We start from the raw sequence: 53,234 nt of genomic DNA, 5'->3' as shown, positions 1-53,234 counted from the left end.
GAGCGCGCATTGTTCCTGGATGTTCAGGCCCTTGCCGCCGAGCGCGGTGGGCAGGCAGGCGGCGTAGAAGCCCAGCTCGCTGGAGCGGCGCCAGACCTGGCGCAGGGTCTCGCGCGGCCACGGGTCCTCGGAACCCAGGCCAAGTTCCTGTTCGAGCGGGCGCAGCTCTTCGTCGATAAAGCGGCGTATGCCGGCGCGGGTGTCCAGCAGGACGGGGTTGGTCAGGTGGTCGAACATGGCGGTTTCCTCGGTGCGTTTCCGGCTTCAGTTGACGCGGCGTCCGACGCCTTGCCAGTAGCGTTCGCGCACGATCTTGCGGGCCAGCTTGCCGCTGGCGTTCTTGGGCAGCTCGGCGACAAAGTCGACCGAGCGCGGCGACTTGTAGTCGGCGATGCGCTCACGGCAGTGCGCGATCAGCTGCTGCGCGGTGGCCTCGCGGCCAGGGCGCAGCGTGACCACGGCCTTGACGCTTTCGCCCCAGGTGTCGTCGGGCACGCTGATGACGCAGGCCTCCAGCACGTCGGGATGCTGGTACAGCGTGGCCTCGACCTCGGTCGGGTAGACGTTGAAGCCGCCGGAGATGATCATGTCCTTCTTGCGGTCGACCAGGTACAGGTAGCCGGCCTCGTCCACGCGCGCCATGTCGCCGGTATGCAGCCAGCCATCGACCAGGGTCTCGCGCGTCAGCGCGGGCTCGTTCCAGTAGCCGTGGAATACGTCGTCGCCGCGGATCACCAGTTCGCCGATCTCGCCCACGGCCACTTCCTTGCCGTGCTCGTCGACCACGCGCACTTCGGTCTCGCCCAGCGCGCGGCCGCACGAGGCCAGGCGCTCGGGATGGTTGGCAATGGCCTCGGCATGGTCGCTGGTGGACAGCCGCGTGACGCCGGAGGTCGATTCGCTGGCGCCATAGCCCTGCGACAGGATCGGGCCGATGCGCTCCCAGGCCTCGCGGATGCGTGCCGGCGCCATCGGCGCAGCGCCGTAGGCAAGCGTCTTCAGGCTCGACAGGTCGGCCTGCGCCAGCGTGGGCTCGGCCAGCAGCATGTTGATCATGGCCGGCACCATGAACACATGGGTGATGCGCAGGCGCGCGACTTCGGCCAGGAAGTGCGCCGGCTCGAATTTTTCGAACAGCACCAGCGTCGCGCCCACATACAGGTAAGGCTGCATCAGCATGCCGGAAGCATGCGTGACCGGGCCGATCAGCGCCAGCCGGTCGCCCGGGCGGGCGGGGCGGTCCATGCCGGACACCATCTTGCGCAGCGCCGCGATGCGGTTGCCGTAGCTTTGCATGGCGGCCTTGATCTTGCCGGTGGAGCCCGACGAGAAATGCAGCACGGCCAGGTCGTCGGCCGCCGGGGCGATGTCGGGAGCGGTGGTGCCGGCGTTGGCCAGCAGCGCCTCGTATTCGACGTAGCCGGCGGGCGCCGCGCCGATGGCGATAAAGGTCTCGATGCTGCCGAAGCCTGCCGTAGCGCGGTCGTAGCCGGTGTAGCCGGGGCCCGCGATCAGCACGCGCGGGGTGCAGTTGTCGACCACGTCGCTGGCCTCGGCCGCGGTAAAGCGGGGGTTGAGCGCGGCCTTGACCAGGCCGGCCTTGTACAGCGCACATTCCAGTTCCACCAGCTCGGGCCGGTTGCGCGACTGCACCGCAACGCGGTCGCCGGGACGCAGGCCCAGCGCCAGCAGCGCATTGGCCAGCCGCGTCGAGCGTTCGTCGAGCTGGCGATAGGTCACCACCCGGTCCTGGTAAAGGATGGCGGGCTGGTCGCCCCAGTAACGCGCGGCGCGGCGCAGGAAATACGCGAAACCCATGCTGTCTCCGTGAAGGCTGAATGATGTTGCAGCACGCTCGGTGGTGTGCTCGTACGCCGTAGTCTGTAAGATGGCGGGCATCACCACAATGAGGCATTGGCTATAAAGCCATAACCGTCGGGAATGTGAGGCAATGGAGACGCGGGATATCGAATACATCCTGGCCGTGGCGGCGCACGGCGGCATCGGCCGCGCCGCGGAGGCGCTGGGGATCAGCCAGCCGGCGCTGACCAAGGCGGTGCAGCGGGTGGAGAGCCAGGCCGGGCTGCCGCTGTTCGAGCGCACCGCCAACGGCATGGCCGCCACCTATGCCGGCACCCGCTTCCTCGAGCGCGCGCGCCGCATCCAGCTGGAGTACCAGGACGGCATCAAGGAGATGCTGGGCATCCGCACCGGCGAGCAGGGCGTCCTGCGCGTGGGCTATTCACCGTCGATTCCGGGCGATGTGATCCTCGGCGCGTGCCAGCAGCTGGTGCGCGAGCGCCCGGTGGCGAGGCTGCGGCTGCGCCGCCGGCTCGCGCGCGACCTGCTGGATCTGCTGGCGGCCGGGGAAGTGGACATGGCCGTGGCGCCTACCCCGTCGGGCGCGCTGGCGGACACCTTCGCGGTGCAGCCGCTGTTCGACGACCGGCTGGTGGTGGTGGCGGACCAGGGCCACGCGCTGCTGCGGCGGCGCAAGCTGCGCCTGGCCGACCTCGCCGACCAGGAATGGCTGCTGCCCGAACGGCATATCACGCTGCGCCAGCAGGTCGACGCGGCGTTCCGCCAGCGCGGCCTGCCGCAGCCGCAGCCGCGCATCGAGATCGACTTCGGCAGCAGCTCGCTGTTCGCGCTGATGCAGGGCACGCAGATGCTGAGTATCGCCAATGCCGGCGGCGAGGCCATGCAGCGCGGGCTGCGCGTGCTGCCGCTGGGCGTCGAAGAGCTCGACCTGCGCCGGCGCATCGGCGTGGTCACGCGCGCAGGCGCCTACCTGTCGCCGCTGGCGCAGCGCCTGACGGTGCTGCTGCGCGAGCACAGCGGCTAGCGGGCGGGGCGCTTACTGCAGCGGAATCCTGGCCACCGCGGCAAGCCGCTTCCAGCGCTCGATCTCGTCCTTCTGGTATTGCCGCATCTCGGCCGGCGACGACAGGATCAGCCTGGTCGACTGGCGCGTGTAGTACTCGCGCACGTCCGCGGCATTGCCGGCCTGCGTGAACAGGTCCTGCAGCCGCTTCACCAGCGCCGGCGGCGTCCTGGCCGAGACCGCTGCCGCGACCCAGTTGTAGGCCAGGAAGTCCGGCAGCCCGGCTTCGGCGATGGACGGCACGTCCGGCAGCAGCGGCGAGCGCTGCGGTGCGGTGTAGGCCAGCGCGCGCACCTTGCCGCCGCGGGCCAGCTCGATCGCGCCGGTGGCATCGACCACGGCGAAATCGACATTGGCCGCCATTACTCCGTTGATGGCATCGCCGGCGCCCTTGTATGGCACCGCCGTGGTCTTGATGCGGGCCAGCTCGTTGAGCCATTCCGAATAGAGCGTGTACGAGATCGAGCCCGTGCCGTAGTTCAGCGCGCCGGGACGCTTGCGCGCGTCGTCCAGCAGCTCGGCCAGCGTGCGGTAGGGCGAGCCGGCCGGCACGATGATCACGCACGGACCGCGCGACAGCAGCGTGATCGGCGCAAAGTCCCTCAACGGGTCATACGGCAGCTTGCGGAAGGTGGCGGCATTGGTCGACAGCGTGGAATTGCTGCCGATAAAGACGGTGTAGCCGTCGGCCGGCGCGTTCAGCGCGGCCTGCACGCCGATAAAGCCGTTGCCGCCGGGCTTGTTTTCGACCACCACGCCCTGGCCGGTCAGCTCGCCGATCTTCTTGGCGAACATGCGCGCGGTGGTATCGGTGCCGCTGCCCGATGGGAAGGGCACGATGAAGCGGATCGGCCGCGCCGGAAAGGCGTCGGCATCGGCCGCGCGCGCTGCCGGCGGCGTGGCTGCGCCCAGCAGCGCCAGGGCGGCCGGAAAGAGCCCGAGGAAGCGGCGACGGGAGCGGAAAGCCTGTTGCATGGTGGTCTCCTGACGGTGGAATGCCCGGCGTGTCTCCGCCGGTGCAAGGGATGGTTGCGAGCCTAGCGGCGCAGGCCGAGCAGGTCGCGCGCAATGACCCAGCGGTGCACTTCGCTGGGGCCTTCGTAGATGCGCATCAGCCGGGTCTCGTTGGCCATCTGCTGCAGCGGCAGTTCCTTGGTCATGCCCATCGCGCCGAAGGTCTGCATGGCCTGGTCGATCACGTCCCACGCCATTTCGGTGGCGAACACCTTGATCATCGACACCTGCGTGCGGGCTTCTTCTCCGGCGTCGATGCGGGTGGCGGCCTCGTAGGTCATCAGGCGGCAGGCGTGGATGCGCGTGGCGGCGTCGGCCACCCACCACTGGATCGCCTGGCGCTGTGCCAGCGGCGCGCCGAAGGTCTGGCGCTGCGGCGCGTATTCGCAGATCATGTCGAGCGCGCGCTGGGCACGGCCGATGCACCACGCCGCCATCTGCACGCGCCGCGTCGACAACCGCGCCTGCATCGGCGCGAAGCCCTGTCCCTCGGCGCCGAGCAGTTGCGTGGCGGGGATGCGGCAGTCTTCCAGCACCACTTCATAGGTCGACGCGCCGCCGATCATCGGGATGCGCCGCTCGACCCGCAGGCCCGGCGTGCCGCGCTCGACGATAAAGGCCGAGATGCCGCCGCGCGCGCCACGGGCCTTGTCGGTCACGGCCATGACGATGGTCCAGTCGGCGCGCGCTGCGCGGCTGATCCAGATCTTGCGCCCGTTCAGCACCCAGTGGTCGCCATCGCGTTCGGCGCGTGTGGCCATCATGGCCGGATCGCCGCCGGCGCCCGGTTCCGAGATGGCGATGGCCGACACGGTCTCGCCGCTCGCATACGGGGCCAGGTAGCGCTCACGCTGGGCTGCGCTCGCGGTCAGCATCAGCATGCGCAGGTTGGGCGAATCCGGCGGCAGGTCATAGGGGGTGATGGTCTTGCCCAGCTCTTCGTTGACGCCGACCATGGCCACCGTGGGCAGGTCGGAGCCGCCCAGCTCGGCCGGGGCGTCCAGGCCCCACAGGCCGAGCTCGCGCGACATCGTGTCCAGGCGCGCATGCTCTTCTGGCAGCAGCGCCATCTGGCCGCCGGCGGCTTCGCGTGCCAGCACCGTGGGTTCCAGCGGCATCAACTGCTCGCGCACAAAGCGCGCGACCAGGTCCTTGAGCATCTGGTGTTCTTGGTCGAGTTCAAAATGCATGGCGGTCTTCTCGGTTGCTTATCGGGATTGGCGCGCATCCGGCGCGAGGGTCAGTTCGCGCAGGACCTCCTCGGTATGCTCGCCCAGCGCCGGCGCATGGCGGCGCAGCGACAGCGGCGTGGCCGAGAAGCGCGCGGCCGGGCGCAGTTCGCGCAGGGCGCCCTCGGTCGGGTGCCGTGTTTGCTGGAACAGGCCGACCGCGCGCAGGTGCGGGTGGTCGACCAGCGCATCGAGGCCGTAGATCGGCGTGGCGGGAATGTCGAGCGACTCGAACAGCTGCATCCATGCGTCGGTGGTGTGCGCCGGCGTCAGTTCGGCCAGGTGGCCGTACAACGCGCGGATATTGGCGTTGCGCTGGGCGCGGTCGGCCACGTCGTAGCGCTCGGCCAGGTCGTCGCGGCCCACCGCGCGGAAAAAGGCTTGCCAGTGGCGTTCGGTATAGGGCAGCGCGCAGATCCAGCCGTCGCGGGTCGGCGCGGGGCGCCGCCCGCCTTGCAGCAGGCGGGCATAGCCGGCGCCGGCCGGTGGCGGGTCGAAGGTCAGGCCGCCCAGATGCTCGGTCATCACGAAGGCGGCCATGGTTTCCAGCATCGGCACCTCCACCATCTGGCCCACGCCGTGGCGCTCGCGGTACAGCAGCGCGGCCAGCACGGCATTGGCCAGCGCCAGCCCGGTGGTCTTGTCGGCGAGCAGGCTGGGCACGTATTCCGGGCGCTCGCCGCCGGCGCAGCCCAGCGCAACCAGGCCGCAGCCGGCCTGGATGATGTCGTCGAAGGCCGGCTTGTCGCGGTGCGGGCCGTCCTGGCCGAAGCCGGTGGCCAGGCAGTAGACGATGCGCGGGTTGATGCGCGCCACCTCGGCATAGCCGAAGCCCAGCCGCTCGATCGCGGCAACGCGCATGTTGTGCACCAGCACGTCGGCGCCGGCAATCAGGCCGCGCAGCGCCGCCGCGCCCTCGGCGGTCTTCAGGTCGAGCACGACCGAGCGTTTGTTGCGGTTCAGCGCCAGGTAGATCGAACTCATGCCGGCATGCTGCGACACGCCATTGGCGCGCATCAGGTCACCCTCGGGGCCTTCGACCTTGATCACGTCGGCACCGAAATCGGCCAGCACCTGCGTCGCCAGCGGGCCGAGCACGACCGCGGTCAGGTCGAGCACGCGGATGCCGTCGAGCGGGCCGGCCGGTGCCGTGCGCTTGTCTGCTTCGCTCATCGGTGCCTCCTTCAACGGCGCTGGAACACAGGGTTGCGGCGCGCGGCCATGGCAGCGACGCCCTCGCGGAAATCCTCGCTGCGGAACTGTCCGCGCTGGATCGCCAGCTCGCGCTGGTTGACCTCGGCAATGCGGTCGGCGAGCCCGTCGCGCAGCGTGGCGCGCGTGGTTTCCACCGCCAGCGGGGCCGAGGCGGCGATCTCCTGCGCCAGCGCCATGGCGCGCCCGTCGACTTCGTCCCTGCCCACCAGTTCGTCGGCAAGGCCGATCCTGACCGCTTCGGTTCCGGTGATGCGCCGGCCGGTGTAGAACAGCAGCGCTGCCTGCTGCTCGCCCACCAGGCGCGGCAGCGTCAGGCTCAGCCCGAAACCTGGGTGGAAGCCGAGCCGGTTAAAGTTGGCGCTGAAGCGGGCCTCGGCGCAGGTCACGCGGAAATCCGCCACCAGCGCCAGCCCGAGCCCCGCGCCGATGGCGGCGCCTGCGACCGCGGCGACGATGGGCTTGCGGTTGCGGTACAGCTGCATCGCATGCACGTAGAAGGCGGCGGGGTCGCTGGCGACTTCGCCCTGGCCGGCGCCGCTGAAGTCGGCGCCGGCGCAGAACGCGCCGACGCCCGACGCCAGCACGATGGCGCGGCAATGGTGGTCGTCGTCCAGGGCCAGCAAGGTGTCGGCCAGGCGCCGCATCACCTCGGCATCGACAAAGTTGTGCGGCGGGCGGGACAGCACCACGCGGGCCACGTGGCCGTCGCGGGTGACGTGGATTTCAGCATCGGATGACATGCGGGGTGCTCCTGTGGGGTCGGCCGGCTCGGGGCCGCGTGCCCACAGTATTCGCGCGGTGGCGCCGTACCGCTATACTCGAATTTCACTTACTGAAATTGCCAGCGATGCCTGACGCCATCCCGCCGCTTGACTCCACGCGCAGCGTGACCCATCGGACCGGCCGCTTTACCCGGGACACCGCGGGCAGCCAGTCGCTCGAGCGCGGGCTGGTGCTGCTGCGTGCCTTCCGCGTCGGCACCACCAGCCTGACCAATGCCGAACTGGCCGCGCGCACCGGCCTGCCGCGCCCGACCGTGAGCCGGCTGACGCGCTCGCTGGTCGATGCCGGCTTCCTGCGCTACGACGTCAACGAACGCGCCTACCGGCTGGCGCCGGTGGTGCTGAGCCTGGCGGATGCCTTCCACCAGTCCAGCCGCGCGCCGGAGATTGCGTTGCCGCTGATGCGCAAGGTGGCCGAGGCCGGCAAGGTCAACGTGGGACTGGCGGTGGGGGACCAGCTGGAGATGGTGTACCTGGCGTCGATCCGACACAGCCGCGACAGCGTGTCGCGCACGCGCCGCGTGGTGCCGGGTTCGCGCGTGCCGATGGAGCTGACCGCGATCGGCCTGTCATGGCTGGCGGCGCAGCCGGAGGAGGTGCGCAGGGACCTGCTGGCCGGTATCGCCGCCCGCCAGGGCGAGGCCTGGCCCGGCATGCGCGCGCGCGTGCTGCGCGGCATCGCGCAGGCGCAGCGGCACGGCCATTGCACCGCGGCCTACCAGCCCGGGCATCTGCTGGCCGTGGGCGCGGCCTTCTCGGGGCCGGACCAGCAGCTGTACGGGCTCAACATCAGCTATCCGTTCAACGAGGCCGAACGCCGCCACGACCACGCGCGCTATGCCGCGCAGCTGACCCGGCTGGTGGCGGAGATCCAGCAAGCCTGGCGGCGCGCCGCCGGCTAGCCGGGTCAGTACACCGACGGCATGCCTTCCGGGCGGTTCTTGAAGCGCCGGTGGATCCAGTAATACTGCTCCGGCATGGTGGCGATCTGGGTTTCGAGGAAGGCGTTCATGCGGCGCGAGTCCTCTTCGACGCTGCCGGAGGGAAAGCCTTCGAGCGGGTCGAACACGCGCAGCCGGTAGCCGCGGTAGTCGGGCAGCACTTCGGTGGTGAACGGCACCACGCGCGCGCCGGTCAGGCTGGCCAGGCGCGAGGCCGAGGTCAGCGTGCACGCCGGCACGCCGAAGAACGGCACGAACACCGAATCGTTGATGCCGAAGTCCATGTCCGCCGCCAGCATCACCGGGCAGCCGGCGCGCAGCGTGCGCACCACCTGCTTGCCGCTGCCGTTGCGCGGAATCATCTCGGCGCCGAAACGCCCGCGCTGCGTGCGCGAGATCTGCTCCAGCAGCGGGCTCGACATGCGCGTGTACAGCGATGCCACCGGATGGCGCATCGAATAGAACATGCAGCCGGCCTCGATGCCGACGAAATGAAATCCCATGAAGATGGTCGGATGCTCCGCGCACGAGGCCAGGTCGATGCGCGAATCCAGCTCGACCAGCTTGCCCAGCCGCTCGGCGTTGCCGAACCACTGCACGCCGCGCTCCAGGTAGCTGCGCAGCACATGGCCGAAGTGGTCGCGTGCCAGCTGCTCGCGCTTGCCGGGATCCATGTCCGGGAAGCACAGCGCCAGGTTGGTATGGACGATGCGCCGGCGGCGGCTGGGGATGCGGTACAGCAACCTGCCGATGGCGTCGCCCAGCCGGGCGGTCACGCCGTATGGCAGGGCGGCAAAGAGCTTGAAGGCTGCGATGGTCAGTGCGGCCTGGAGCCGGTGCGTCATGAAGATCCTGGAAAGCGGCAGCGGCGCCCGAGGGGCGGCCCCGGGGGCAGGCGGCTGCGCGGCAATGGTTCGGCGCCACGCGGGTGGCGAGCGGCAAGCGCGCGGCTGGGCGCGAAGAGCAAGGGCTGGCTCCCGGCACATGCCCGGCGCCTGGTGCGCACCGTGTGCGCGTCGGGGTGACAAAGCGGGCGGCGGTACGCTGGAGCGCCACCCCCTGCGGCCGCCGCTTGCGGGTCGCCGGAGTGCGCTATGCGTCGCTGCGCAGCTTTGTGCTGAGGGCGCACTGTAGCACGATGGCAGGGGGCCAGGAACGGCAGTTACGACCGGTATCAAACCGGCAACAGATGCCGCCTGCGCAACTCCTCGCCAGGAACATCGCGCACGCCGCGCGACTTGCCCGCGTAAATGCTTACCAAACGCCGCGCAGGCCGCGCCTGCCGTCAGCGTTGCTTCAGCTCGCCGAGGTAGTAATTGACCTCGGCCAGCAGCGCCGTGTGGAATTCGGCCGGCAGTACGTGGTCGTCGGTCAGCGACAGCAACTGGTCGATGCGCTGCCGGAACTGCCGCTGCGCGCTGGCGCGCGCATCGGGCGGCAGCGCCACCGCCATGGCGCACAGCATTTCCCGCATCACCAGCAGCCGGGCGCCGTACTGGATCATGGCGTCGCCCTGGGTCTTGAGGTTCTGCGCAAGCTGTTCCGGCATGCCCTTGCGCGGCGCGCTGGCGCCGGACGGCGCGGGCGGTGGTTCGGCGCGGGCCTTGCCGCTGGCCTCGGGCGCGGGTGTGCCCAGCCTCTTGCCGAGCATGGGGATCTTGAACATGGGCGAGACTCCGGAGCGCCGGCGCGGGGTGGTCGGGTGCATCCATCATGGAAGGGTGCGGGCGGCCGGACTGTGCGGCAGCAGACAATGGAGCCGGTGCGGCACCGGCGTTCATGCGCCGGCGGGTCCGGCTTTGCGGCACTTGCCCGCGCGTGCCGGCGGCAGGCACAGGCCGCAGGTGTAGCGCTGGCGCGCATCTTGGGCGCACACCACGAACTCGCCGCGGCAACACTGGCAGCGCGCCAGCTGCAGCATGCCGCGCTCATAGAAGCGGACCAGCATCCAGGCGCGGGTAAAGCTGAGCTGGGCGGCCTCGCCGGTGGCGCTCAGGTGCTCGCGATACATGCGGAAGCCGGCCAGGATGGCACGGATGCCGTCCAGGTGGCCGGCGCGGATCATGAAGCGGTAGGCGCCGAGCAGCATCGAGGCATGGGCGTTGGGGCGCCAGCCCAGGAACCAGTCGGTCGAGAACGGCAGCATGCCCTTGGGCGGCGACGTCCCGCAAAGCTCCTTGTACAGGCGGGTCAGCCGCTCGCGCGGCAGCGACACTTCCGCTTCCAGTACTTGCAGGCGCGCGCCCAGGCCGATCATCTCGATCGCGAGCCGGGTTTGTTCCATGTCGTGCAGCACGCTCTTGCGGGCGGGGGTAGGTACAGGGTGGGAAGCTGCCGCAGCGGGGCCGCCGACGGCGGCGACAAGGTGTGTGTCCATGGTCTCCTCCTGCCCGGCGGTGTCACAGCGCGGCGCTGTCCGCATGCGTTCCGGGTCCGGCTTTACGTGATGGAAGACGATTCTTTGTTCGCCGCCGTCTTATATCCGTGATTCTTGTCAACAATCGCAATTCCACGATCGACGGCATCAAATTTGTCCGGGTCTTTTTGTTGGCGCAATTGGTCGGTGTCCGGCACGCCATCCAGGATGGCTGTAGGAGAAGCGCCCACACGCTATCGGACAGACGCCGATTTAACGGTTCTGCCCATGGGCTACGCTGCAAGAACACCAACGACAGGGAGCAACCCATGCCTGCAAACTTCCTGATCAGGCAGACCGCTCAGGGCTGGGAACTGACGGTCGAAAGCGCGCGCAAGGGCCTGGTCCAATGCGACGACCGCGACGTCGCCGTCAACATCGGCATGGCCGCCGCCAAGCGGCGCGGTGTCGTGCTGATCGTGCATGAAGACGAGGACGATGCCCCGCACGGCCTCACTCCCCTGGCCGCGTGACTAGGCAACCCCGCGGCAATCCGGTTGCGTGACAACGGCGGGCGCCCTTTACCGGTGGCGCCCGCTCTTGCTTTGGAGCGGGGCGCGCGGGATGCGTGCAGCCCTCCATGCCGGCCAACGGTATGGAACTTGCGCCCCGGTGACTGGCTGCGCGGCCCGCCGGGCCGCGCCGGAGGCTCAACCCTTGGAGACAGCGATGCATCCATTCCGAAATGAAGGCGGCGGCTCCTGGTGGCGCGAGGACCGCGACGCCGATGAATCCCGCCGCAACCGGAGCGACGATCCGCGCGGCTATGGCGAGGGACGCTATGGCCAGCGCGGCGGCCCCGCGCGCGACTACGGCGAAGGCCGCTATGAAGGCCGCCAGCGGCACGACAGCGACGTGCGCGAGTCTGGCTACTACGGCGGCGGCTCCAGCCCGGCGCAGCGCGTCTGGGAAACCTCTCCCCGGCGCCCGCCGTGGGAAGAGGACGAAGCCTGGCGCCGCGGCAGCGAGGTGCGCGACGAGTGGGGCGACAGCGGCGGCGACCGCCGCGGCACTGCGTCGCGCGACATGCCCCGCGGGCGCGACCGGGTCGGCCCCAAGGGCTACCAGCGCAGCGACGAGCGCATCCGCGAGGACATCTGCGAACGGCTCGCGCACGCGCGCCATGTCGATGTGCGCGAGGTGGAAGTCGAAGTGCAGGGCGGTGTGGTGCGGCTGACCGGCAACGTGCGCGACCGGCGCCAGAAGTACTGCATCGAGGACATCGTCGACGATGTCTTCGGCGTGCAGGAGATCCATAACGCGGTGCGCCTGGGCGCGCCGGGCGCGTTCGGCGTATCGGGGATCACCGAAGGAGCGCAGACTGGAGCGCAGTCTGGCGGGTCCGGCCAGGGACGCGTCAGCGGCGTCAGCAGTTCAGGCAGCGCCACCCGCTCCAGCGCCAGCAGCTATGGCGGCGGCATGGAAACCGGCAGCGGCGGTCCCGGCCAGGGACGCGACAGCACTGGCGGCACCACGCGCATGGGTTGATGCGGAATTACGGCGCCGGCGGCTTGTCCGCCGGCGCTGCCGGGGCGCTCCCCAACGCGTCCTGCGGCTCGGCCATGCGGCGATGCTGCTCGGCCAGCACGTCGGCGGGCGTCACCATGGCAATGGCGGCGCGAAGCTTGTTCTGCCAGCCCGGCACCACCTCGCCCTCGCCGCGCATCATGGCATCGAAGCCGATCCGCGCCACCTCGGCGGGATCGGCCTTGTTCTGCTGCCCGAGCCGGGTATCGAGCAAATCCGCGCGTTCGAAGAAATCGGTTTCGGTGGCGCCCGGCATCAGGCAGGTGACGGACACGCCGGTGTGCTGCAGCTCATGCCGCAGCGCGTAGGAGAAGGAGTCCAGGAAGGCCTTGGTCGCGTTGTACACGGCCTGGCAGGTGCCCGGGACGAAGCCGGCGATCGATCCCGTGATCAGGATGCGCCCTTCGTGCTGCGCGCGCATGATCTGCCCGACCCGGTGCAGCAGGTGCAGGGTGCCGGTCACGTTGGTCTCCACCACGCGCTGGATTGCCGCGAAGTCCTGGTCCAGGAAGGCGTGGCCCAGGCCGCGGCCGGCATTGGCGCAGAGCACGTCGACGCGGCGGCTGCCCAGTGCCGCGCAGACCTGTTCGACGCCGTCGGGCGTGGACAGGTCAGCCAGCAGCGCCGTCACCTCGGCGCCTTCGTCGCGCAGTTGCCTGGCGGCGATCTCGATCTGCGGCTCGTCCGCGGCAATCACCAGGTCATAGCCACGCTGCACGCAGCAGCGCGCCAGCTCGTAGCCGATGCCGGACGACGCACCGGTGACGACGGCAAGCAGGCCGGTGCGGCGAAGCGAAGTGTCAGGCACCGTATCTCCTCTGGGGTTTGTGGCGAGTTTTTACTGTGGCGTTGTAAGGATTAGCGACGCATCACCCTACGCGCCGCCAGGTGCGCACGCCCATCCAGACCCCCAGCAGCGCCACCAGCGTGACCACCACCGCCAGCGTCACCGCGGTGCCGGGGCCGAGCCCGCCGAACCACGCATAGGCATCGGAACGGCGCCACAGCGCCCAGGCCAGGGTGGCGGTGGCCACCACCAGCGCGGTCTGCGTGAGCGCATCGACCACGCGCATCACGCCGCGCGCCGTGCCGGCAAGCGGATCGCGCCGGGCTTCTGAAGCGGTAATTTCGGGGTCGTCCATGGCAAGGGGCCGCAAAGGGAATGCGTGGGACGTGCAAGTCCCGTTCCCGCTCCGCGCCCCGGTTGCCCGATGGCCTTGAGAGCCTTAGAACACCCCCAGGCCCAGCCCCGCGGCCAGGCCCTCGCCGAGCTCGGCGCACCGCGCCAGATCGGCGGCTTCGATCTGCTTGGGAGCGAGGATGCGCTCCGGCGTCTGCGCATGCGTGCAGACGATCAGCCCGGGCGCGACGCGGTTCAGGCGCCAGCCGGTGGCGATGCGCTCGAGCTGGCGCAGCGCGTTCTGGCCGTCACTGCCGGCGCAGATCATGGCGGCGTAGGGCCGGCCGTTGATGCGGTCCAGCGCGGGGTAATAGCAGCGGTCGAAGAAGTCCTTCATCATGCCCGCGATCGCGGCCAGATTCTCCGGGGTGGCGAACAGGTAGCCGTCCGCGGCCAGCACATCGTCGGGCCCGGCCTCGGCGGCGGTCTTGAGCACGACCGTGACGCCGGGCTGCCGGCGTGCTGCATCGGCAGCGGCCGCGGCCATCTGGCGCGTGCCGCCGGTCATGGTGTGGTAGACGATCAGCAGCGTTTTCATGCTTGCGAGGGGACTGGTGCGTGCGTCTGACGCACGCTGTGGACTGTATCACGGCCGCTTCGCCGGGTCGCGCACCGGTCACTCGGGCCATGGCTGGTAGCGTAGAATTCCGGGCTGGCGTCCCTGCCATGACTCCATGCCGAAATCCAGCCCTCCCGCCATCGACCGCTCTGCCAGCGAGCAGGCCATCCAGCTGCTGGATGCCGCCACCGAACATGTCCTTGCCCACGGCCTGGGCGATCTTTCGCTGCGCAGCGTCGCCGAGGCGCTGGGCACGAGCCACCGCATGCTGATCTACTACTTCGGCTCCGGCGATGGCTTCTGGCAGGCACTGTTGCATCGCATCCGCCATGCCGAGCAATCGGCGCGGGAACGCATGGAACTCGCCGGCATGGAGCCGCGGGCCGCGATGCTGGCGGCATGGGAGCGTTATTCCGCGCCGGGCTACCTGCCGATCATGCAGCTGATGTTCGAGATCTACGGCCGCGCAATCCGCGACCGTGAGCGTTTCAGCGGCTTTCTCGAAGATGTCGTCGGCAGCTGGACCACCACGCTGGCGGCACGCCTGCAGCGCGACCAGGGCCTTGGCGCCGCCGAGGCCAAGCTGCGCGCACGGGTCGAGCTCGCCACGGTGCGCGGGCTTTTGCTGGACCTGGTCACCACTGGCGACCGCAAGGGCACGACGGCCGCGCTGAAGTATTTCGCCGCCATGATGGCGGCGCCTCCCCACGCCGGAAAGTAGCGGCGCTCATCGCCGACATTAACGCCGACATTCTGCACGCATCGGCGTAAACCCCGATTTTGTCCTTGCGTGTACCACATGGTACATTGCGCTCCACGCGCTGCGGAAAGCGCGGTGCATCGTGGCAAATCAACAGGGGCAATATGGATCGGCGACAACTACTGGCCAGGCTGGCCGCAACGGCGGTGGCGATAGCGCTGCCCGGCATCGGGCAGGCGCAGGCCTTTCCTTCGAAACCGGTACGGCTGGTCGTGCCGCAAGCCGGCGGTACCGGCAACGACGTGCTGGCACGCGCACTGGCGGAGAAGCTCAGCCGTGCCTGGCAGCAGCCGGTGGTGGTCGAGAACCGGCCCGGTGCCAACGGAACGCTGGCGATCACCTATGTGCTCGGCCAGCCCGCCGACGGCTACACGCTGTTCTTCGCCGGCGTGTCGAACCTGAGCTTCAACCCGTTCCTGTATCCGAAGCTGCCCTACGATCCCGGCCGCGACCTGACCGGCGTGGCGATGCTCGCCAACTCGCCGTTCGTTTTTGTTGCGGCGCCATCGCTCAAGGTCGACTCGTTCAAGGACTTCGTGCAGATGGCCAGGGCCCGGCCGGACGAAATCAGTTTTGCGTCGGGCGGCATCGGCAACTCCACGCACCTGGCGATGGAGTTGGTTGCACAGCGCACCGGGATCAGGCTGCAGCATGTGCCGTTCAATGGCACCGGCGGCTCGACCAGCCTGATGAACGGGCAGACGCCGGTGATGATGAACGTCGTCGCCGGAGTGCAGCCCTTCATTGCCGGCAAGAAGCTGGTTCCGCTGGCAGTCACGGGTGACAAGCGGCTGCAGGCGTTGCCGTCGGTGCCGACCTTCCGGGAACTCGGCTACGACGTGCAGGTACCGGGCTGGTACGCCATCGTAGCGCGCTCGGGCACGCCCGCGGGCGTGATCAGCAAGGTCAATGCCGACATCAACCAAATCCTGGAGGATCCACAGTTCAGGGAAAAGCTCGGCTTCCAGTTCCTGGATGCGATCAAGGGCCCGCCGTCCGAGGTCGGGCGCTACATGAAGCGCGATGCCGACATCTGGGGCCCGATCATCAAGAAGCTCGGCATTGCACTCTGAGGACCGCAGCCATGGCACATCTCACCAAAGCCGTACACGACTATCGCCGCGCGGCCATGCACAGGCTGATGGACCGGCTGCGCGTCGACGCGCTGGTGTTCGGCACCCCCGACTTCTTCCAGTACGCCACCAACTTCCAGCTCGACGTGTGGCCGTGGGAGCGGCCGGTATTCGTGGTGGTGCCGCGCAACGGCGACACCTTCGCGGTCATGAATGAACTGTCGACCAACCACATGCGCTTCGCCACGGAGCGGGGCACGGTGTGGCTCACGGACGTAAGCTATTACGCCGAGCATCCCCGCGTGTCCAACCGGCTGCCGTTGCCGTCGCAACTGCCGGAGGTGGTGGCCGCCTTGCTGGGTGCGAAAGGGCTGGGCATGTCCCGCATTGCGGTCGATGTCCAGCATCCGATCCTGGCGGGGGCGCAGCGCTACCTGCCCGAACTGACGCTGCGGCCTGCCATGGCCGAGATGCGCAGCCTGCGCTGGGTCAAGCACGCGGAAGAACTGCAGGTCATGCGCGAGCTGGGTGCGCTGACCGACTGGGTGCAGGACCGCTACCGCGAGAACATCCGCCCCGGCCGGCTGGTCCAGGAGCTCGACCATGCCATGGCGGCGCTGATGTCCGAAGAGGCGGCGCAGCGCTTCCCGGGCGAGGATTTCGATATCCTGAAGTGCTGGACACTGAGCGGGCCCGCTTCCGCATCGCCGCACGGCGACGGCGCCGCGTGCGGTGCGCGCATCAGCGCCGGCGATACCATCGTCAACCTGGTGCTGCCGCGCCTGAACGGACTCTATGTCGAGAACGAGCGCACCTGGTTTTGCGGGCAGCCCGGCGACGAACAGGCGCGGCTCTACCAGGTCGCCGCCAGGGCCACCGACGCCGCGGTCGCCGCGGCGGTGGTAGGCCGGCGGGTGTGCGACATGGACGCGGCCGCGCAGGCCGTGATCGAGCAGGCCGGCTGCGGCGACTACGTCTTCCACCGCACCGGCCATGCGGTCGGGCTGATGCTGCACGAATACCCGGAAGACATGGCCTTCAACAGCCGCCCGCTGCTGGCGGGCGAGGTGTATTCGGCGGAGCCCGGCCTCTATGTCTACGGCCTGGGCGGCTTCCGACTCGACGACACTGTGGTGGTCGGCGAACAGCCCGAAGTCATCGTCAGGACGCCGAAGACGCTGGAGTACGCTACCGTGGTTTAGCCAGGTCCGCCACTCCCTCAGTCGAGCGTCACCCCCGTATCCGCCGTCAGCTTCAGCACGACCGGCAGGTAGGCCTTGTAGGCCGCCTCGGCCTGCGCTGGGGTGGTGCCGAGCGGCTCCGCGCCCATGTCGATGATGCGCCGCTGCATGTCGGCGCTGGCAATCAGGCTGGCGGTCTCGCGGCCGAGGCGGTCGATGATGTCCTGCGGCGTCTTGGCGGGCGCCATCAGCGTGATCGGGCCGGTCAGGCGGAACGGCTCTTCGGCGTAACCGGCTTCGGTGAAGGTGGGCACGTCCGGCAGCGCCTGTGCGCGCCGCGTGCCGGTGACCGCCAGCGGACGCAGCTTGCCGGTGGCGAAATGCTGCTTGAGCGCGGTCACCGAGCCCACCGTCACGTTGACCTGGCCGGCCAGCAGGTCGGTCACCATCGGCCCTTCGCCGCGGTAGGGTACGTGCAGCATGTCGACCTGGTATTGCCTGGCGAAATAGGTCTGGATGGTATGCGGCTGCGTGCCCGCGCCCCATGAGCCCATGCGCAGTTTGCCGGGCGAGGCCTTGGCATAGGCCAGCAGTTCGGCGACGGTCCTGGCCGGCACGCTGCTGTTGACCGCCAGCACCGTGCGCGCGGTGGCGATGTCGGAGACCGGGCGCAGGTCGGTGCGGGGATCATAGGGCAGCTTCTTGTACAGGGCCAGGTTGGAAGTGATCGGGCCCGGAATGGTCACCAGCAGGGTGTAGCCGTCCGGCGCCGCCTTGGCGACATAGTCGGTGCCGATGATGCCGCCGGCGCCGCCCTTGTTCTCGACCACCACGGTCTTGCCGAGCTGGCGCGACAGGCCGTCGCCGACGGCGCGCGCCAGCGTGTCGGTAAGGCCGCCGGGCGGATAGGCGACGATCAGGCGGATGGGCTTGGCCGGGTAGGCGCCCTGCGCCGGCGCGGCAACCGGCGCGGCGGCGAGCGCCGCGATGCCGAGCCAGGGCAGCACGGCGCGCAGCCACGGCGAAAAACGGGCGACGGTCTTCATGATGGCGTGGTCTCCTGTTTATGCGATGTCACGGTTTGCCTGGCGCGGACGCCGTGCGCCCGTACGCTAGTCCAGCTTGATGCCGCGCGCCTGGATCAGCTTGCCCCATTTGCCGATCTCCTGGTCGATAAAGGCCGAGAACGCGCTGCCGCGCTCGGGATGCGGCTCCAGGCCCAGGCCAAGCAGCTTGTTGCGGATTTCCGCATCGGCCAGCACGGCCGACGCCTCGCGGTTGAGCCGCTCGGTGACGGCGGGCGGCGTGCCGGCCGGCGCGACCAGCCCGAACCAGCCGTAGCCGACCATGCCCGGATAGCCCTGTTCGGCGAAGGTGGGCGCATCGGGATAGACCGGCGTGCGCTGCTCCGACGCCACCGCCAGCACGCGCAGCTTGCCGGCCTTGATAAAGGGCAGCGCCGAGGTGATGGCGGTCAGCGTGGCGTCGGCGCGGCCCGCCAGCAGTTCGGTGTAGGCGGTGGCGTCGCCGCGGTAGTGGACGTTCAGCAGCTTGAACTTGCCGACCTGCCCGAACAGCTCGGCGGTCAGGTGCGGGCCAGAGCCGGCGCCCGGCGAGGCCACCGTCACGCCGTCGGGCTTGTCCCTTGCCATGCGCACGAAGTCCGCCACCGTGCGAGCCGGCGAGCTGGCATTGACGATCAGGAAGATCGGCCCCAGCACGCGCGGCCCCACCGCGACGAAGTCCTTGTGTACGTCATAGCGCTGCGCGATGCCGGCGGCGGTGTTGATGGCGAAGGGCGCGGCCGCCCACAGCAGCGTATAGCCGTCCGGCGCGGCATGCGCCACCTGCTCCGTGGCCAGGCGCGTGCCGGCGCCGGGCTTGTTCTCGACCACCACCTGCTGGCCGAGCTTGCCGCCAAGCGCCTCGGCAAGGATGCGCGCCGAGATGTCGTTGGAGCCGCCGGCGCCGTAGGGCGAGACCAGCTTGACCGGCCGCGACGGATAGGTTTGCGCCTGCGCCGGGCTGCCCAGGCACAGCAGCGCCACGCCGGCCGTCAGCACGGCCCGGGCAAAGACAAAGGTTCGCTTCATGACGCTTCCTTGATGCGGCGGATGGCAGGGTAGCGGAAGGTGCGTTCCAGGTGCGCGCTGCCGGGGACGTACAGGCGCAACGCCACGTAGAACGGTTCGGGCGGCGCAGGCAGCCAGTTGCCGGTAGCGGCGGGGTCCGCCGGTGCGCGCGCCCCCAGCACGATGCGCAGGCTGCCATCCGGCGCCGCGCGCAGGCCCGGCGAGCGGTCACCCAGCGAATAGCGCTGCAGCGGATTCTCCGCCAGCATGCAGTCCGATTTCCGGTACATGGTCAGCGACCAGAACGCGCCCACCTGCGGCAGCCCTTGCGCGGGGAACACCAGTTCGTACTGATGCGTGCCGTCCAGCGGCAGGCCGTCGGCATCGCAATCGGCCATCAGGTACATGGCTTCCTCGATCCCCAGCGCGCCGATGTAGTTGCGCGCCACCTCGGCGCGCAGCGCGTATTGCGGGCCGAACGAAGTGCGGATTTCCACCGGCAGGGACCAGCCGCCGCCCAGCGCGGAAGCCTTGGGCGCGGCCAGTTCGGCATCGACGTGTGCTAGTGCCGCAGCTAGCGCAGTGCGTTGCGCCGGCGTCAGCGGCGTCGCGCTGCCGATGCCGGCGGTGGCGAAGCTGCGCACCAGGTCCGCTTCGGCGGCGGGCGGCGGGTTCTCGGCCAGCATGCGCCGGACGATGGCCGCGTAGCGCTCCGGGTCGCCCGGGCGCTCGCCGGCGTGCATGCCGGCGTCGATCACGCTCGCGGCGGCGGTGCCGTCGGGCCGGCGCAGGCGGATGCCGTCCTGCAAGGCATGCGCGCCCGCCAGGTCGGCGCCGCCATCGGCCAGGATGCGGCCGATGATCCAGACTGCATCGGTGGGGCAGGGCAGCGGCGTGGCGCCGGCCGGCACCTCGCCGCGCCAGGCCGGCCCGTGCAGCAGCCAGGTGCCGCCTTGCGTGCCGGTGGTGCGGGTGCCGATGTAGCCGAACGGGTTGGTATAGGCGTCGAGCAGCCCGAGCACGTAGTAGCGGCCGTGGCAGTCCGGCACGTCGAGCAGCAGCGGGCCGCGCGACAGGTCGAGCCAGGCGTTGGTGTACAGCGTGTCGTTGTTCGGTGTGACCACCTGCCGGTGCTGCGGGCCGAGCAGCGCGCGCACGTGCGTGACGGTGTTGATCCAGCGCAGCGTGGAATCGGGGCCGTCGCCGGCAAAGGTGCCGGCGCTGTCGCGGCGCGGGCAGGTGGCGGCGCGCATGCGCGCCATTTCGTACAGCGGCAGCGTGTAGCGCACCGCGTCGCGGGCGAGCGCGGAACTGACCGGCAGGTCGCTGGTGAAGCGCTCGGGCTCGGCCTCGCAGCCGGCGAAGATCAGCATATACGCGGCCCGCCGTTCCGACGGGCTCATGCGGTTCAGGCTCATGCGGGTCCCCCTGCGGTTGTCGCATTGTCCCCGGCGCCGGCTTCAGGCCATCAAGGCGCTGTCCGGAATGCGGCGCGGATGGCCGCGGCGCCGTTCAGCGCTTCAGCGGCTTTTGCCGGTCCTCGTCGCCGGCATCCACCGGCGCATCGCCCAGCCCCGTCATATTGGGGCGGTAGGGCGGCAGCTTGTCGACCGTGGTGTGGAGCGCGCGCGCGTACAGCGGCAGCACCTCGGGCAAGTGCCTTTCCAGGTCGGCGATGCGGCTGCGCCCGGACGGATGGGTCGACAGGAATTCGGCGCCGGACTGCGAGACCTTGCCCATCTTCTGCCACAGCGACACCGCCGCGCGCGGATCGTAGCCGGCGCGCGCGGCCACATCCATGCCGATCAGGTCGGCCTCGGATTCGTCCGAGCGGGAAAAGCGCAGCGTCAGCAGGTGCGCGCCCGTGCCCAGCGCCATATTGCCGAGGTTGCCGAAGCCGAACAGCTGCGAGATCACGTTGGCGCCCAGGTTGGTGATCTCGGACTTGGCGGCGCGCTCGCGCGCATGCTCCTGCAGCGCGTGCGCGATCTCATGCCCCATCACCATGGCGACTTCGTCATCGGTCAGCTTGAGCTGATCGAGCAGCCCGGTATAGACCGCGATCTTGCCGCCCGGCATGCAGAAGGCATTGACCTGCTTGGAGCCGATCAGGTTGATCTCCCACTGCCATTGCCGCGCGCGCTCGTTCCAGCGCGCGGTCTGGGGCAGCAGCCGCTTGCCGATGGCGCGCAGGCGCACCAGCTGCGGGTGGTTGTCGGGCGCCAGCGCGCGCTTGGCGCTGGCCTCCTGCTTGAGCTGCTCGTACTCCTGCACCGCCTGCTGCTCGATCACCTCGGCCGGCACGATATTGCGCACCGCCGAGCCGCCCGGGTTCAGCCGGATGCCGCCGGCACCGCCGTCCTGCGGCTGCGGCTGCGCGGGCGCCGGCTGGCTCCAGCCGAGCGGCAGCACGGCCGCGGCCAGCGCCAGCGCACGGGCCAGCCGCGGTCGATAGAGACGCTGAACACCTTGCAGGCGGCGACGCATGGGGCGATTCCTCGGGCGCAATCGGAGAGTGGGCAAACAGGTGGTGCAATAATACACGGCGCCCGCGCAGCCGCGCGGGCGGCACACGGCCGCCCCATCCATGAATTTCCAGACCTATCTCGATATCTTCCGCAACCGCCGCATCGGCGCCATGCTGATGCTGGGCTTTGCCTCCGGCCTGCCGCTGGCGCTGACCTCCGGGACCCTGCAGGCGTGGATGACGGTCGAAGGGCTGGACATCAAGACCATCGGCTTTTTCTCGCTGGTGGGCCAGGCCTATATCTTCAAGTTCCTGTGGGCGCCCTTGATGGACCGCTACACGCCGCCGCTGATGGGGCGCCGGCGCGGCTGGCTGCTGCTGACCCAGGCCGGGCTGGTGCTGGGCATCGCCGGCATGGCGTTCTGCCCGCCGCAGCAGGCGCTGTGGATGCTGGCGGGACTGGCCACGCTGGTGGCGTTCCTGTCGGCCTCGCAGGACATCGTCTTCGACGCCTACAGCACCGACGTGCTGCGCCCGGCAGAGCGCGGCGCCGGCGCGGCGGTCAAAGTGCTGGGCTACCGGCTGGCGATGCTGGTCTCGGGTGGTCTCGCGCTATGGCTGGCCGACCGCGTGCTGGGCTGGCAGCAGACCTACCTGCTGATGGCGGCGCTGATGGGTGTGGGCATCCTGACCCTGCTGTGGGCGCCGGAGCCCGACGTGCCCGCGCGCGCGCCGCGCTCGCTGGAAGAGGCGGTGGTGGGCCCGCTGCGCGACTTCTTCGCGCGCCCCGGGGCCTGGTGGCTGCTGCTGCTGATCGTGCTGTACAAGCTCGGCGACGCCTTTGCCGGCAGCCTGTCGACCACCTTCCTGATCCGCGGCGCCGGCTTCTCGGCGGGCGAGGTCGGCATCGTCAACAAGACCCTGGGGCTGGCCGCGACCATCCTCGGCGCGCTGTTCGGCGGCACGCTGATGGTGCGGCTGGGCCTGTATCGCTCGCTGATGCTGTTCGGCGTGCTGCAGGCGGTGTCGAACCTGGGCTACTGGATCCTGGCGGTGACCCCGCCGCACCTGTGGACCATGGGTGCCACCATCGCGGTCGAGAACCTGTGCGGCGGCATGGGCACGGCGGCCTTCGTGGCGCTGCTGATGACGCTGTGCAACCGCTCGTTCTCGGCCACGCAGTACGCGCTGCTGTCGGCGCTGGCATCGGTAGGCCGGGTCTACGTGGGACCGACGTCGGGCTATATGGTCGAGGCCTGGGGCTGGGCGCCGTTCTATCTCGGCACCGTGGCGGTGGCGCTGCCCGGCGTGATGCTGCTCTGGGCCATGCGCCACACCGTGCACCGCTACGAGGCCCAGGCGCGCGAAGCAGTGGCCTGAGCCGCCGGCCAGCCTACTCCTTGTAGTAGACGATCTGGTGCGAGCTGGCGATCAGCTCGCCCGCGGCGCTCCACAGCTGCGCGCGCTGGTCGAAGAAGCCCTGCCGGAACACCTGCGCCTGCGCGCTGGCCAGCACATGGCTGTCGCCCAGCGCCGCCAGCGTGACCGCATCTGCATGGAAATACGTGGTCATCGACACCGTGCCGGCCGGCACGAAGCCGGCGCGCTTGAGGAAGATGCGCGGGTAGAAGCTGTCGGCCCACGCCGCCACCGCGGCAAAGTCTGGCGTGCGCGCCGGCGCGTCGCGCAGCCAGAACTGGGTCAGGCTGTCCGGGTGCTCGGTACCGGCCTCCGCGGTTGGCTTGGCGCCGCGCACGGGCCGCATGTCGTAAGCCTTGAGCCAGCGCACCGGCGCAAACCCGCCCATGGCCGGCAGCGCACCAGCGGCCGGCACGTCCGGCATCACCGCTTCGCCGCAGGCCCAGGTGTCGCGCCGCAGCGCGAACATCGCGGTGGCAGTGGTGGCGACGGCATCGCCCTGGCGCAGCTCCAGGGTCCAGTGCTGGGTCGAGCGGTTGGTGCGGACCGGGCGCGCCTCGATCTCGAACGGGCCCTCGGCGATCGGGCCGGCAAAGTTGACGGTCAGCGCAACCGGCTCGCCCAGGCGCTGCGGATGGTTCAGCGCTGCCTGCAGCAGCGTGGCGGCCGTGATACCGCCGAACGGGCCGATCATGTTCCAGTACGCCGGCGTGGTGCGGCCCTGGAAACAGTGCTCGCCGGCCGGCACCAGCGCCAGCGCGTCGTCGAAGGGATGGAGCTGGCTGGCGGCAGCGTCGGCGTAGATCTGAGGCGCAGTGGACATGGCGGAAGCAGGCTGGTCTCGTTGGAATAGAACGATCGTTCGCTAGCTGCCTACACTAACCGTAGTCAGCATTCCGGTCAAGCACGCCCGTGTGCCCGGCCGCGCCCCGCGACGCCTGGCTTCATCCCCGCGCCCGCCGCCACAGCGGCAGCGCCCAGCCCAGCTGGTTGGCGATCACGCCCAACAGCACCAGCGCGATGCCGGCCACCTGCAGCGGCCCAAGGACCACGCCGAACACCATCACGTCGATGACGATAGCCACCAGCGGATAGATGAACGACAGCGTGGCGATCGACACCACCGACAGACGTTGGAAGGCGCCATACAGCAGCGTGTACATCACGCCGGTATGCACCAGCCCGAGCGCCAGCAGCGCGGCCCAGGTGCTGCCGCCATAGCTGCCCGCCGCCGGATGCGCCAGCGGTGACAGCATCAGCACCCCCAGCACCATCTGCAGCCCGGCGATCTGGCCCGGCGGGATCGCCTGCAGTCGCCGCGTGGCCAGCGTGGTGACGGCGTACAGCAGTGCCGCCAGCAGTCCCAGGCCGATGCCGGCCAGCATCGGCGCGCCGCCCGCACCGTGCTCCAGGCCGGTGATCAGCATGACGCCGGCAAAGGCCAGCAGCAGCCATGGCAGCCGCGCGAACGGGAACGGCTCGCGCTGCAGCACCGAGGTCAGCAGCAGCAGGAAGAACGGCTGGGTGTGGTAGATCACCGTGGCAATGGCAATGCCGCTGTACGCGTACGCTGAGAACAGCGCCAGCCAGTTGAGCACCAGCGTGACGCCGCCCAGCACGAGCCAGCCGGCCTGGGCGCGGGACATGCGGATCCAGCCGCGCTGCAAGGTCAGCACGCCCAGCAGCGCGGCGCCGCCGAACAGGCAGCGGAAGAACACCACATCCAGCGGCGGCTGGCCACTGGTCACCACGAACCAGCCGATGGTGCCCGACAGCACCATGGCGGCGGCCATGCGCCAGGTGCCGCCCGGCCGGGGTTGTTGCGAAGGCATGAGGAACTCCGGTTTTAGCCAATGGCCGCATTGTTCCACTCGTCAGGAAGGTCAACAATACGGTCTGGACTCAATTACCATTTGACTACAGGTCAAAGACAGGGGATTACGAATGCTGGATGCGCCACTCAATGCGATGGCGGTGTTTGCGCGCGTGGTCGAGTGCGGCAGCTTCTCGGCCGCCGCGCAAGATCTCGGCATGACGCCGTCGGCGGTCAGCCGCCATGTCTCCCGGCTCGAGGCCCGCCTCGGCGCCAGCCTGCTGCAGCGGACCACGCGCGCGTTCGCGCTGACCGAGCTGGGCCAGTCGGTCTACGCCGCCTGCGCGCGCATGACCGCGGCCGCGCGGGAGGTCACCGCGCTGGCCGGGGAGCACGGCGGCGCGCCGCACGGCGTGCTGCGCGTGAGCGCGCCGGTGTCGTTCGGGCAAGCCTGGCTGGCGCCGCGGCTGCCGCCGTTGCTGGCGAAGTACCCGGCGCTGGACCTGCAGCTGACGCTGGCCGACCGCATGGTCGACCTGGTCGAGGAAGGCATGGACGTGGCCGTGCGCATCGCGCGCGAACTGGCCCCCGGCCTGGCGGCGCGGCCGCTGCGCGAGGTGCGCTACCGGCTGGTGGCCTCGCCCGGCTACCTGGACCGCCATGGCGCGCCGGCCACGCCGGCCGACCTGCCGGCCGCGCGCTGCCTGTACCTGGGCTACGGCAATTTCGGCGAGCGCTGGACCCTGCGCCGCCACGCCGGCGGCGACAAGGTGGAGGTCCGCATCCCGCCGCGGCTGACGCTCAACAACAGCCTGGCGATCATGAGCATGGTGGAGCGCGATGCCGGCATCGGGCTGGTGCCGGATTTCTCGCTGGGCGATGCGCTGGAACGGGGGCGCGTCGTCACCGTGCTGGGCGACTGGGACATCCTGGAGCCCTACATTGGCACGGCGTACGCGGTGTACACGCCGACGCGGCATGTCCCGCCCAAGGTGCGGGCCTTTGTCGACCACCTGGCGGCGGGCGCCGGCGATGCGCCGCGTTGAAGCTTCGTTGGTACGTCCAAGCTAGCCCCCGGCCTGCCCCAGCACCCGGCGCAGCAGCCACAGCATCGCCTCGCCCACGCTGCCGGCGTTGGCACCGGCCTCGATCTCCAGCGCGGCGCGGTCAAACGCCGCCGAAAGCAGCGGCGCCACGCCGCCGGCATCCACGCCCGCCGCCGCCAGCCCCTCGCGCAGGGTGCGAGCCGCGTTGGCCTCGTCCAGGGCCAGCATCTCGCGCAATCCCAGCACCGCCGGTCCGTCCACCAGCAACAGGCGGGTGCGTCCGGGTACCGTCATCGCCTGCAGGTAGGCTTGCGCCCCGTCGAGCAAGGCCTCGGCCGGCTCTTGCCCCGCCGGCGTGGCGGCTTCGATGTCGGCGGCGACGGCCGCGGCTTCCTCGGCCAGCACGTGGCGGAACAGGTCGCGTTTGTCGGCAAAGTGGTGGTACAGCGCGCCGCGCGTGATGCCGGCGACGGCGCAGACGTCGGGCGTCGAGGTCCCGGCGTAGCCGCGGCTGACGAACAGGGCACGGGCGGCTTGCGTCAGCGCCTGACGTGTGGCTTCGGTACGTTCACGGTTGGTGCGGGCCACCTTTGGGTTCCTTGCAAACATGCAGCCGGTATCTTAATATCGATTTACATACAGGCTGTATGTATTTGACATCAGGAGCCCGCATGAAAGTCACCAGCTATTACCCGGTCATCATGACCGCCGACGTGGCCGGGACGGCCGCGTTCTATCAACGGCATTTCGGCTTCACGGCCCTGTTCGCCAGCGACTGGTACGTGCACCTGCAACTGTCGGACGACCCCACGGTCAACCTCGCCGTGCTCGACGGCAGCCACGAGACCATCCCGACGCCGGCCCGCGGCCAGCGCGCGCAAGGGTTGCTGCTGAACTTCGAGGTGGACGATCCGGATGCGGTCCATGAGCGCCTGCGCGCGGCCGGGCTGCCGGTCCTGCAGCCGCTGCGCGACGAGGCCTTCGGCCAGCGGCATTTCATTACCGCCGATCCCAACGGCGTGCTGATCGACATCATCAAGCCGATTCCGCCTGCGGCGGAGTTCGCGGCGCAGTACCAGGCCGGCGCGCTGCCGGCCTAGGTGACCACCCCGCTCACCCGGCTCAGGCCGCGCAGACCCGGTACACCGCCAGGCTGCCGCGCCAGTTGACGCCCCAACTGACGGTCACCCCCTCGTGCATCACCACGCGGTCGATCACGCGCAGGCCGACCTTGGGCGCCAGCGCCTCGAAATCGCTGATGGTCAGCACACGCACGTTGGGCGTGTTGTACCACTGGTAAGGCAGCGATTCCGACACCGGCATGCGCCCGCGGAACACCGACAGCCGGTGCGGCCAGTAGCCGAAGTTCGGGAACGAGACGATGCACTCGCGGCCCACCCGCAGCGTGTCGCGCAGCACCTGCGCGGTGTTGTGGATGGTCTGCAGGGTCTGCGACAGGATCACCGTGTCGAAGCTCTTGTCCTCGAACAGCGCCAGCCCGCCTTCCAGGTTCTGCTGGATGACATGCACGCCCTTCTGCGCGCACGCCAGCACGCCTTCGTCGCGGATCTCGATGCCGTAGGCCTGCACCTCGAGCTCGTCCTGCAGCACGCGCAGCAGGCTGCCATCGCCGCACCCCAGGTCGAGCACGGTGGAGTTGGGTTCGATCCAGCGCGCGATCGCGCGGAAGTCGGGGCGCAGCGCCAGGATATTGGGATTGGCCAGGGCGTTCATGCGCCGATCTCCTCCGCGATGCGGTCGTAGTAGGCGCGCATCAGGTTGTGATAGCGCGGGTCGTCGAGCAGGAAGGCGTCGTGGCCGTGCGGTGCGTCGATCTCGGCGTACGAGACCGGGCGCTTGTTGTCCAGCAGCGCCTTGACCAGCTCGCGGCTGCGGCTGGGGGCGAAACGCCAGTCCGTGCCGAAGCTGGCCACCAGGAAGCTGGCCCTGGTCTGCGCCATCGCGCGGGTCAGGTCGCCCCCGTGGGCCAGCGCGGGATCGAAGTAGTCGAGCGCGCGCGTGATCAGCAGGTAGGTGTTGGCGTCGAAGTACTCGGCGAACTTGTCGCCCTGGTAGCGCAGGTAGCTTTCCACCTGGAATTCGACGTCGAACGAGAAGCGGATGTCCTCGCTCTTGAGCTCGCGACCGAATTTCTCGGCCATGTCCTCGTCCGACAGGTAGGTGATATGGCCGATCATGCGCGCCACGCGCAAGCCGCGCTTGGGCTTGACGCCATGCGCGTAGTAGTTGCCGCCGTGGAAGTCGGGATCCGACAGGATCGCGCTGCGCGCCACCTCGTTGAAGGCGATATTCTGCGCCGACAGCTTGGGCGTGGAGGCGATCACGATGCAATGGCGCAGGCGCTCCGGGTACATCAGGCTCCAGGCCACCGCCTGCATGCCGCCGAGGCTGCCGCCCATCACCGCGGCAAACTGCGTGATGCCGAAGACGTCGGCCACGCGCGCCTGCGCATTGACCCAGTCTTCCACCGTGACCACCGGAAAGGCCGCGCCATAGGGGGCGCCGGTGGCCGGGTTCAGGCTCATCGGCCCGGTCGAGCCGAAGCACGAGCCCAGGTTGTTGACGCCGATGACGAAGAAGCGGTTGGTATCGAGCGGCTTGCCGGGGCCGACCATGTTGTCCCACCAGCCCACGTCGCGCGGGGCGTCGGCATAGACGCCGGCGACATGGTGCGAGGCGTTCAGCGCGTGGCAGACCAGCACCGCGTTGGAGCGGTCCGCGTTGAGCGTGCCGTAGGTCTCGACCATCAGGTCGTAGCCGGCGATGGACGAGCCGTTGCGCAGCTTCAGCGGCTCGGCAAAGTGCATGCGCTGCGGCGCGACCACGCCGACCGAATCGGGCGGCAGGTCGAACGCGGCAGGCGCGGCGGTCGGCAGGGCGACATCAGTCATGGAATCCGGCCCGTGGCGAACGGGCATAAAAAAACCCGACCGGCATTTGCGTATCAAGCATCGCAGCCAAGTCGGGATTCGCTGGATTCCTTGCGGGATTCCGCGTGCCGGCGCCATCCACTGCCGTGGTGGCATGGGGCGCCGACCCAACCTCTTTAGCCGCATTTATAGTGGCGAGCCATCGGGACCCTGTCCGTGGCTGCCGCGCGCCCGCAAGCCAGTCATCAAATCGGCGCGACCGGGGAATTATAGAGCAATCGGCCCGGCTGGTTGCATTCAGCCCAGCAGCACGCGCAGATGCGCCTCGGCATGGTCCGACGGCGACTTGCGGAAACCGCTCTTGGCATAGCGGTGCCACTGGCCCTGCACCGCCGCCATGATCAGCGCGGCGCGCGCGGGAATATCGGCATCCGCCGGAAACGCGGCCTGGGTCACCGCAACCTTCAGGCACTGGCGCAGCGACGCCTCGATGCGGTCCACCACCTGGTTGATGCGCTCCTGCAGCCGTTCGTGCTCGCCCACCAGGGCCTCGCCGGTCAGCACGCGCGTCATGCCGGGGTTCTTTTCCGCGAACGACAGCAGCATGCGCACGATCGCATGCGCCTGGCGCAGGCCGTGCTCTTCCTTGTCGGTGATCTGGTTGATCAGGCCGAACACGGTCTGCTCGATAAAGCCGATCAGCCCCTCGTACATCTGCGCCTTGCTGGCGAAATGCCGGTACAGCGCCGCCTCGGACACGCTCAGGCGCGCGGCCAGCGCCGCGGTGGTGATCTTTTCCCCGCGCGGGTGCTCCAGCATGGTCGCCAGCGTCTGCAGGATCTGCACGCGGCGCTCGCCGGGGCGCGGACGCTTGCGCGCCGGCGCCGCCGGCTGCTGGTCGGCGTCCGGCTCGCTGCCCGTAATGGCCGCTTCTGGTTCGCGCCCGTTGCTTTGCGTCATGACCCGGTTCTCCGCATTCGTCGTTGGAGTTGATGCATCGATTGTACTTTTATGTCCACATAGGCCGGCCGGTTCGGCACGCGGGCGCGCACCCGCGGCACGTTGGCGGGCTGCGCCTGCGGTGCCTGGGTCTCGGCGGCCACCAGCGTCACCGAGCGCTCCTGCACGGCATGGCCGGCATGGCGGCGGTCCTCGGCCTCCAGCGTCGAGCGCACCGCGGCGTCGCGCCGGCTGCCATCGTCGTGTCCGGTTGCGGGCGCGGGGGGCACCACGTGCGGACGCGACGGCGCGACCGTGCGCAGGTAGCCGGTCACCCATGCGGTGCGGATGCCGGTGCCGGCGTAGCGCTTGAGATGCGACACGGTGTCTTCGACCAGCACCGCGCGATGCGGCGCGATGCGCGCCTGCGCCAGCAGCCGGCGCAGCATGCGGCGGTCCGGCTTGGGCCGCAGGTGGCCGTGCACCCACATCTGCTCGATCGCCACCACGCGCTCGAAGCAATGGCGGATGCCCGCGACTTCCAGCACCGCGCGCGCATAGTCCTGCGGCGCGTTGGTGACCAGGATCTTGCGCCCGGGCAGGCGCCGCAGGTGCGCGGCCAGGCCGCGCCTCACCCGCACCATCTCGGCCAGCGTTGGGAATTCATGCGCGGCGCGCAGGAAGTCCGCCGGGTCGACGCCGTGGTGTCGGATCATGCCGAGCAGCGTGGCGCCGTAGCGCTGCCAGTAGTCCACGCGCACGCGGCTGGCGGTGGCCTCGTCGCAGCCGAGCACGCGCGCCACGTAGGCGGTCATCAGCCGGTTGATCTCCGGGAAGATCGCGTGCGAGGCGTCGTGCAGCGTGTTGTCGAGATCGAACAGCCAGACCGTGCCGCCCGAGGTATCGCCCGCGGGGCGGCGGCAGAGGCGAGCGCGGACACGGCGCGGTGAGGGAAGACTGGAAGGCACGCCGGGCAACTCGGAGGGGGTTGGGATGTGCCGGGGAGGCCGGCCGTGGCCGGCGCCGCCCGGGGCTCCGCTCAGTGCGAGCGGATCATGGTGCCGAAGGCCTGCTCGGTCAGGATTTCCAGCAGCAGCGAATGCTCGATGCGGCCGTCGATGATGTGCACCGAATGCACGCCGCTCTTGGCCGCGTCCAGCGCCGACGAAATCTTCGGCAGCATGCCGCCCGAGATGGTGCCGTCGGCGAACAACTCCTCGATCTCGCGCGCGGACAGGTCGGTCAGCAGGTTGCCCTTCTTGTCCATCACGCCCGGGATGTTGGTCATCATCACCAGCTTCTCGGCCTTGAGGATCTCGGCCATCTTGCCGGCGACCACGTCGGCGTTGATGTTGTAGGCCTGGCCGTCGTCGGAGAAGCCGATCGGCGAGATCACCGGGATGAAGGCGTCGTCCTGCAGCGCCTTGACCACCGCCGGGTTGATCGCCTCGATGTCGCCGACATAGCCGATGTCGATGAACGCGCCCGGGTTCTCGCGGTCAGGCATTTGCAGGCGCTTGGCGCGGATCAGGCCGCCGTCCTTGCCGGTCAGGCCGACGGCCTGGCCGCCGTACTGGTTGATCAGCATCACGATGTCCTGCTGGACTTCGCCGCCCAGCACCCACTCGACCACTTCCATGGTCTCTTCGTCGGTGACGCGCATGCCCTGCACAAAGGTGCCGACCTTGCCCACCTTCTTCAGCGCCTCGTCGATCTGCGGGCCGCCGCCGTGCACCACCACCGGGTTCATGCCGACCAGCTTCAGCAGGATCACGTCGCGCGCGAAGCCGTGCTTGAGCTTCTCTTCGGTCATGGCATTGCCGCCGTACTTGACCACGATGGTCTTGCCGTGGAACTTGCGGATATACGGCAGGGCCTCGGCGAGGATCTCGGCTTTCAGTGCGGGAGCAATGGCGGCCACCGCGGTCGCGGCAGGCCCAGGGTTGTCGGCGTTCATGGGGGACATCCGTGAGAATCAACAGGTATGATGGCTAAGCGGCCGCATCCCCGGGGGGAAGCCCGACGGATCGCCTCCGGGGATCGCCCGAAAGTGCGCCATCCGGCCACGGCAGGCGCCGATTTTACAAGAAACCGCGCGGGGCGAAAGCGCGCCGGCCCAACCGGGCACGGCGAACCGGCTGCAAGCGCCCTGCGGGGCACCGGCGCGTTCCGTCGATGCAACAGGCGCATCGCCTTCTCAGCCATTTGGCCTGCGCCGCACCACAGTGTTCCCGAGTCCTTGCCACCATGCCCGCAGCCATCTGCCGCTCGCCCGACCGAATCCCGTCCATGCCGCCACCGCCGCGGGGGCGGCCATGAGCGACGCCGCCGCGGTGCTGACCGGCCAGTTGCGACCAGTCGAACATTGCAGCCGCTGCGGCGCCGGCTTTGTCTGCGGCTACGTGGCGGGACTTCCCGAGTGCTGGTGCGCCAGCCAGCCGCTGCTGCCGGCGCGGCAGATCGTGCCGGGCCAGCACTGCCTGTGTCCGGCGTGCCTGGCGGCGCGGCAGGCTGGTCAGACGCCGGAATCCGCACCCGCTTCCGTACCCGATCCGGCGGCCGGCTGACGCGCCGGCGCGGCGGCCGCGCCGCTGTCCCACTGCAGCGCCAGCATCCCGGCCACGATCAGCGCGGCGCCGGCCAGCCGCGCCGGTGTCAGCGCGCGCACCGCAAACCCGGCCAGGCCGAACTGGTCCACCACCAGTGCGGCCACCACCTGCCCGGCCACCGCCGCGGCAATGAAGCCGGCGGCCCCCAGCCGGGGCGCCATGATCAGCGCGGCCGAGATATAGAACACCCCCAGCACCCCGCCGCTCCACAGCCAGGCCGGGGCCTGCGCCAGTGCCGCCGGCGACGGCAGCGGCACCCGCATCAGCCACAGCACCGGCAGCAGCGCTACCAGGCTGACCAGCAGCGACACCAGCGTGGCCGACAGCGGATGGCCAAGCATGCGTCCAAGCGTGGCGTTGGCCCCGGCCTGGAACGGGATCGCGGCACCGGCCAGCACGGCGGTGCCAAGCGGCAGCCACAGCGATGCCGGGATCGAAAACGACAGCGGGGTGCCTGACATGGCGCGCTCCATAGGGCAAGATGCGATGCCAGCAGTTTGAAATATCGCTTTGCGAATTTCCAATTCTGCTTTCGTACGTTTAATATTCGCCGAATGAATAGCCTACGCGGAATCGACCTCAACCTGCTGGTGGTGCTGGAAGCGCTGCTGGCGGAGCGCCATATCTCCCGCGCCGCGCTGCGGCTGCACCTGAGCCAGCCGGCGGTCAGCCATGCGCTCGGGCGCCTGCGGCAACTGCTCGACGACCCGATCCTGGTGCGCGGCAAGGGCGGGCTGGTGCTGAGCGCGCGCGCGCACGAGCTGTCGGGGCCGCTGGCCGAGGCGCTGGCGCAGGTGCGCATCCTGCTGGGGCCGAGCGGCTTCCAGCCGGCCACCGCGCGGCGCAGCTTCCGGCTGGCGATGTCCGATTACGGCGCGCTGGTGGTGCTGCCGCGGCTGCTGCGCGCGGTGCGCAAGGCCGCGCCCAATATCGACCTGGTGGTGTCGCAGGCCAGCCGCGAGGGCATGACCGCGCAGGTGGCCGATGGCGAGATCGACATGGCGCTGGGGGTGTTCAGCCACCAGCCCGAAGGCGTGCAGTCCGCCGAGCTGTTCCGCGAAAGCTATGCCTGCGCGGTCGATGCCGCCACCGTGCGCGATACCGGCCGGCTCGACCAGGTGGCCTACCTGGCGCGCTCGCACGTGCTGGTGGCCACGCACAGCGAACGCATGGATGCGATCGACACGGCCGTGGCCAAGCTGGGGGGACGGCGCAAGATCGCCTGCGTGGTGCCGCACTGGAGCGTGGCGCCGGCGCTGATCGCCGGGACCAACCTGGTGCTGACCACCGCGCGCCGCAGCCTGGCCGCGCTCGAGGACGACCCGCGCTATGCCGTGTTCGCGCCGCCGTTCGCGCTGGACGATTTCACCTTCACCATGATCTGGCACCAGCGCACCGAGGCCGATCCCGCCCACGCCTGGCTGCGCGAGCGCGTGCTGGCGGCGGCGTCGAGCCCGGAAGCGGACGAGCCGATCAGCCTGCGCGGCTGACGGCGCGGCGCCGGCCAGTCAGCTGGCCAGCCGGTCAGTGCTTGTGGTCGCCGTGCCCGGCATGACCACCCGCGGCAGCCGGCACCATGCTGCGCACTTCGGCCGTGACCTTCTGCTCGACCACCTTGCCGCCCTGTTCGATCTTGAGCGTGATGGGTACCGTATCGCCGGGCTTGAGCTGGCCCTTCAGGTCCGTCAGCATCACGTGGTAGCCGCCCGGCTTCAGTTCGACGTTCTGCATCCCGGGCAGGTCCAGCGACTTGAGCTGGCGCATGCGCATCACGTTGCCTTCCATTTTCATCTCGTGCAGCTCGGCCGAAGCCACCGGCGACGAGACGCCGACCAGCTTTGCGTCCTGGTGCGCGTGCAGCACCATGAAGGCGCCCGAAGCGGTCTGGGTCGGCACCGTGCCGCGCACCCAGGCGTTGCTGACATCGACCTGGGCCAATGCGGCGCCCGATGCGAGCGTGGCGGCCAGGGCAAAGGAAGCGGCCAGCGTGGCCGGACGGAATTTGGCTTGCATCAAAGGCTCTCCTGAAAGCAGACATTAGACCATGCGGGGACCGCCCATGCCCGAGCCCGCCGTGGCCGCCCGGCACGCCCGATCGACAACGCAACCAGCCAGTCTGGCAGCCGGCGCGGCAACGCGCCAATGCGGCAAGGTGTCGCACGCGCCGGCGCCCCGCGGCGGCATTGATACACTCGCGCCATGCGCCCTGCCCCAGCCATGACCCGCCTGCCCGACTTCCCGTTCCTGTCGCCCCTGCCGGCCGGCAGTTCGGCACGCCATGGCCAGGTCACGCTGCGCCGGCTGTTCTGGCTGCGCTGGGCGCTGCTGGGCGGGCAGGCGCTGACCGTGCTGGTGTGCGAGCCGATTGCCGGCATCCGCCTGCCTTACACCCCACTGCTGGTGGTGCTGGGGCTGCAGGCGCTATTCAACCTGCTCACCGGGCTGCGGCTGCGCCAGCACACGCGGCGCAACAGCGCGCCCGGCGAGGCCGAGCTGATGGGCCAGCTGCTGGTGGACCTGACCGCGCTGTCGGCGATCCTGTTCTATACCGGCGGCGCGACCAACCCGTTCGTCTCGTTCTACCTGCCGGGGCTGGCCATCGCCGCGGCCATCCTGCCGTGGCGCCAGGTGATTGCGCTGGCGCTGTACGCGCTGGCCTGCTACACGGTGCTGCTGATCGAATACGTGCCGCTGGACCTGCACAACCCGGACAACGCGGTGACCTACCACCTGGCCGGCATGTGGCTGAACTTCGTCGCCAGCGCGGTGATGATCGCGCTGTTCGTGGCGCGCCTGTCGGGCGTGCTGCGCCAGCGCGAAGCGCAGCTGAACCTGGCGCGCGAGCAGCTGCTGCGCGAAGCGCGCGTCGAAGACCTGAACGGCCAGGCCGCCGCGGTCGCGCACGAGATCGGCACGCCGCTGGCCACACTGGCAGTCATTGCCGGCGAGCTGCGCGCCGATGCCTCCGACCCTGGCCGCGGCGCCACCGCCATCAGCGGCTATCTGCCCGACCTGCAAACCATGGAGCAGCAGCTGGCGCTGTGCCGCTCGACGCTGGCGCGGCTGCGCGAAGACCCCGCCACGCTGGCGCCGCAGCGCATCGACGGCTGGCTGCCGGCGTTTGCCGAGCGCTGGCAGCTGCGCCATCCCAATGCCAGCCTGCAGGCGGTGGCCACGCCGGGCGCCGGCGCACAGGCGGTGGAAGCCGCGCGCGTGGGCCAGATCCTGACCATCCTGCTGGACAACGCCGCGCGCAGCCAGCAGGCTGCCGGACGCGGCGCGCAGCCGCTGCAGTTGCAGATCGCCATGGCCCCGGGCAACACCGCGCCGTGGCTGTCGTTCCGCGTCGCGGACCACGGCGACGGCATCCCCGAAGCGCTGCGCGGCCAGCTCGGCGAAACTCCGGTGGCCAGCCAGCATGGCGGCCAGGGCATCGGCCTGTACCTGGCGCAAAGCGCCGCCCGCCAGATGGGCGGCGAACTCGCCTGGCATGACCGCCCTGGCGGCGGCACCGTCGCCGAACTGCGCCTGCCGGCGCTCTCCTCGCTTTCCGCATCGGCGGCCCCCGCCGCCACCGTGCCCTCTGCCTTATGACCGAACCCCTCTCCCCGGTACCCGAAGCCACCGCACCGGCCGGCACGCCCTTCCTGGTGATCGACGACGACGAAGTCTTTGCCGGCACGCTGGCGCGCGCGCTGACGCGCCGCGGCTATGCCGTGGCGGTGGCGCACGACGGCCGCACCGCACTGGCGCTGGCGGCGCGCACCGACTTTGCCTACGTCACGCTTGACCTGCACCTGGAGCCACCGCCTGAATCCGGCAGCACCGCGCCCGCCGAGTCCGGGCTGCAGCTGGTGGCACCACTGCGCCAGGCCCTGCCCGACGCGCGCATCCTGATCCTGACCGGCTACGCCAGCATCGCCACCGCGGTGGCGGCGGTCAAACAGGGCGCCGATGAATACCTGGCCAAGCCGGCCAATGTCGATTCGATCCTGACCGCGCTGATGGCGGGCGTGTCGGAAGACGCGGCGCAGGCCGCGCTGGAAGAACCGGTGCCGCTGTCGGTGGCGCGGCTGGAATGGGAGCATATCCAGCGCGTGCTGGCCGAACATGGCGGCAATATCTCCGCGACGGCGCGCGCGCTGAACATGCACCGGCGCACCTTGCAGCGCAAGCTCGGCAAGCGGCCGGTATCACGCTGAAGCGCTGAACGGGTCCCCCAATGCAAAAGGCCGCGCACGTGCGCGGCCTTTTGCATGGCGTGGCATGGCGCCGCCTTACAGGCGCAACTGGACGTAGTCCCAGTCCAGGCCGTCGGTACCGTCCGGCGGCGCGCCGCTGTCGGCGATGCGCATGGCATCGCCGGCATGGCGGTCCGCCAGCGTGAACAGCGCGCCCGAATCCAGCGCCAGCGTTGCCGCCGCGGCGGCGGCCGCGCCCAGGGTGCCCGATTGCGCGGCTTCGGCCGCCGGGATCGCCGGACGGATGCAAAGGAAGGCCGTGGCGGCTGCCAGCGCGGCCAGCAGGCCGCCCGTGGCGAGCACCACCCGGCGGGTCTTGTAATGGACCATGTGATTTCTCCTGCCAGTGGGTTGAGGGGGATGCGGTGGCTCCCGCACCGGTCAATCGACCGTCAAGGTGCGCAAGGGTCGCATTGCACGGCAACGCCGGCCAGCGGGCTTACCATTGCTTACGAGCCTTACCGCGATGTGGCAGGTCGAAACGCACGGACATGAAAAAAGGCGCACCGCGGTGCGCCTTCGTTTGGCCGGCTGCGGGCTTTACAGCACGTAGCGCGACAGGTCCTCGTTGCCGGCGAGGTCGCCCAGGCGTTCCTCGACATACGCCGCGTCGATGGTCACGGTCTCGCCGGATGATTTGCTGGCGTGGAACGACAGGTCTTCCAGCAGCCGCTCCATCACCGTGTAGAGACGGCGCGCACCGATGTTCTCGACCTTCTCGTTGACCGAGAACGCGATCTCGGCGAGCCGGCGGATGCCGTCCGGCGCGAACACCAGGTTGACCTCCTCGGTGTTCAGCAGCGCCTGGTATTGCTTGGTCAGGCTGGCATCGGTCTGCGTCAGGATGGCCTCGAAGTCCTGCACCGACAGCGATTCCAGTTCCACGCGGATCGGGAAGCGGCCTTGCAGCTCGGGGATCAGGTCGCTCGGCTTGGACAGGTGGAACGCGCCCGAGGCGATGAACAGGATATGGTCGGTCTTGATCATGCCGTACTTGGTGTTGACCGTGGTGCCCTCGACCAGTGGCAGCAGGTCGCGCTGCACGCCCTGGCGCGACACTTCGCCGCCGCCGATATCGCTGCGGCTGGCGATCTTGTCGATCTCGTCCAGGAACACGATGCCGTTCTGCTCGACGTTGGCGATGGCCTTGTGCTTGAGCTCCTCGTCGTTGACCAGCTTGGCGGCCTCTTCGTCGATCAGCAGCTTGAACGCTTCCTTGACCTTCATCTTGCGGCGCGCCTTCTTGCCCTGGCCCAGGCCGGCAAACATGGTGCGGATCTGCTCGGTCATGTCTTCCATGCCCGGCGGGCCCATGATGTCCATGCTCGGCATGCCGGCGGAGACCTCGAGCTCGATGTCCTTGTCGTCGAGCTGGCCTTCGCGCAGCTTCTTGCGGAACACCTGGCGGGTGTTGGAATCCTTCTCTTCCGGCTGCGAGAAGCCGATGTCGCGCGGCGGCGGCAGCAGCACGTCGAGCAGCCGGTCTTCGGCGGCGTCCTCGGCCTTGGTGCGCACCTTCTTCATCTCGGATTCGCGCGTCTGCTTGATCGCCATCTCGGCGAGGTCGCGCACGATGGTGTCAACGTCGCGGCCGACATAGCCCACCTCGGTGAACTTGGTGGCCTCGATCTTGATGAACGGCGCATCGGCCAGCTTGGCCAGGCGCCGTGCGATCTCGGTCTTGCCGACACCGGTCGGCCCGATCATCAGGATGTTCTTCGGGGTGATTTCCTGGCGCAGGGGCTCGGCCACCTGCTGGCGCCGCCAGCGGTTGCGCAGCGCCACCGCCACGGCCTTCTTGGCCTTGTTCTGGCCGATGATGTGCTTGTCGAGTTCGGAAACGATTTCCGACGGGGTCATGGTGTGCGACATGGTATCCGTTCAGTTGGGGCGCGGTGCGCGGGGGGCGTACGCCGGCCCCCGCTGGTGCCAGCGGCTTATTCCAGCGTCTCGATGACGAAATTGGTGTTGGTATAGATGCAGAGCTCGCCGGCGATGGTCAGCGCTTTTTCGACCACGTCCTTCGGCGCCATCTCGGTGTTCTCCATCAGCGCCTTGGCCGCCGACTGCGCATAGGCGCCACCCGAGCCGATCGCGGCGATGCCGCCTTCGGGATCCAGCACGTCGCCGTTGCCGGTGATGACCAGCGTGGTATCGCGGTCGGCGGTGATCAGCATGGCCTCGAGCCGGCGCAGCGCGCGGTCCGAGCGCCAGTCCTTGGCGAGGTCGACCGCGGCGCGCGTCAGGTTGCCCTGGTATTTCTCCAGCTTGGCCTCGAAGCGGTCCAGCAGCGAGAAAGCGTCGGCGGTGCTGCCGGCAAACCCGACCAGCACCTTGCCGTTGTAGATGCGGCGCACCTTGCGCGCGGTGCCCTTCATCACGATATTGCCGAGCGTGACCTGACCATCACCGCCCAGCGCGACCTGATTGCCGCGGCGGACGCTGACGATGGTAGTGCCGTGATACTGTTCCATGGTGGCTTCCGTGAATATGTCAGGACCGTAGTTGGCGACGCCCCGGCACGGTTTCAAGGCCTGTCGCGCACCTCGCCGGCGGCGGCAGTCTGACCAATATAGGATGCCCGCCACCGCTGGTCGCGCCGCCCCGCAAACAAAAAGGGCCATGCGCAAGGCATGGCCCTTCGGCACAACGCACCGGCCGGCAGGCCAGCGCGCCGCATGCATCACTCCATCGGATCAATCCGCATAGACGCCGGCCTTCTTGATCACCGGGGTCCACTTGTTGATCTCTGCGCTCAGGTAGGTGCGCAGCGATTCAGGCGTGGCGCGCTGCGCCGGCACCGCTTCGGCGCCCAGCTCGGCCATCTTGGCGCGGAACGCCGGGTCGGCCACGGCCTTCTGCAGCGCGGCCGACAGCTTGTCGATCACCGGCTTGGGCGTGCCCTTGGGCGCGTACATGGCGTGCCAGACCTTGACTTCCACATTGGGCATGCCCTGCTCCGCCGCGGTCGGGACGTCCTTGAACGCTTCCACGCGTTTTGCCTGCATGGCGGCGTACGCCTTGACCGAATGCGCCTTCAGGTGGCCAGCCAGGTTGGTGGTCTGGTCGCACAGCAGGTTGACCTGGCCGCCGAGGATATCCGTCAGCGCCGGAGCCGCGCCCTTGTACGGCACCGTGGTCAGCTCGGTCTGGATCGCGCTCTGGAACAGCAGCCCGCACAGGTGCGAGGCCGAACCGATGCCGGCATTGGCCAGCGACAACTTGGCAGCGTTGGCCTTGATGTACGGCAGCAGTTCCTTGAAGCTGTTTGGCGGCAGCGACTTGTTGCCGACCAGGATCATCGGCACGTCGGCGATCTCGCCGACCATCTCGAAGTCCTTGAGCGGATCGAAGCCCAGGTTGCGGTACAGCGCCGGGGCCGTGGCCATGCCGATATGGTGGATCAGCACGGTGTGGCCGTCGTTCTTGGACTGGGCCACCTTCTTGGCGCCGATGGTGCCACCGGCGCCGCCCAGGTTTTCGATCACGATGGTCGCGCCCAGGTGCTTGGACATGATCGCGGTCAACTCGCGCGAGACCTTGTCGGTCGGGCCGCCCGCAGAGAACGGCACCACGGCCGAAATCGGCTTGCCGCCCGGGAATTCCTGCGCGTACGCGCCTGCCGCCATGCCCATCGCGCCGATTGCCAGCGCGGCCGCGATCGTCTTTGCCACTCGTTTCATGCTCTCTTCTCCTGGTTCCTTCAATACCCGTCATGCAATGCCTTGCCGCCGGCTGGAGCCCTGCTCGCGCGGGGAACTCTGGCGCGGTCTCACTCGCCGCGTTTGCACCGTGACCGGCTGGCGCCGCTGCCGCTGCCGTAAACCGCAAGGGCGAGGATGATGTTAGCAACACCAGACAATGCCCAGGTATAGGGGCTAACCCGCCTGCAATCCGCGGCATATGGCGTGAAACGGGAAAGTTATGGCAGCAATCGCCCACAAAGTCCGCGTTTCGCGACAGCCGCCGCCGGCTAGCGGAAGAAACCGAGCATTTCCTCCAGCAGCGGCTCGGGGGCTTCCTCGGGGATGTAATGGCCGCAGGGCAGCGCGCGCCCGTTTACGTCGGCGGCCACCTCCTGCCACAGCGCCAGCGGCTCGAAGCAGCGCGCCACCACGCCGTGCTCGCCCCACAGCACGCGCAGCGGCAGCGCCAGGCGGCGCCCGGCCTCGCGCTCGGCGCGGTCGTGCTCGAGGTCGATGGTGGCGGCGGCGCGGTAGTCCTCGCACATGGCGTGCACGCGCGCCGGGTCGCGCATTGCCGCGGTGTAGGCGGCCATCGCGTCGGGCGCGAACGCCGCCAGGCCTGCGTGACGCAGGCCCATCAGCTTCTGGATATAGAAATCGGGCTCGGCATTGATCAGGGTCTCGGGGAACGGCGCCGGCTGGATCAGGAAGAACCAGTGCCAGTAGGCCGCGGCAAAGGCCATGCTGGTGCGCTCGTACATGGCCAGCGTGGGCGCGATGTCGAGCAGCATGGCGCGGCTGACCGCCTCGGGGTGGTCCAGGCAGAGCCGGTGCGAGACGCGCGCGCCGCGGTCATGGCCGCATAGCGCAAAGCGATGGAAACCGAGGGCCGCCATCAGCGCCACCTGGTCCTGCGCCATGGTGCGCTTGCTGTAGCGCTCGTGGCCGGCATTGCCGGGCGGCGCCGCACTGCTGCCGTAGCCGCGCAGGTCGGTGGCGATCACGGTGAAGTGGTCGGCCAGCGCGGGCGCCACCCGGTGCCAGATCAGGTGGCTTTGCGGGTGGCCGTGCAGCAGCAGCAGCGGCGGCCCCGAGCCGCCCCGCACCCCGGCGATCTCGACCTCGCCGACCTGTTGCCGGAACGGTTCGAAATTCGGGAACAGCAGCGCGCTCGCGTCATTCAGCATGGGGGTCTCCGCTCAGGTGGTCCTGTGCCGATCATAGGCGCAATCCGCCGTCGCGGCTGACGCAACTGAATTGCAACAACCGTAGGGCTATGGTTAAATCCGGCCATGACCCGTCCCAGTCCGGACCGGCCGGCCATGGCGCCGGAACCGGCAATCCCGACCCCGGCGGCCCTGGAGGCCGCCCATGAGCGCCTGCGCCGGCTGGGCGCGCGCGTGACCCAGCCGCGGCTGTGCATCCTGGCGTGCCTGATCGGCAGCGACGAGGCGCTGACGCACCAGGCCGTGATCGACCGGCTGCCCGAGGCCGGCGAGACCATCGACCGCGTCACCGTCTACCGCGTGCTGGACTGGCTGGTGGACCAGGGCGTGGCGCAGAAGCGCGCCGGCAACGACCGCGTGTTCCGCTTCAGCCTGGTCGAGCACGAGGCCGCGCGCGCGCAGGAGCATCGCCAGCACAGCCATTTCCACTGCACCCGCTGTGACCGCACCTTCTGCCTCGACGATGCCGCCGCCCCGGCGCAGCCGGCCGCGCCGCGCGTGCCCAGCGGCTTTGCCATCGAACATGTCGAACTGACCGTGAACGGCGTCTGCGCCGAGTGCGGCAAGCGTTCGCGCACCGCCCACTGACCGGCACTCATTTCCCGGAGAACCAACAATGTCCAAACTGATTCCGGTCACGATCCTGACCGGCTTCCTCGGCAGCGGCAAGACCACCCTGCTCAAGCGCATCCTGAACGAGCAGCACGGCATGAAGATCGCCGTGATCGAGAACGAGTTCGGCGAAGAGAACATCGACAACGAGATCCTGGTACAGGATGGCCGCGAGCAGATCGTGCAGATGAGCAACGGCTGCATCTGCTGCACCATCCGCGGTGACCTGGTGCAGGCGCTGTCGACGCTGCTGACGCGCCGCGACGCCGGCGAGATCGACTTCGACCGCGTGGTGATCGAGACCACCGGCGTGGCCAACCCGGGCCCGGTGGCGCAGACCTTTTTCATGGACGAGGAAATCGCCTCGCGCTACCTGCTAGACGCAGTGATCACGCTGGTCGACGCCAAGCATGCCCACCTGCAGCTGGACCAGCAGGAAGAGGCGCAGCGCCAGGTCGGCTTTGCCGATGCCATCTTCATCACCAAGTCCGACCTGGTCAGCGAAGGCGACGTGGCCGAGCTGCGCCACCGCCTGCTGCATATGAACCCGCGCGCGCCGATCCGCCTGGTTAATTTCGGCGAGGCCCCGATCGACACCATCTTCGACCTGCGCGGCTTCAACCTGAACGCCAAGCTCGAGATCGACCCCGAATTCCTGCGCGCCGAGGAACAAGACCACGAGCATGACCACGAACACGGCGAGCATTGCGGCGCCGACTGCGGCCATGATCACGGCCACGACCATGGGCACGCCCACGGCCATGCGCACGACCACCATCACCACCATCATCACACCGACCGCATCGCGTCGTTCGTGTTCCGCAGCGACAAGCCGTTCCACTACGGCAAGCTGGAAGAATTCCTGTCCGGAATCCTCGCGGTTTACGGGGAAAAACTGTTGCGCTACAAGGGCGTACTATATATGGAGGGGGTGGACCGCAAAGTGGTGTTCCAGGGCGTTCACCAGCTGATGGGCAGCGACATCGGTGCCAAGTGGGAAGACGAAACCCCGGGCACGCGCATGGTGTTCATCGGCGTGGACCTGCCCCGCGACGCCATCCTCAAAGGCCTGGAGAACTGCCTGGCCTGAGTGCGCCTGCCGTCCCATGGGCGGCATCCCTTCCGACACCGCCGCGCGGCTGCCCCCCGTTCGGGGTACCGGGGAAATACCGAAGCGCCAGCCGGTTTTCCCCATATCTCCGAAAAATTTGTTCAAGTACAATAGGCCGGATTTGATACCGGTGGCGCACCTTTTTCCCGCCGCCGGTGTCCGGTCCACCGCTTGCCGGTGGACTTGCAGGGCGGCGGTTGTCGTCAGCATGAGGCAGGCCGCCAGCAGGTGCGGTCGCAGTGCTTCGTGCGGAGACCGCCTGTTCCGCTTGGGGTACCCCGACGCGCGCCGTCACTGACTGACGCGAGAGAGAGGTGTCCCCATGACAGCCGCAACGAAGACCAAAGAAAGCCGCAGCAAGACTGGTAGTGCAGCGGCAGAGACGCTCAAGGCGCAGCCTGTGAAGGCCGCGCCCGCTCCCCGCGGCAGTACGGCGAACGCCGAAGCGGGCGCAAGGAAGGGAGGCCCGCGAAGCAGCAAGACTGCAGCCAGCCAGAGTGAAACAACCGTGGCGCGCAAGCGCGCGGACAGCGCACCCGCGCGGACTGAGACGCCGCCGGCCGCATCAACAAGAGAATCAGCAGCAACCATGAGCAGCAACAAACTTCTGACTGAAGCTGAAATCCTGAAGATGAGCGACAAGGATTACATGAACGAAGCGCAGCTCGCCTTCTTCAAGCACCGCCTTGAACAGCTGCGCGACGAAATCCTGAAGAACGCTGACCAGACCACGGAGCACCTGCGCGAAACCGTGATCGTGCCGGACCCGGCCGACCGCGCCACCATCGAGGAAGAACACGCGCTGGAACTGCGCACGCGCGACCGCGAGCGCAAGCTGCTGAAGAAGGTCGAGCAGTCGCTGCAGCGCATCGAGTCCGGCGACTACGGCTGGTGCGAAGAAACCGGCGAGCCGATCGGCGTGCCGCGCCTGCTGGCGCGCCCCACCGCGACGCTGTCGCTGGAAGCGCAGCAACGCCGCGAACTGCGCCAGAAGCTGTTCGGCGACTGAAGCACGGCGCGCCGGCCAGCCGGCGCAGGCTGCGCGGCATGACGGCCCGGGTACCCGGGCCGTTTGTTTTTGGGCCCCGCACCAGCCCTTGTCGCGCCATGGCCACGGCCTGACATTGAGAATCATCCGGCTGTTGCAGCCGCGGCCTTTCTGGTAAATTCGCAACCTTGTTGCAACAGCGCGCCCGCTACCTTTGCGCACTGCGTTGCCTCCTCCACATTCCCTGCTGCTGCCATGGCTGATCGCCTGCCCGCCACCGTGCTGTCCGGTTTTCCGGGCGCCGGCAAGACCACGCTGCTGAACCACCTGCTCGCGCATGGCGCGGGCGGGCGTGTCGGCGTGCTGATCTGCGGCGCGCAGGCCGGGCAAGCGCTGGCTTCGCTGCCGCCCGGCTGCGAGGCCACGGTGCTGCCGTCGGGCGAGCCGCTGCTCGCCGAAGCCGCAAGGCTGGCCGCCACGGGCCGTTTCGACGCGCTGATGGTCGAGGCCGACGGCCTGGACGAGCCGCTGGCGATTGCCGAAGGCTTCCTGTTCGAGGCCGAGCATGGCGCGGCGCCCGACGCGGCCGTGCAGCCCGACACGCTGGTGACCGTGGTCGATGCCGCCACCGTGCTGCACGACCTCAACGAAGCCGAGTTCCTCGCCGACCGTGGCCTGGCGCAGGGCCAGGACGACGACCGCACCGTGGCCGAAGTGCTGGTGGCGCAGATCGAAGGCTGCGACGTGATCGTGCTGAACAAGGCCGACCTCGTCGGCGCCGCCGAGCTGACGCGGCTGCGCGCGGCGCTGCAGGCGCTGAACCCGCGTGCCGACATCGTCGAAGCCCGCTTCGGCGAGGTGCCGCCCGGGCGCGTGCTGGGCACCGGGCGCTTTGATTTCGAAGCCGCCGCCGATGGCGCCGGCTGGCTCGCTGCACTGCGCGGCGAGGCGCCGGCGGCGGACGCCGCCAGCGGCGTCTCCACGCTGGTCTACCGCCGCCGCCGCCCGTTCCACCCGCAACGCTTCGCCGACCTGATCCATACCGAATGGCTGCGCGAGCATGGCAGCGTGCTGCGCTCCAAAGGACTGTTCTGGCTGGCCAGCCGCATGGAGACCGCGGGCGACTGGAACCAGTCCGGCGGCGTCTGCCGCCATGGCGGCGCCGGCGCCTGGTGGGCGGCGCTGGACCCGGCGGAATGGCCGGCCGACGCCGCCGAACGCGCGGAAGTGGAAGCCGACATGCATGACGGCGGCGCCCCGGCACCGTTCGGCGACCGCCGCCAGGAACTGGTGCTGATCGGCCTGGACCTGGACCACGCCGCGCTGCAGGCCCGGCTCGACGCCTGCCTGCTGAGCGATGCCGAGAGCGCCGCCGGGGTGGAGGCCTGGGCCGCCTATCCGGACCCGTTCCCGGCCTGGGTCGAGGATTTCGACGACGATCACGACCACGGCCACGATCACAGCCATGGCGATGACTGCGGTTGCGGCGACCCCGCCCACGATCACGGCCACCCGGGCGGCCATCCCCATGCGCACTGACTGGTTCGCCCGCTTGCGCGCGCACGGCCCGGGCCTCTGGTCCGCGCTGTGGCTGGCGCTATGCCTGCTGCTCGCGCAGCATGCCGGGCTGACCCACCGCATCGTCCACGGCGGCCTGCTGGCACCGGCCGGCACCCCCACGGTTGCCGACACCAGCGCCGCGTCCGACACTGACCCCCACCCGCTGGCGCAGGTTTTCGGCGGGCACTCGTGCGTGCTGTTCGATGGCGCCACCGTCGCCGACACCCATTGCGGCCAGTTGCCACCGTTGCAGCTCGCCTTCGGCAAGCCGGTCAAGCCGGCCAGCCTGGCCTGGCGCTGGCCCGACCTGCCCTCTTCCCATCCGTTCCAATCGCGCGCCCCGCCGGCGCCGGCCTTCGCCCTCGCCTGATCCGGGACGCGGCCAGCGCCGCGCACCCGCCGTCTTACGCATTCCGAGCTGAATACGCGCCCTGCCGGCCGCGTCGCCATGCCCCATCGCGGGTGTGCCGCGCCTGGCCGGATGCCGCCGTGCCAGCCGGGCCGATTGCCACTGCATTGCTCCGCGCGCCATGTCGAAGAACCGTTACACCGCCCGCCGTTACACCCAGCCTGCCGCCCCGCGCCTGACGCCGCTGGCGGCACTTGCCGCCTCCCTGACCGCCACGCTCGCCACCGCCCTGGTGGCGCCCGCCGCGCTGGCGCAGACCGCAACGGCGCCGGCTGCCGAGGCCGCTCCCGCCGCCGTCCCGGCCGCCGCTCCAGCGACCCCGGCCGGCGCCACGCTGCGCGAAGTCGTGGTCACCGCCAACCCGCTGGGCAGCGACCTGAACGAGATGGTGGCGCCGGTCTCGACGCTGGGCGGCGACGCGCTGGCGGTGCGCCAGGCCAGCACGCTGGGCGAGACCCTCGACAAGCTGCCCGGGGTGTCGTCCACCTACTTCGGCCCCAACGCCAGCCGGCCGGTGATCCGCGGGCTCGACGGCGACCGCATCAAGGTGCTGCAGAACGGCGGCACCACGGTCGACGCGTCCACGCTGTCTTACGACCACGCCGTGCCGGTGGATCCGCTGGTGGCCGAGCGCATCGAAGTCGTGCGTGGCCCGGCGGCGCTGATGTACGGCGGCAATGCCATCGGCGGCGTGGTCAACGTGATCGACAACCGCATCCCCAAGGAGCCGATCGAAGGCGTCGGTGGCGCGGTCGATGCCAGCGCCACCGCCGGCGGCGACCAGGCCCGCAACGCCAGCGCGCTGATCGAGGCCGGCAACGGCAAGTTTGCCGTCCACGCCGATGCCTTCGCGCGCAAGACCAGCGACCTGCGCATCCCCGGCTACGCGCGCAGCGACCGCCTGCGCAACGCCGAGCCGCTGCCCGACGGCGAGGCCGAACCTTACGGCCGCCTGCCCAATACCAGCGCCGACCAGCAGGGCGGCTCGCTGGGCGGCTCCTACACCTGGGCTGATGGCTTCCTCGGCGCCAACTACAGCGCCTATCGCAACGACTACGGCACGCCCGCCGAAGACGCGGTGCGGCTGAAGATGAAGCAGGACCGCTTCGCGCTGGAAGGCGAAGCGCGCAACCTGGCCGGCAATACCGGCGGCTGGTTCGAGTCGGTCAAGGGCAAGGTCAGCTTCACCGACTACGAGCACCGCGAAATCGAGGACGGCGAGACCGGCACCATCTTCAAGAACCGCGGCTGGGACGCTCGCTTCGAGGCCCGCCACGCGAAGATCGGCAACCTGAGCGGCGTGGTCGGCACGCAGTTCGGCCACACCAACTTCTCGGCGCTGGGCGAGGAGGCCTTCGTGCCCAGCACCAACACCGACAATGCCGCGCTGTTCGTATTCGAGGAACTGCCCCTGACGGCCGGCGGCGACCTGAAGCTGAACTTCGGCGGCCGGCTCGACCACAGCAGCGTCAAGGCCAGCGCCAACGGCAACGACCGCTTCGCCGACGCCAGCCGCAGCTTCAACGCCACCAGCGCCTCGGCCGGCCTGCTGTACAAGATGAACCCGGCGTGGTCGCTGACCAGCAACCTGTCCTACACGGAACGCGCGCCGACCTTCTACGAGCTGTACGCCAACGGCCCCCACGTCGCCACCGGCGCCTGGGAAGTGGGCGACCCCAACGCCAACAAGGAGCGCGCGACCTCGATCGACCTGGGCGTGCGCTTCAAGTCAGGCGCGCACAGCGCCGGCGTGTCGGGCTACTACAGCCGCTTTGCCAACTACCTCGCGCTCAGCGCCACCGGCCGCGCGCGCGACGAGGCCGGCGACGTGGTCGCAGTCGGCAGCCCGGATGCGCTGCCCGAATTCCAGTACCTGGGCGTGCCGGCGACGCTGTACGGCTTCGAGGCCGAAGGCAAGACGCGCCTGCTGCAGAAGATGCTGACCAGCAGCGACACGCTGGACTTCGAGGCGCGCGCCGACTACGTGCGCGGCGAAAACCGCGACACCGGCGAGCCGCTGCCGCGGCTGGCGCCGCTGCGCCTGGGCGGCGCGCTGGTGTATGGCGCCGGGCCCTGGGGCGCGCGCGTGGATGTCACCTACGCGGCCAAGCAGACGCGCGTGCCGTCCAACGACACGCCGACCGATGCCTACACGCTGCTGAGCCTGGCGCTGACCTACAAGTTCAAGGTGGCGGGCACGCAAACGCTGGTGTACCTGCGCGGCGACAACCTGACCAACCAGGACGCGCGCAACTCGGCATCGATCCTGCGGGATATCGCGCCGATGGCGGGCAGGAGTGTGAAGGTGGGATTCAGGACGTCGTTCTGAAGACAAGGCTGCGGTGCGGGTCGGGGCGGTACTTCGTGGACGCACCGGGCAGGCGCGTCCATCCCCAACACACATTGAACAAACCTAATCCCGATTCACCACCCACTCCCCCTCGACCTGCGCCGCTCCCACCCGCGCCAGCGCTCCCACCGTCTGCGCGCAGATCTCCGCCATCTGCTGCCCCGGCATAAAGCGCTCGCGCATATGGGCCATCAGCGGCGCCGCCTCCATCCACGCGGCCAATGCGGCCAGCGTCATCCGCTGCGCTTCCAGCAGCTTGAATTTGACCAGCACCTTGACCGCATGGGCGGCATTGCGCGCCGGGTCGGCGCTCAGGTACGCGAGGCGCCCTTGCGCGCGTTCGACCGCCGCGGCGACGTCGGTGAACACGCTGCCGTGGCCGGGGATCACCACGCGCACGTCGAGCTGCGCGATACGCGCCAGCACGGCCGCCTGTTCGGCGAAGCCGCTCTCGCCCTCCAGTTCGGGAAAGATCACGCCGAAACCGTTCTGCCACAACGCATCGCCGGAAATCAGGATGCGCTCGGCGGGCGCGAACAGCATCACCGCATGGGGGTCGTGGCCGGGGGCCGCCACCACTTGCCAGTCGATGCCGCCCAGGCGCAGCGTGTCGCCGTCGTTGAGCACGCTGTCGAAGGTAAAGCGGTCGCACTGCTGGCCGGTGGCCTTGTAGCTGAGCGCATCGGTATCCCACGCCGCCACGGCGCCGGCCTCCGCCGCGGGGATCGCGGTGCGCGGCTGCCAGCGCGCCTGCAGCGCGGCGTTGCCGCCGCAGTGGTCGGAGTGCAGATGGGTGTTGATCACGCGCGCGAGCGGCCGGCCCCGCAGCGCGGACGCCACCAGCGCCAGCGTCTGCGGCGCGTGGGTGACATAGCCGGTATCGACCAGCGCGGTATCGTCGCCGTCCGCAAACAGGATGTTGTTGGCCGACAGCCAGCCGCGTTCGAATACGCGCAGGGTGGCCGGCAAGCGCGGCACGATGCTTTCGCTCACGACGATGTCTCCTCGCCGGCCAGCCCTGCGGCGCGCCGCGGCAGTTGCGCCCAGATGCGGCGCTTGTCCTCGTCGCCGGCCGACGACCAGCCGGCAATCTCTTCGATGGTGCGCAGGCAGCCCTCGCAATAACCGCTGGACGGGTCCATGCGGCAGACGTTGCGGCACGGCGACGGCACCGGCACGGCCCGCATCGCGGTGTCGGCCTGCCTGGCCAATTCGGCGGCGCGGGGGGTGGGCGAGGCCGGCATCATGGCCATGGCGTTGCGCGCGCCTGCCACTCAGCCAGCCGCGCGCGCGGCCTTGGCCGCGACCTTCTGGTTGAAGCGGCCGGCGTCGATCAGGTGGCGCTCGTGCACGCCCTCCGAGATCTTGTCCTCGCCGTCCCACGCGCTCAGCTGGAAACGCAGGCGGCGCCCGTCGACCTCGACCAGTTTGCCCCTGACCGTTACCGCCATGCCCGGCGGCGTTGGCGCCAGGTGCGAGAAACTGACCAGTGTGCCGAGCGACTGCTCGCGCGGCCAGTCCAGGTGCTCGCGCAGCATCTGCAGGCAGGCGCACTCCATGATGCCGACGAGGTAGCCGGTGGACAGCACGTCGGGCATCTCGGCGCTGCCCGGGATATCGTCATACAGGCGCGGCACCGTGGCCTTGGGCGGCACCGTGTATTGCCAGGTGAACGCCAGACCGGGGCGCAGGTCCGGGCTCATGCCGCGGCTCCGGAGGTGCCAGCGGCGGCGGCTGCGACATCGGCCACTTCGGCCCCGGTCATCTGCTGCAACTGGTGCGGGGTCAGGTTGAACACCGCGTGCGGATGGCCGGCCGCGGCCCACAGGCTGTCATAGCGGAACAGGTCCTGGTCCAGCAGCATCACCGGCGCCACCGCATGGCCGATCGGACAGACCCCGCCGATGGCATAGCCGGTCTTGTCGCGCACGAAGCGCGCGTCGGCCTTGCCCAGCGCGCCCACGCGCGCGGCCACCTTGGCCTCGTCGACGCGGTTGCTGCCGCTGGCTATCACCAGCACCGGCGCATCGTCGGCGACGCGGCGGAAGATGATGGACTTGGCGATTTCGGCCACGCTGCACCCCAGCCCCGCCGCGGCCTCGGCCGAGGTCTTGCCGGTCGCCGGCAGCATCACCACGGGCCGGTCGTGGCCCAGACCGGCCAGCAGGTCGGCCACGCGCTGCGCGGACTCGGGCAACGCTTCATCAGGCATCGTCATGCGTGCTCCTGCTTGCGGTCGCTTGCCTTACACGCAGGCCGGCGCCGCGTCGCTGGCGGCGGCCCATTTGGTCAGCAGGGCGCGGCCCACGCGCGAACTGTTGGCGCGGCCGATCGCCTGCGAGATGTAGTCGCCGGCGCGCACCACCGCTTCCAGGTCGATGCCGGTGTGGATGCCCATGCCGTGCAGCATGTAGAGCACGTCTTCGGTGGCGACATTGCCGGTGGCGCCCTTGGCATAGGGGCAGCCGCCCAGGCCCGCGACCGAGGCATGGAAGATCGCGACGCCCACTTCCAGGCTGGCCAGGATGTTGGACAGGGCCTGGCCGTAGGTGTCGTGGAAATGGCCGGAGATCCGGTCCAGCGCAAACTCCGCCGCCGCGGCGCGCATCACTTCCTGCACGCGCACCGGCGTGCCCACGCCGATGGTGTCGGCGATGTCGATCTCGTCGCAGCCCAGCTCGCGCATGCGCCGCACCACGTCGACCACCGAACTGACCGGCACCTCGCCCTGGTAGGGGCAGCCGAGCGCGCACGAGATGCTGCCGCGCAGGCGCACGCCCTGCTCCTTGGCCGCGGCCGCCACCGGCGCGAAGCGTTCGATCGACTCGGCGATCGAGCAGTTGATGTTCTTCTGCGAGAACGCCTCGCTGGCCGCGCCGAAGATCACCACCTCGTCGGCGCCGGCCGCGATCGCGCCCTCGAAGCCCTTCATGTTGGGCGTCAGCGCCGAATACAGCGTGCCGGCGCGGCGCTGGATGCGCGCCATCACGTCGGCGCCGTCGGCCATCTGCGGCACCCATTTGGGCGACACGAAAGAGGCGGCCTCGATATTGACGAAGCCGGCGTCGGTGAGCTGGTTGATCAGCGCGACCTTCACGTCCGTCGGCACCATTGCCTTTTCGTTCTGCAGGCCGTCGCGCGGGCCCACTTCAACGATCTTCACGTAGTTAGGCATGGTCATGGCTGTCTCCTGTCGTTTATCCGGTGGGGTATGGGGCGGGTATGGCGGGTCAGTAGCCGCGCTGCAGGTCGACCACGCCCGCGATCGGCTGGCCGGCGCGCAGCGCGCGGATCTTGCCGGCAATCTGCGCGATGCTGTCCTCGCGCAGCGTCAGCGCCGAGATATGGGGCGTAATGGTGATGCGCGGCTCCTGCCAGAACGGGTGTTCGGAGGGCAGCGGCTCGGTGCGGAACACGTCCAGCGTGGCGCCCGCGATCTGGCCGGCCTGCACCGCCGCGAGCAGGTCGGATTCGACCAGGTGCTGGCCGCGCGCGACGTTGATCACGTAGGCGCCCTGTGCCAGCTTGCCGAACAGTTCGCCGTTCAGGATGTTCTCGGTCTGCGGCGTCAGCGGCAGCACATTGACCAGCACGCGCAGGCCGTCCAGGAACGGCGTGCGGCCGGCATCGCCGTGGAAGCCCACCACGCCCTCGACCGCGCGCGCGGTGCGGCTCCAGCCGCGCACCGGGAAGCCGAAGCCGGCCAGCGTGCGGGCGATATGCGTGCCGAGCGTGCCGACGCCCATCACGCCGATGGTGAAGTCCGCGCGGCGGTGCGGCTTGAGGAATTTCCACTTGCCGGCCTGCGCCTGGGCGGCATAGTCGTCCAGCCGGCGGAAATAGCGCAACACGGCCGAGGTGACGTACTCGGCCATCTGCGCCGCCATGCCGGCGTCATCCAGCCGCACGATCGGCACGCCGGCCGGCAGCGCCTGCGGATCTTCGTCGCGCAGGCGCAGGATGCCGTCGACCCCGGCGCCAAGGTTGAACACTGCCTTCAGGTCGGTGCGGCCGCGCAGCATCTCGACCGGCGGGCGCCAGACCACGGCGTAATCGGCGGATTCGCCGCGGCTGTCGTCCCAGGTCACGCAGGTGGCCTCGGGCAGCGCCTCGGCGAAACCTTCGATCCATGGATCGTAACGGCCATCGGGAACGTACAACTGCAACTTCATGATGTCTCCAGCGACTCTGGTGGTGCAAAGGGCTATTTTGGCAGAGGAATGCGCCGCGGGGGCGAATGGCGGAGCACGGCATCGCGCGAGCGGGACCGCACCAGGCAATGCCTTGCATGCGCACCGGGCACAGTCATGACCGGTGCTGCGCCGTGCCGCGGCGTGGCGCGCGACGCCGGATGCCGTGGTGCCTGCCTATTTCCGTTCGAACGCCAGCAACTGGGCCCCTTCCGTCACCTGTTCGCCGACGCCGTAGAGGATTTCGCTGACGACCCCGTCGGCCGGCGCGCTGATGGTGTGCTCCATCTTCATCGCCTCCATCACCAGCAGGGGCGTGCCGCGCGCGACCGTGGTGCCGGCCTCGACCATTACGGCGATGACCTTGCCCGGCATCGGCGCGGTCAGCTTGCCGCCCTCGCCCTCGGTTTCCCCCGCGTGGGCGAGCGGGTCGAGCCACGCCAGGCTCACATGCCGCCCGGCGTAGAAGACATGGAAGATCTCGCCATCGGCATGCACCTGTCCGTGCGTGCGCCGCGTGCCGAGGTTGACGCGAAGATCGTCCGCCTGGCAGGTATAGGCAAAGGGCGCGGCCTGGTCGGCGTAGATCAGCGTGCTGCCGCGCGCATTGCTGTCCAGCTTTACGTCGAGCACTTGCTCGCCATAGCCGAAACGCAGCGTGCGCGACACACCGCCATTGAGCCGCCAGGCGCCGGCGTGGGTCCACGGCGAGTGCGGATCGGCGGCATCGATGCGCAATTCGCGCGTCTCTCGATCCAGCAGCGCCGCCACCGCCAGCGCGATCACTTCCATGCCGACCGGCGCCGGCGGCGGGAACAGGACCGCCCCGTTGCGCTCGATCAGC

The 53,234-nt window shown here is 69.4% G+C and carries 59 protein-coding genes (1 of these 59 running past the window's edge); 20 read left to right on the top strand and 39 right to left on the bottom strand.

Translation table 11 applies throughout. From position 1 onward, the window contains the following. Positions 1–237 carry the start of an acyl-CoA dehydrogenase family protein gene (locus MKD50_RS28030; RefSeq protein WP_240071886.1) on the bottom strand. 945 nt of this gene lie to the left of the window's left edge, so only the first 237 of its 1,182 coding nucleotides appear in the window; the start codon lies at positions 235–237; its stop codon lies off the left edge, out of view. A gap of 27 nt (positions 238–264) precedes the next feature. Further along, a complete protein-coding gene (locus tag MKD50_RS28025) occupies positions 265–1,818 on the bottom strand; it encodes an acyl-CoA synthetase (RefSeq protein ID WP_252669638.1) in 1,554 nt (517 codons plus the stop codon). 133 nt (positions 1,819–1,951) lie between these two features. Here MKD50_RS28025 and MKD50_RS28020 point away from each other — a divergent pair, with 133 nt between their 5' ends. Then, on the top strand, positions 1,952–2,845 hold the full coding sequence (locus MKD50_RS28020) for a LysR family transcriptional regulator (protein ID WP_115700041.1): 894 nt from the start codon (positions 1,952–1,954) through the stop codon (positions 2,843–2,845). A gap of 12 nt (positions 2,846–2,857) precedes the next feature. On the opposite strand, the gene MKD50_RS28015 is transcribed toward MKD50_RS28020, so the two are convergent. From MKD50_RS28015 to MKD50_RS28000, 4 genes are all read right to left on the bottom strand, one after another. Beyond that, positions 2,858–3,859, bottom strand: coding sequence for a tripartite tricarboxylate transporter substrate binding protein (locus MKD50_RS28015; RefSeq protein WP_252669636.1), 1,002 nt, complete (start codon positions 3,857–3,859; stop codon positions 2,858–2,860). Between the two features lie 62 nt (positions 3,860–3,921). Next, on the bottom strand, positions 3,922–5,088 hold the full coding sequence (locus tag MKD50_RS28010) for an acyl-CoA dehydrogenase family protein (protein ID WP_252669634.1): 1,167 nt from the start codon (positions 5,086–5,088) through the stop codon (positions 3,922–3,924). 18 nt (positions 5,089–5,106) lie between these two features. Then, positions 5,107–6,300 carry a CaiB/BaiF CoA transferase family protein gene (locus tag MKD50_RS28005; RefSeq protein ID WP_252669630.1) on the bottom strand — a complete coding sequence of 398 codons (1,194 nt, stop codon included), beginning with the start codon at positions 6,298–6,300 and terminating at the stop codon, positions 5,107–5,109. An 11-nt stretch (positions 6,301–6,311) separates the two neighbouring features. Then, positions 6,312–7,082 carry an enoyl-CoA hydratase/isomerase family protein gene (locus MKD50_RS28000; protein ID WP_115700045.1) on the bottom strand — a complete coding sequence of 257 codons (771 nt, stop codon included), beginning with the start codon at positions 7,080–7,082 and terminating at the stop codon, positions 6,312–6,314. Between the two features lie 107 nt (positions 7,083–7,189). Between MKD50_RS28000 and MKD50_RS27995 the strand changes: the two genes are divergently transcribed. Then, positions 7,190–8,026, top strand: a complete 837-nt coding sequence (locus MKD50_RS27995; protein ID WP_115700046.1) for an IclR family transcriptional regulator — start codon at positions 7,190–7,192, stop codon at positions 8,024–8,026. Between the two features lie 5 nt (positions 8,027–8,031). Here MKD50_RS27995 and MKD50_RS27990 read toward each other — a convergent pair whose 3' ends face one another. The 4 genes from MKD50_RS27990 to MKD50_RS27975 form a co-directional block, all read right to left on the bottom strand. Next, positions 8,032–8,910, bottom strand: coding sequence for a lipid A biosynthesis lauroyl acyltransferase (locus MKD50_RS27990; protein WP_115700047.1), 879 nt, complete (start codon positions 8,908–8,910; stop codon positions 8,032–8,034). Positions 8,911–9,350: 440 nt separating this feature from the next. Next, positions 9,351–9,731 carry a hypothetical protein gene (locus tag MKD50_RS27985; RefSeq protein WP_240071892.1) on the bottom strand — a complete coding sequence of 127 codons (381 nt, stop codon included), beginning with the start codon at positions 9,729–9,731 and terminating at the stop codon, positions 9,351–9,353. 111 nt (positions 9,732–9,842) lie between these two features. Further along, positions 9,843–10,442: a flagellar transcriptional regulator FlhC gene (gene flhC / locus MKD50_RS27980; RefSeq protein WP_252669628.1), complete on the bottom strand. Its 600-nt coding sequence runs from the start codon at positions 10,440–10,442 to the stop codon at positions 9,843–9,845. Positions 10,443–10,504: 62 nt separating this feature from the next. After that, the gene (locus MKD50_RS27975; RefSeq protein ID WP_252669626.1) at positions 10,505–10,672 is read right to left on the bottom strand and encodes a hypothetical protein; all 168 of its coding nucleotides are present in this window, start codon (positions 10,670–10,672) and stop codon (positions 10,505–10,507) included. Positions 10,673–10,750: 78 nt separating this feature from the next. Here MKD50_RS27975 and MKD50_RS27970 point away from each other — a divergent pair, with 78 nt between their 5' ends. Together MKD50_RS27970 and MKD50_RS27965 are read left to right on the top strand one after the other, a co-directional pair. Further along, positions 10,751–10,954: a hypothetical protein gene (locus MKD50_RS27970; protein ID WP_115700050.1), complete on the top strand. Its 204-nt coding sequence runs from the start codon at positions 10,751–10,753 to the stop codon at positions 10,952–10,954. A 196-nt stretch (positions 10,955–11,150) separates the two neighbouring features. Next, on the top strand, positions 11,151–11,969 hold the full coding sequence (locus MKD50_RS27965) for a BON domain-containing protein (RefSeq protein WP_252669625.1): 819 nt from the start codon (positions 11,151–11,153) through the stop codon (positions 11,967–11,969). A 7-nt stretch (positions 11,970–11,976) separates the two neighbouring features. Here MKD50_RS27965 and MKD50_RS27960 read toward each other — a convergent pair whose 3' ends face one another. From MKD50_RS27960 to MKD50_RS27950, 3 genes are all read right to left on the bottom strand, one after another. Next, on the bottom strand, positions 11,977–12,816 hold the full coding sequence (locus tag MKD50_RS27960) for an SDR family NAD(P)-dependent oxidoreductase (RefSeq protein WP_252669622.1): 840 nt from the start codon (positions 12,814–12,816) through the stop codon (positions 11,977–11,979). Between the two features lie 61 nt (positions 12,817–12,877). Next, positions 12,878–13,150 carry a hypothetical protein gene (locus MKD50_RS27955; RefSeq protein ID WP_115700053.1) on the bottom strand — a complete coding sequence of 91 codons (273 nt, stop codon included), beginning with the start codon at positions 13,148–13,150 and terminating at the stop codon, positions 12,878–12,880. Between the two features lie 84 nt (positions 13,151–13,234). Then, positions 13,235–13,726 (bottom strand): flavodoxin family protein, encoded by a 492-nt coding sequence (locus MKD50_RS27950; RefSeq protein ID WP_115683345.1) that lies wholly within the window; start codon positions 13,724–13,726, stop codon positions 13,235–13,237. A gap of 136 nt (positions 13,727–13,862) precedes the next feature. Between MKD50_RS27950 and MKD50_RS27945 the strand changes: the two genes are divergently transcribed. The 3 genes from MKD50_RS27945 to MKD50_RS27935 all read left to right on the top strand — a co-directional run bounded on the left by MKD50_RS27945 (position 13,863) and on the right by MKD50_RS27935 (position 16,782). Continuing rightward, positions 13,863–14,468, top strand: a complete 606-nt coding sequence (locus tag MKD50_RS27945) for a TetR/AcrR family transcriptional regulator (protein ID WP_252669620.1) — start codon at positions 13,863–13,865, stop codon at positions 14,466–14,468. Positions 14,469–14,611: 143 nt separating this feature from the next. After that, on the top strand, positions 14,612–15,580 hold the full coding sequence (locus tag MKD50_RS27940; protein ID WP_252669618.1) for a Bug family tripartite tricarboxylate transporter substrate binding protein: 969 nt from the start codon (positions 14,612–14,614) through the stop codon (positions 15,578–15,580). Positions 15,581–15,591: 11 nt separating this feature from the next. Next, the gene (locus MKD50_RS27935; RefSeq protein ID WP_240071897.1) at positions 15,592–16,782 is read left to right on the top strand and encodes a M24 family metallopeptidase; all 1,191 of its coding nucleotides are present in this window, start codon (positions 15,592–15,594) and stop codon (positions 16,780–16,782) included. Positions 16,783–16,799: 17 nt separating this feature from the next. On the opposite strand, the gene MKD50_RS27930 is transcribed toward MKD50_RS27935, so the two are convergent. The 4 genes from MKD50_RS27930 to MKD50_RS27915 form a co-directional block, all read right to left on the bottom strand. After that, positions 16,800–17,807, bottom strand: a complete 1,008-nt coding sequence (locus MKD50_RS27930) for a Bug family tripartite tricarboxylate transporter substrate binding protein (protein WP_252669616.1) — start codon at positions 17,805–17,807, stop codon at positions 16,800–16,802. Positions 17,808–17,873: 66 nt separating this feature from the next. Beyond that, a complete protein-coding gene (locus tag MKD50_RS27925; protein ID WP_115700055.1) occupies positions 17,874–18,854 on the bottom strand; it encodes a Bug family tripartite tricarboxylate transporter substrate binding protein in 981 nt (326 codons plus the stop codon). Beyond that, a complete protein-coding gene (locus MKD50_RS27920; RefSeq protein ID WP_252669614.1) occupies positions 18,851–20,251 on the bottom strand; it encodes a DUF1254 domain-containing protein in 1,401 nt (466 codons plus the stop codon). The genes MKD50_RS27925 and MKD50_RS27920 overlap by 4 nt, the downstream gene beginning before the upstream one ends. 94 nt (positions 20,252–20,345) lie before the next feature. After that, positions 20,346–21,320: a M48 family metallopeptidase gene (locus MKD50_RS27915; protein ID WP_252669612.1), complete on the bottom strand. Its 975-nt coding sequence runs from the start codon at positions 21,318–21,320 to the stop codon at positions 20,346–20,348. A gap of 100 nt (positions 21,321–21,420) precedes the next feature. On the opposite strand from MKD50_RS27915, the gene MKD50_RS27910 reads away from it, so the two are divergent. Further along, a complete protein-coding gene (locus tag MKD50_RS27910; RefSeq protein ID WP_252669610.1) occupies positions 21,421–22,680 on the top strand; it encodes a muropeptide transporter in 1,260 nt (419 codons plus the stop codon). Between the two features lie 13 nt (positions 22,681–22,693). On the opposite strand, the gene MKD50_RS27905 is transcribed toward MKD50_RS27910, so the two are convergent. Continuing rightward, the gene (locus tag MKD50_RS27905; RefSeq protein ID WP_252669608.1) at positions 22,694–23,542 is read right to left on the bottom strand and encodes an acyl-CoA thioesterase; all 849 of its coding nucleotides are present in this window, start codon (positions 23,540–23,542) and stop codon (positions 22,694–22,696) included. Positions 23,543–23,663: 121 nt separating this feature from the next. Beyond that, entirely contained in the window at positions 23,664–24,551 is an 888-nt protein-coding gene (locus tag MKD50_RS27900) for a DMT family transporter (protein ID WP_252669606.1), read from the bottom strand. Between the two features lie 112 nt (positions 24,552–24,663). On the opposite strand from MKD50_RS27900, the gene MKD50_RS27895 reads away from it, so the two are divergent. Then, entirely contained in the window at positions 24,664–25,578 is a 915-nt protein-coding gene (locus MKD50_RS27895; RefSeq protein ID WP_252669604.1) for a LysR family transcriptional regulator, read from the top strand. Between the two features lie 21 nt (positions 25,579–25,599). Here MKD50_RS27895 and MKD50_RS27890 read toward each other — a convergent pair whose 3' ends face one another. Beyond that, entirely contained in the window at positions 25,600–26,166 is a 567-nt protein-coding gene (locus MKD50_RS27890) for a TetR/AcrR family transcriptional regulator (RefSeq protein WP_501993639.1), read from the bottom strand. Between the two features lie 83 nt (positions 26,167–26,249). Here MKD50_RS27890 and MKD50_RS27885 point away from each other — a divergent pair, with 83 nt between their 5' ends. Next, positions 26,250–26,678, top strand: coding sequence for a VOC family protein (locus tag MKD50_RS27885; protein WP_252669600.1), 429 nt, complete (start codon positions 26,250–26,252; stop codon positions 26,676–26,678). A gap of 22 nt (positions 26,679–26,700) precedes the next feature. On the opposite strand, the gene metW is transcribed toward MKD50_RS27885, so the two are convergent. The 5 genes from metW to argB all read right to left on the bottom strand — a co-directional run bounded on the left by metW (position 26,701) and on the right by argB (position 31,365). Continuing rightward, positions 26,701–27,312 (bottom strand): methionine biosynthesis protein MetW, encoded by a 612-nt coding sequence (metW, locus tag MKD50_RS27880; RefSeq protein WP_062796341.1) that lies wholly within the window; start codon positions 27,310–27,312, stop codon positions 26,701–26,703. Next, on the bottom strand, positions 27,309–28,490 hold the full coding sequence (gene metX / locus MKD50_RS27875) for a homoserine O-succinyltransferase MetX (protein ID WP_115705488.1): 1,182 nt from the start codon (positions 28,488–28,490) through the stop codon (positions 27,309–27,311). Before metX ends, metW begins: the two co-directional genes overlap by 4 nt. 276 nt (positions 28,491–28,766) lie before the next feature. Further along, positions 28,767–29,429 carry a nucleoid occlusion factor SlmA gene (gene slmA, locus MKD50_RS27870; protein ID WP_172582588.1) on the bottom strand — a complete coding sequence of 221 codons (663 nt, stop codon included), beginning with the start codon at positions 29,427–29,429 and terminating at the stop codon, positions 28,767–28,769. Further along, entirely contained in the window at positions 29,426–30,376 is a 951-nt protein-coding gene (locus MKD50_RS27865; protein ID WP_252669597.1) for a pyrimidine 5'-nucleotidase, read from the bottom strand. The genes slmA and MKD50_RS27865 overlap by 4 nt, the downstream gene beginning before the upstream one ends. A gap of 71 nt (positions 30,377–30,447) precedes the next feature. After that, positions 30,448–31,365 carry an acetylglutamate kinase gene (gene argB, locus MKD50_RS27860; protein ID WP_039008462.1) on the bottom strand — a complete coding sequence of 306 codons (918 nt, stop codon included), beginning with the start codon at positions 31,363–31,365 and terminating at the stop codon, positions 30,448–30,450. Between the two features lie 358 nt (positions 31,366–31,723). On the opposite strand from argB, the gene MKD50_RS27855 reads away from it, so the two are divergent. Next, a complete protein-coding gene (locus MKD50_RS27855) occupies positions 31,724–31,975 on the top strand; it encodes a cysteine-rich CWC family protein (protein ID WP_115705486.1) in 252 nt (83 codons plus the stop codon). On the opposite strand, the gene MKD50_RS27850 is transcribed toward MKD50_RS27855, so the two are convergent. After that, on the bottom strand, positions 31,924–32,478 hold the full coding sequence (locus MKD50_RS27850; RefSeq protein WP_252669595.1) for a DMT family transporter: 555 nt from the start codon (positions 32,476–32,478) through the stop codon (positions 31,924–31,926). The genes MKD50_RS27855 and MKD50_RS27850 overlap by 52 nt on opposite strands. A 93-nt stretch (positions 32,479–32,571) precedes the next feature. On the opposite strand from MKD50_RS27850, the gene MKD50_RS27845 reads away from it, so the two are divergent. After that, complete coding sequence (locus tag MKD50_RS27845) at positions 32,572–33,507, top strand: LysR family transcriptional regulator (RefSeq protein ID WP_115705482.1); 936 nt, start codon at positions 32,572–32,574, stop codon at positions 33,505–33,507. Between the two features lie 34 nt (positions 33,508–33,541). On the opposite strand, the gene MKD50_RS27840 is transcribed toward MKD50_RS27845, so the two are convergent. Continuing rightward, positions 33,542–34,030, bottom strand: coding sequence for a copper chaperone PCu(A)C (locus tag MKD50_RS27840; protein WP_240073465.1), 489 nt, complete (start codon positions 34,028–34,030; stop codon positions 33,542–33,544). 186 nt (positions 34,031–34,216) lie between these two features. Between MKD50_RS27840 and MKD50_RS27835 the strand changes: the two genes are divergently transcribed. After that, a complete protein-coding gene (locus MKD50_RS27835) occupies positions 34,217–35,611 on the top strand; it encodes an ATP-binding protein (protein ID WP_115705478.1) in 1,395 nt (464 codons plus the stop codon). After that, positions 35,608–36,219: a response regulator transcription factor gene (locus MKD50_RS27830; RefSeq protein ID WP_240073462.1), complete on the top strand. Its 612-nt coding sequence runs from the start codon at positions 35,608–35,610 to the stop codon at positions 36,217–36,219. The genes MKD50_RS27835 and MKD50_RS27830 overlap by 4 nt, the downstream gene beginning before the upstream one ends. 75 nt (positions 36,220–36,294) lie before the next feature. Here the strand turns inward: MKD50_RS27830 and MKD50_RS27825 are convergent, their stop codons facing one another. The 5 genes from MKD50_RS27825 to MKD50_RS27805 all read right to left on the bottom strand — a co-directional run bounded on the left by MKD50_RS27825 (position 36,295) and on the right by MKD50_RS27805 (position 41,131). Then, positions 36,295–36,588, bottom strand: a complete 294-nt coding sequence (locus MKD50_RS27825; RefSeq protein ID WP_115705474.1) for a hypothetical protein — start codon at positions 36,586–36,588, stop codon at positions 36,295–36,297. 210 nt (positions 36,589–36,798) lie between these two features. Then, on the bottom strand, positions 36,799–38,130 hold the full coding sequence (gene hslU, locus MKD50_RS27820; protein WP_012351484.1) for an ATP-dependent protease ATPase subunit HslU: 1,332 nt from the start codon (positions 38,128–38,130) through the stop codon (positions 36,799–36,801). 65 nt (positions 38,131–38,195) lie between these two features. After that, complete coding sequence (hslV, locus tag MKD50_RS27815; protein ID WP_012351483.1) at positions 38,196–38,732, bottom strand: ATP-dependent protease subunit HslV; 537 nt, start codon at positions 38,730–38,732, stop codon at positions 38,196–38,198. Between the two features lie 222 nt (positions 38,733–38,954). Beyond that, positions 38,955–39,941 (bottom strand): tripartite tricarboxylate transporter substrate-binding protein, encoded by a 987-nt coding sequence (locus tag MKD50_RS27810; protein WP_115679151.1) that lies wholly within the window; start codon positions 39,939–39,941, stop codon positions 38,955–38,957. A gap of 290 nt (positions 39,942–40,231) precedes the next feature. Continuing rightward, positions 40,232–41,131, bottom strand: coding sequence for an alpha/beta fold hydrolase (locus MKD50_RS27805; RefSeq protein WP_240073460.1), 900 nt, complete (start codon positions 41,129–41,131; stop codon positions 40,232–40,234). A 105-nt stretch (positions 41,132–41,236) separates the two neighbouring features. On the opposite strand from MKD50_RS27805, the gene MKD50_RS27800 reads away from it, so the two are divergent. From MKD50_RS27800 to MKD50_RS27775, 6 genes are all read left to right on the top strand, one after another. Then, positions 41,237–41,758 carry a Fur family transcriptional regulator gene (locus MKD50_RS27800; protein ID WP_115679149.1) on the top strand — a complete coding sequence of 174 codons (522 nt, stop codon included), beginning with the start codon at positions 41,237–41,239 and terminating at the stop codon, positions 41,756–41,758. Positions 41,759–41,786: 28 nt separating this feature from the next. Continuing rightward, positions 41,787–42,872 carry a CobW family GTP-binding protein gene (locus tag MKD50_RS27795; RefSeq protein WP_115705471.1) on the top strand — a complete coding sequence of 362 codons (1,086 nt, stop codon included), beginning with the start codon at positions 41,787–41,789 and terminating at the stop codon, positions 42,870–42,872. Between the two features lie 610 nt (positions 42,873–43,482). Further along, positions 43,483–43,902 carry an RNA polymerase-binding protein DksA gene (gene dksA / locus MKD50_RS27790; protein ID WP_010813282.1) on the top strand — a complete coding sequence of 140 codons (420 nt, stop codon included), beginning with the start codon at positions 43,483–43,485 and terminating at the stop codon, positions 43,900–43,902. Between the two features lie 234 nt (positions 43,903–44,136). Then, entirely contained in the window at positions 44,137–45,420 is a 1,284-nt protein-coding gene (locus MKD50_RS27785; RefSeq protein WP_252669593.1) for a GTP-binding protein, read from the top strand. Continuing rightward, positions 45,410–45,811, top strand: coding sequence for a hypothetical protein (locus tag MKD50_RS27780; RefSeq protein ID WP_115705469.1), 402 nt, complete (start codon positions 45,410–45,412; stop codon positions 45,809–45,811). Before MKD50_RS27785 ends, MKD50_RS27780 begins: the two co-directional genes overlap by 11 nt. Positions 45,812–45,971: 160 nt before the next feature. Further along, positions 45,972–48,179: a TonB-dependent receptor gene (locus MKD50_RS27775; RefSeq protein ID WP_240073458.1), complete on the top strand. Its 2,208-nt coding sequence runs from the start codon at positions 45,972–45,974 to the stop codon at positions 48,177–48,179. Positions 48,180–48,263: 84 nt separating this feature from the next. Here MKD50_RS27775 and MKD50_RS27770 read toward each other — a convergent pair whose 3' ends face one another. The 7 genes from MKD50_RS27770 to MKD50_RS27740 form a co-directional block, all read right to left on the bottom strand. Further along, positions 48,264–49,193: an MBL fold metallo-hydrolase gene (locus tag MKD50_RS27770; RefSeq protein WP_252669591.1), complete on the bottom strand. Its 930-nt coding sequence runs from the start codon at positions 49,191–49,193 to the stop codon at positions 48,264–48,266. Then, a complete protein-coding gene (locus MKD50_RS27765; RefSeq protein ID WP_371925400.1) occupies positions 49,190–49,444 on the bottom strand; it encodes a DUF1289 domain-containing protein in 255 nt (84 codons plus the stop codon). Before MKD50_RS27765 ends, MKD50_RS27770 begins: the two co-directional genes overlap by 4 nt. 30 nt (positions 49,445–49,474) lie before the next feature. Continuing rightward, the gene (locus MKD50_RS27760; RefSeq protein ID WP_252669589.1) at positions 49,475–49,903 is read right to left on the bottom strand and encodes a thioesterase family protein; all 429 of its coding nucleotides are present in this window, start codon (positions 49,901–49,903) and stop codon (positions 49,475–49,477) included. Next, positions 49,900–50,418, bottom strand: a complete 519-nt coding sequence (locus MKD50_RS27755; RefSeq protein ID WP_240073451.1) for a YbaK/EbsC family protein — start codon at positions 50,416–50,418, stop codon at positions 49,900–49,902. The genes MKD50_RS27760 and MKD50_RS27755 overlap by 4 nt, the downstream gene beginning before the upstream one ends. Before the next feature lie 27 nt (positions 50,419–50,445). Further along, positions 50,446–51,381 carry a hydroxymethylglutaryl-CoA lyase gene (locus MKD50_RS27750; RefSeq protein ID WP_115705463.1) on the bottom strand — a complete coding sequence of 312 codons (936 nt, stop codon included), beginning with the start codon at positions 51,379–51,381 and terminating at the stop codon, positions 50,446–50,448. Positions 51,382–51,430: 49 nt separating this feature from the next. After that, positions 51,431–52,372, bottom strand: a complete 942-nt coding sequence (locus tag MKD50_RS27745; protein WP_115705461.1) for a 2-hydroxyacid dehydrogenase — start codon at positions 52,370–52,372, stop codon at positions 51,431–51,433. 195 nt (positions 52,373–52,567) lie between these two features. Continuing rightward, a partial coding sequence (locus tag MKD50_RS27740) for an acyl-CoA carboxylase biotin carboxyl carrier protein subunit (protein ID WP_305882099.1) occupies positions 52,568–53,234 on the bottom strand: 667 nt, incomplete at its 5' end.

It is taken from the genome of Cupriavidus mimosae, from assembly GCF_023952485.1.
Taxonomy (GTDB): Bacteria; Pseudomonadota; Gammaproteobacteria; order Burkholderiales; family Burkholderiaceae; genus Cupriavidus; species Cupriavidus taiwanensis_C.
The sequence above is the reverse complement of the archived record's forward strand: the minus strand, read 5'-3'. Positions and strand labels throughout refer to the sequence as shown.

What these genes read in the sequence shown, in the direction of transcription:
- MKD50_RS28025 (WP_252669638.1), bottom strand. Translation starts at nt 1,818, where the DNA reads ATGGGTTTCGCGTATTTCCTGCGCCGCGCCGCGCGTTACTGGGGCGAC.
- MKD50_RS28020 (WP_115700041.1), top strand. Translation starts at nt 1,952, where the DNA reads ATGGAGACGCGGGATATCGAATACATCCTGGCCGTGGCGGCGCACGGC.
- MKD50_RS28015 (WP_252669636.1), bottom strand. Translation starts at nt 3,859, where the DNA reads ATGCAACAGGCTTTCCGCTCCCGTCGCCGCTTCCTCGGGCTCTTTCCG.
- MKD50_RS28010 (WP_252669634.1), bottom strand. Translation starts at nt 5,088, where the DNA reads ATGCATTTTGAACTCGACCAAGAACACCAGATGCTCAAGGACCTGGTC.
- MKD50_RS28005 (WP_252669630.1), bottom strand. Translation starts at nt 6,300, where the DNA reads ATGAGCGAAGCAGACAAGCGCACGGCACCGGCCGGCCCGCTCGACGGC.
- MKD50_RS28000 (WP_115700045.1), bottom strand. Translation starts at nt 7,082, where the DNA reads ATGTCATCCGATGCTGAAATCCACGTCACCCGCGACGGCCACGTGGCC.
- MKD50_RS27995 (WP_115700046.1), top strand. Translation starts at nt 7,190, where the DNA reads ATGCCTGACGCCATCCCGCCGCTTGACTCCACGCGCAGCGTGACCCAT.
- MKD50_RS27990 (WP_115700047.1), bottom strand. Translation starts at nt 8,910, where the DNA reads ATGACGCACCGGCTCCAGGCCGCACTGACCATCGCAGCCTTCAAGCTC.
- MKD50_RS27985 (WP_240071892.1), bottom strand. Translation starts at nt 9,731, where the DNA reads ATGTTCAAGATCCCCATGCTCGGCAAGAGGCTGGGCACACCCGCGCCC.
- flhC (WP_252669628.1), bottom strand. Translation starts at nt 10,442, where the DNA reads ATGGACACACACCTTGTCGCCGCCGTCGGCGGCCCCGCTGCGGCAGCT.
- MKD50_RS27970 (WP_115700050.1), top strand. Translation starts at nt 10,751, where the DNA reads ATGCCTGCAAACTTCCTGATCAGGCAGACCGCTCAGGGCTGGGAACTG.
- MKD50_RS27965 (WP_252669625.1), top strand. Translation starts at nt 11,151, where the DNA reads ATGCATCCATTCCGAAATGAAGGCGGCGGCTCCTGGTGGCGCGAGGAC.
- MKD50_RS27955 (WP_115700053.1), bottom strand. Translation starts at nt 13,150, where the DNA reads ATGGACGACCCCGAAATTACCGCTTCAGAAGCCCGGCGCGATCCGCTT.
- MKD50_RS27950 (WP_115683345.1), bottom strand. Translation starts at nt 13,726, where the DNA reads ATGAAAACGCTGCTGATCGTCTACCACACCATGACCGGCGGCACGCGC.
- MKD50_RS27945 (WP_252669620.1), top strand. Translation starts at nt 13,863, where the DNA reads ATGCCGAAATCCAGCCCTCCCGCCATCGACCGCTCTGCCAGCGAGCAG.
- MKD50_RS27940 (WP_252669618.1), top strand. Translation starts at nt 14,612, where the DNA reads ATGGATCGGCGACAACTACTGGCCAGGCTGGCCGCAACGGCGGTGGCG.
- MKD50_RS27935 (WP_240071897.1), top strand. Translation starts at nt 15,592, where the DNA reads ATGGCACATCTCACCAAAGCCGTACACGACTATCGCCGCGCGGCCATG.
- MKD50_RS27930 (WP_252669616.1), bottom strand. Translation starts at nt 17,807, where the DNA reads ATGAAGACCGTCGCCCGTTTTTCGCCGTGGCTGCGCGCCGTGCTGCCC.
- MKD50_RS27925 (WP_115700055.1), bottom strand. Translation starts at nt 18,854, where the DNA reads ATGAAGCGAACCTTTGTCTTTGCCCGGGCCGTGCTGACGGCCGGCGTG.
- MKD50_RS27920 (WP_252669614.1), bottom strand. Translation starts at nt 20,251, where the DNA reads ATGAGCCTGAACCGCATGAGCCCGTCGGAACGGCGGGCCGCGTATATG.
- MKD50_RS27915 (WP_252669612.1), bottom strand. Translation starts at nt 21,320, where the DNA reads ATGCGTCGCCGCCTGCAAGGTGTTCAGCGTCTCTATCGACCGCGGCTG.
- MKD50_RS27910 (WP_252669610.1), top strand. Translation starts at nt 21,421, where the DNA reads ATGAATTTCCAGACCTATCTCGATATCTTCCGCAACCGCCGCATCGGC.
- MKD50_RS27905 (WP_252669608.1), bottom strand. Translation starts at nt 23,542, where the DNA reads ATGTCCACTGCGCCTCAGATCTACGCCGACGCTGCCGCCAGCCAGCTC.
- MKD50_RS27900 (WP_252669606.1), bottom strand. Translation starts at nt 24,551, where the DNA reads ATGCCTTCGCAACAACCCCGGCCGGGCGGCACCTGGCGCATGGCCGCC.
- MKD50_RS27895 (WP_252669604.1), top strand. Translation starts at nt 24,664, where the DNA reads ATGCTGGATGCGCCACTCAATGCGATGGCGGTGTTTGCGCGCGTGGTC.
- MKD50_RS27885 (WP_252669600.1), top strand. Translation starts at nt 26,250, where the DNA reads ATGAAAGTCACCAGCTATTACCCGGTCATCATGACCGCCGACGTGGCC.
- metW (WP_062796341.1), bottom strand. Translation starts at nt 27,312, where the DNA reads ATGAACGCCCTGGCCAATCCCAATATCCTGGCGCTGCGCCCCGACTTC.
- metX (WP_115705488.1), bottom strand. Translation starts at nt 28,490, where the DNA reads ATGACTGATGTCGCCCTGCCGACCGCCGCGCCTGCCGCGTTCGACCTG.
- slmA (WP_172582588.1), bottom strand. Translation starts at nt 29,429, where the DNA reads ATGACGCAAAGCAACGGGCGCGAACCAGAAGCGGCCATTACGGGCAGC.
- argB (WP_039008462.1), bottom strand. Translation starts at nt 31,365, where the DNA reads ATGAACGCCGACAACCCTGGGCCTGCCGCGACCGCGGTGGCCGCCATT.
- MKD50_RS27855 (WP_115705486.1), top strand. Translation starts at nt 31,724, where the DNA reads ATGAGCGACGCCGCCGCGGTGCTGACCGGCCAGTTGCGACCAGTCGAA.
- MKD50_RS27850 (WP_252669595.1), bottom strand. Translation starts at nt 32,478, where the DNA reads ATGTCAGGCACCCCGCTGTCGTTTTCGATCCCGGCATCGCTGTGGCTG.
- MKD50_RS27845 (WP_115705482.1), top strand. Translation starts at nt 32,572, where the DNA reads ATGAATAGCCTACGCGGAATCGACCTCAACCTGCTGGTGGTGCTGGAA.
- MKD50_RS27840 (WP_240073465.1), bottom strand. Translation starts at nt 34,030, where the DNA reads ATGCAAGCCAAATTCCGTCCGGCCACGCTGGCCGCTTCCTTTGCCCTG.
- MKD50_RS27835 (WP_115705478.1), top strand. Translation starts at nt 34,217, where the DNA reads ATGCGCCCTGCCCCAGCCATGACCCGCCTGCCCGACTTCCCGTTCCTG.
- MKD50_RS27830 (WP_240073462.1), top strand. Translation starts at nt 35,608, where the DNA reads ATGACCGAACCCCTCTCCCCGGTACCCGAAGCCACCGCACCGGCCGGC.
- MKD50_RS27825 (WP_115705474.1), bottom strand. Translation starts at nt 36,588, where the DNA reads ATGGTCCATTACAAGACCCGCCGGGTGGTGCTCGCCACGGGCGGCCTG.
- hslU (WP_012351484.1), bottom strand. Translation starts at nt 38,130, where the DNA reads ATGTCGCACACCATGACCCCGTCGGAAATCGTTTCCGAACTCGACAAG.
- hslV (WP_012351483.1), bottom strand. Translation starts at nt 38,732, where the DNA reads ATGGAACAGTATCACGGCACTACCATCGTCAGCGTCCGCCGCGGCAAT.
- MKD50_RS27810 (WP_115679151.1), bottom strand. Translation starts at nt 39,941, where the DNA reads ATGAAACGAGTGGCAAAGACGATCGCGGCCGCGCTGGCAATCGGCGCG.
- MKD50_RS27805 (WP_240073460.1), bottom strand. Translation starts at nt 41,131, where the DNA reads ATGCTGAATGACGCGAGCGCGCTGCTGTTCCCGAATTTCGAACCGTTC.
- MKD50_RS27800 (WP_115679149.1), top strand. Translation starts at nt 41,237, where the DNA reads ATGACCCGTCCCAGTCCGGACCGGCCGGCCATGGCGCCGGAACCGGCA.
- MKD50_RS27795 (WP_115705471.1), top strand. Translation starts at nt 41,787, where the DNA reads ATGTCCAAACTGATTCCGGTCACGATCCTGACCGGCTTCCTCGGCAGC.
- dksA (WP_010813282.1), top strand. Translation starts at nt 43,483, where the DNA reads ATGAGCAGCAACAAACTTCTGACTGAAGCTGAAATCCTGAAGATGAGC.
- MKD50_RS27785 (WP_252669593.1), top strand. Translation starts at nt 44,137, where the DNA reads ATGGCTGATCGCCTGCCCGCCACCGTGCTGTCCGGTTTTCCGGGCGCC.
- MKD50_RS27780 (WP_115705469.1), top strand. Translation starts at nt 45,410, where the DNA reads ATGCGCACTGACTGGTTCGCCCGCTTGCGCGCGCACGGCCCGGGCCTC.
- MKD50_RS27775 (WP_240073458.1), top strand. Translation starts at nt 45,972, where the DNA reads ATGTCGAAGAACCGTTACACCGCCCGCCGTTACACCCAGCCTGCCGCC.
- MKD50_RS27765 (WP_371925400.1), bottom strand. Translation starts at nt 49,444, where the DNA reads ATGCCGGCCTCGCCCACCCCCCGCGCCGCCGAATTGGCCAGGCAGGCC.
- MKD50_RS27760 (WP_252669589.1), bottom strand. Translation starts at nt 49,903, where the DNA reads ATGAGCCCGGACCTGCGCCCCGGTCTGGCGTTCACCTGGCAATACACG.
- MKD50_RS27755 (WP_240073451.1), bottom strand. Translation starts at nt 50,418, where the DNA reads ATGACGATGCCTGATGAAGCGTTGCCCGAGTCCGCGCAGCGCGTGGCC.
- MKD50_RS27750 (WP_115705463.1), bottom strand. Translation starts at nt 51,381, where the DNA reads ATGACCATGCCTAACTACGTGAAGATCGTTGAAGTGGGCCCGCGCGAC.
- MKD50_RS27745 (WP_115705461.1), bottom strand. Translation starts at nt 52,372, where the DNA reads ATGAAGTTGCAGTTGTACGTTCCCGATGGCCGTTACGATCCATGGATC.